The sequence below is a fragment of the Pseudomonas sp. TSRC2-2 genome, from assembly GCF_049897785.1.
GTDB lineage: Bacteria > Pseudomonadota > Gammaproteobacteria > Pseudomonadales > Pseudomonadaceae > Aquipseudomonas.
On the sequence record NZ_JAFCWZ010000001.1, the window covers coordinates 336,889 to 391,528 of the forward strand.

The window sequence follows — 54,640 nt, forward strand, 5'->3', positions numbered from 1 at the left end:
CAGGTTCGCCGAGGTTTGCTCCGGACCGGAGCGGGCGAATGCGCCCAACTGACTCGGCGCCATCGACAGCGGCCCGCTGCGGTCGTACAGATAGCGCAGGCCCATGCCCATCTTGCCCCACACGCTGCCAGCGATCTGGTTCAAGGTACGCGCGTTTTCCAGCTTGTAGATCAGGCGCAGTTGCAGGTGATCCTGCAGGTTGCCGCCCACGCCCGGCAGCTCATGAATCACGCCGATGCCCAAGCGCTCAAGCAGCGGCCGCGGACCGATGCCGGAGCGCTGCAGAATGCACGGCGAACCGACCGAGCCGGCGCACAAAACAATCTCCTTGCGCGCCTTGAACTGTCTGATCTGGCCTTCATGGCGCGCGCTGACTTTCGTCGCGCGGCCGTTCTCCAGCAAGACACGATCAACCTCTACGCCGGTCAGCACAGTCAGGTTCGCCCGGCTGCGCAGCGGTTTCAAAAATGCCTTGGCCGCGTTCCAGCGTACCCCGGCTTTCTGGTTGACCTGAAAGTAGCCGCAGCCTTCGTTGTCGCCCTGGTTGAAGTCATTGATGCTGGCGATGCCGCTTTGCTCGGCAGCGCTGCGAAAGGCATCGAGAATCGGCCACGACAGACGCTGTTGCTCGACTCGCCATTCGCCCTGATCGCCATGAAATTGAGCGCCGCCAGCAAAGTGGTTTTCGCTCTGTTTGAACAGCGGCAGCACGTCTTTCCACGCCCAGCCCGGATTGCCAGCCGCCGCCCAACCGTCGTAGTCGCCGGCCTGGCCGCGCATATAGATCATGCCGTTGATCGACGAACAGCCGCCCAGCACCTTGCCGCGCGGGTAACTCAGCGCGCGGCCATTGAGGCCCGGTTGTTCTTCGGTCTTGAAGCACCAGTCGGTGCGTGGGTTACCGATGCAGAAGAGGTAACCCACAGGAATGTGAATCCACGTGTAGTTGTCGCGGCCGCCGGCTTCGAGCAGCAACACCCGCTGCTGGGGATCCGCTGAAAGCCGATTGGCCAGCAGGCACCCGGCGGGGCCGGCGCCGACCACGATGTAGTCGAATTCATCCAGGGACGTGTGCATGCCCTGACCTCGCTTTTTGTTTTTATTGTCGGACACTCTAGTTGTTAGCTTTCGTTAAAAGAATGTTAGTTTTTGCGCAGCCGCTGTGCGTTTTCAAACAGCCTGAAACGACGATAGCCGACAAGGAACCGCCATGTTCGACTGGAACGACCTGCGCTTTTTTCTCGAACTGCAACGCAGCGGTCGCCTGCTCACTGCCGCGCGTCGGCTCAACACCACCCACGCGACGGTCGCGCGGCACATCGAGTCGATCGAGAAAAGCCTCGGCACGGCGCTGTTCGTCCAGCACGCCCAAGGCTATGAAATGACTCCGGCGGGGGAGGCGCTGCTCAAGCACGCCGAAGCGATGGAAAACGTCGCGCTGCTGGCGCAGGAAGAAATCACCCAGTCCACCGCGCCGCTGGGCAAGATCCGCGTCGGTGTCACCGAAGGCCTCGGCATCAAATTCCTCGCCAGTCGCATGATCGGTCTGTTCGAGCGCTATCCCGGGCTGGAAGTGGAACTGGTCGCCGTGCCGCGCTTTGTCAGCATCCTCAACCGCGAAGCGGAAATCAGCATCCACCTCGAGCGGCCATCCGCCGATATGCTGGTCACGCGCAAGCTGACTGACTATCGGCTCGCGCTGTACGCCAGCCAAACCTACCTCGACAACGCGCCGCCACTGCAAAGCCGCGAAGACCTGAGCCGACATGCATGGATCGGTTACGTTGACGACCTGCTGTTCAGTCAGGAACTGATGTTCCTCAACAGCTTCTGTCGCAGCCCGCGCGTGGTGTTCCACAGCACCAGCGTGATCGCGCAGCAGGAGGCGGCGCGGTCGGGATTGGGCATCGCAGTGTTGCCCTGCTACATGGCCGAATCCGATGCCGATCTGGTCGCGCTGCTGCCGGATGAAAGCATCGAGCGCAGCTACTGGATCAGCACACGGCGGGAGCTGCATAAATCGGTGCGGCTGCGGGTGGTCTGGGATTATATGGTGGGGTTGTGTGAGGCGGAGCAGGGGTTGTTGCTAAACCTTTGAGATCAAAAGATCGCAGCCTTCGTCAGCTCCTGCACCGATTTCTGTAGGAGCTGCCGAAGGCTGCGATCTTTGGATATTGATTGCCCATATATATGGATATCCGTATATTCGTTTTCCCGCATATCGCGAACCGAGCACCATGATCACCCCCACCGAAGTCTTCAAAAGCCTCGCCGACGAAACCCGTGTCCGCGCCATCCTGCTTATCGCCGAGCAAGGTGAGCTCTGCGTCTGCGAGCTGATGTGTGCGCTCGACGACAGCCAGCCGAAAATCAGCCGCCATCTTGCGCAACTGCGCAGCAATGGTTTGCTGCTCGACCGGCGACAGGGCCAATGGGTGTATTACCGCCTCAATCCGCAATTGCCGGCATGGATTGGCGAAATCCTCCAGGTGACGTCCAAAGCCAATACCGATTGGCTCAAAGACAACGCCGCACGCCTGCAACACATGGATGGCCGTCCCGTGCGCGAACGCGCCTGCTGCTGAATCTTCCATTTTCTACGGAGCGCATCGATGCGAGTCCTGTTCATGTGCACAGCCAACAGCTGCCGCAGCATTCTTTGCGAAGCCATGTTCAATCACCTGGCCCCCGATGGTTTCCAAGCGGTGAGTGCAGGCAGTTTTCCCAAAGGCCAAGTCCTGCCGCGCAGCCTGTCTACCTTGCAAAAGTACGGAATCGCCATCGACGGGTTGCACAGCAAAGGCAACGAAGCCTTTGAAGACAGCCCGCCGGATATCGTTATCACTGTCTGCGACAAAGCCGCCGGCGAAACTTGCCCGGTGTATTTCGGCCCGGCACTGAAAGCGCATTGGGGACTGGAAGATCCGTCCGAAGTGCAGGGCGACGAAGCGGCAATCGACGGAGCATTCCAAGCCACTCTGATGCGCATCGGTGAACGCTGCCAAGCCTTCCTCGATCTGCCGTTTCACTCGCTCAGTCGCGAGCAACTGAAAGCCGAACTCGATCGCATCGGCACGCTGTAAGGAGGCTTCATGACAAATCATTTGCCCAACCTCGACGCCAGCCTGATCGACGCTGTTAAGCCATCGAATGTCGGCGAACACAAACCGCGCATTCTTCTTCTCTACGGCTCGACCCGCGAGCGCTCGTTCAGCCGTTTGCTGGTCGAGGAGGCCGCGCGCCTGCTCGAACACTTTGGCGCCGAAACGCGGATCTTCAACCCATCCGGTTTGCCATTGCCCGACGACGTCCCGGTCGACCATCCCAAGGTGCAGGAATTGCGCGATCTGGTGTTGTGGTCGGAAGGCCAGGTCTGGTGCTCGCCGGAACGCCACGGCGCGATGTCCGCCGTGTTCAAAGCGCAGATCGACTGGATCCCGCTGGAACTCGGCGCTGTGCGCCCGACCCAGGGCAAAACCCTGGCGGTGATGCAAGTCTGCGGCGGCTCGCAGTCGTTCAACGTGGTCAACCAACTACGCATCCTCGGCCGCTGGATGCGCATGTTCACCATCCCCAACCAATCCTCGGTGCCGAAGGCCTATATGGAATTCGACGAAGAAGGGCGGATGAAACCCTCGCCGTTCTACGACCGTGTGGTGGATGTGATGGAAGAACTGGTCAAGTTCACCGTGCTGCTGCGTGGGCAGCAGGCGCACCTGGTGGACCGCTATTCCGAGCGCAAGGAAAGTGCTGAACAGTTGATGGCGCGGGTGAATCAGCGGTCGATTTGACCCGCCATCCCCAGCCAGGCTCATTCCTTTTTGGGAGTGAGCCTGCTCGCACTGACGCTCCATGGCTGGCACACCGCCACGGCTTGCACCGCTCCCTCCCGGCTGTCACCCTTCTGGCCGTTCTTCAAGGATCAGAAGGAATCAAGGATTGAGTGGCTACGTTCCAAACCCGCCGAAAAACTATCGCTACGAAGAAGCCAAACCCGTCGACATACACGCCCGGCATTGGGCCGAGTATGAGAAGCATGGGAAAGAGCCTGCGCGCGAACCTGAGAAAATCGGGATTGCGTTGAGGATCGGGGTGTTCTTTGATGGCACGGGCAACAATGCGAACAACTCTGCTGCGGGGTTGTTGTGTGGCGCTCAGCATCCGATTGCGCCTGAAGATATTCCCGCCAGTTGCCAGCCTTATATGGGTGATCCGGATAGTAGTTATGGCAACGATGTCAGCAATGTGAAGAAGCTGAGCGAACTGTATGGAGCAACACGACTCGCTGAGGGAGAAGGGCCACGAAAGAGAGCTTTCGGTATGGTCTACGTCGAAGGTATAGGTACCCGTTCAGGTGAAGAAGACAGTAAATTCGGCGCCGGTACAGGACGTGGTGAAACCGGCGTTGCAGGGCGAGTCCAATCCTGTTTCGCGGTGATCGAGCAGCGTATCACTGAAGTATTGGACAAAAATCCCGGTAGTGAAATTGCTTCGTTGACTTTCGACACGTTTGGCTTTAGTCGCGGTGCCGCAGCCGCCAGACATTTCGCCAACGAGATAGTGCGTGGCAAACAAGGGCCTTTAGGCGACATTCTCCGCAGTATGTCCGATGCCCTCAGTTCGACCTTTGTTGATCAGTATCACAGCGACATCAACGTGGGCTTCATTGGGCTGTTCGACACGGTACCGTCGATTGCTGGATGGTCCAATCTGGGCAACATAAAAAGCGCAGTCGCAACGGGGGTCAAACTCTATCTCGACCGACGTTATTTCACCGACGTTGTGCAGTTGGCTGCGCGGGATGAATGCAGGGCTAACTTTGCTCTCAATCGAGTAGCGATGGATCATCCGGAAATCGTCTTGCCGGGTGTGCATTCCGATGTGGGAGGGGGTTACCTTGAGGACGCTGAAGAGTGTGTTCTCGTTAGCCCAATGCAGACGCTAGAGGTCGGTACGTATACTGACGTCGCTACCACATCGATCTACCAGGATGCGATCAATGTGAGAAATCAGTGGCTAGCCAAGGGTTGGCCGCTCGAAAATCTCGAGATCGTTACGCCACCGCCATTACTGCTACCGGTCAGCCCTCAGGATCGACTTAGTCCTCAAGTCAAGCGAGTCTATGCGGCCGTCCAACTCAAGCGTCCGGTGAGTGGATTACTGTCGAGAGTGAGCCTGCGCGTGATGCATCAACTCGCCAGAGCTAAAGGCGTTCTCTTCGAAGACATTCCCGAGACGCCAGACTTCGCCGTTCCTGAAGAACTCAAGCCCATGTGTGATCGTTTTGTCTCCGGCGACTACAGCACCACGCCAGAGGAGGAGCAAATACTCAAACTCAAGTACATTCACACGTCCGCCAACTGGAACCATCCGCTTGGCAGGAGAGATGGGAGTGGCATCAGAGCTGTTTACATCAACGCCCCCACGGAAGATGCAATCCGAGTAAAGCACCCACACGTACCTGACTGGACGCTTTGGTAATGAAGTTATTTACAGCACTGCTGTGTACGCTTTTTGTGGCTGGTTGTAATGCCGACCCGCTGTCAGCAAAAAACGACCCTAAATCCCCTTGGTGGGAACTCGGTTTCACCGAACCCAACTACATGAAGGTCTGGGTTGAAGACACTGCTGTGGAAGATATAAAGGGAAAAACATTTCTGCGTACCGGTGGTGGATCGGCATCGGGCGGGCAACCTGAAGACGGCACCGAATCGGCCCGTGGTTGGGGCGGAGTGGGCGCGTCCGCAAAAGCCGTGGTCGGCGCTGATCTCCCAAAAAGAATTTTTGTTCGCTGGCAGTCCATCGTAGAGCCTCAAACTTATCGGGCTTGGGTAGATATACCCGAAGAAGCCAGGCAAATGATGCGGACTTCGGTCGCGCAGCGCTGCGCGAAAACACCAGAGCGGCGGAGTACCTATATTTCATCGGTCTATCTGGGCCTGGCGCCTGGCGGCGTTGTGCAGGTTTGGGTCAGAGACGAGTGCCACCATCCGATCAAAGTCGCCAGAGCACAGGCAGAGATCGAGCCTTTAGGACCGAGTCAGGGTAAGAACCAAGGACGCTACGCCTATCCCGTCAGCGAAAAGTCCAAGCGCTATATCGAGAAATTCGGCATCCCGTACGGAAGTTGGTAAGCGCTGAAGCCGTGAGTCGTCCACTGTGCCGCCGCGCGCAATGTCGAAGCACGGCTGCCAGTGCACTGAACCGCTACCGGCTGTTTTGGTAAATAAACAACTCACGCCTCAAATCAAAACCTCAAACGCCGCACTACCCAACACCTCCCCATTAACCATCACCTGCACCCCATGTCGCCCGGCAAAATGCTTGCGCGTAGTAAAATCCTTGATGACTTGATTCCGTCGCACTACCTCAGTCCCGAAACCCGCTAATCCCAAAGTCTTCAACTTGAAAACCTTCCTCGAAACCCCGCCATTCGCCTTCACATACTCAATCGCATAATCAATCACCAGCCTTTGCTCGTGCGCCACCATGGACTTCACCGTAAACGACAAAGTAATCGCTTCCCCCAACCTCACCACCGCAGGCTCAACCCGCGCATCCAACAACTCAACCTCAGCCTTCGCCCCTGCGCCAATCACCGTCAGCGCGCGCACGTCGCCCTGTTTGATCAAACTGCGCAGCGCATGCTTGGCAATCCAGGCCGTGTGCTTGTTCTCCAGCGACCAACCTTCAATCGTGTCCAACACCCACTGCGGATGCACCTTCGTCACGTCATTCAAATGATTTGCCACCGACTTGCGCACGTACAAGCTCTCGTCCGCCTTCAACCGATCCAGTATCCCGGCGGCCAGCTGCGGATCAGCCTGCACCGCTTCCAGGCGGAACGACCACGGCAGGCGAGGGCGGCTGCCTTCGCTGGCGAGGCGGCGGACGTGGTGGTTTTCGTCTCGGGTCCAGTCATGCATTCGTTCCAGCGAGCGCTCGAGGTCGCTGCGCAAAAAGTAGCGGATGGCGAATTCGGAGGAGCCGAAGCTGGTGAAGTACTTCAGCGCGTCTATTGAGGTGTCGAACGCATGGGCGCCGTAGCTCGCGACGTAGTGTGGCAGGCACATGCTGACGAAGCCGCTGTTCAGCCGTGGCGCGAGTTCGAACAGCACTTCAAGGGAATCTTCGTAGTCCAGCGGCAGCACGGCATGCAGGCTTTCGCTGACACGCGCCATGCGTTGCATTACTGATAGTTCAGCGAGTCCGTCCTGGGCGTGTTTGAGAAACGTCTTGGCCTTGAACGCCGGGTACACCGCGCTCATTTCGTCAGCGATGTGCTGCAAGCGCTCGGCGTTGAAGATTTCCTTTAACGCCGGGGCGGCGGTGTCGGTGGAGCTCATGATCAGTTCATCGGTGTGCTGATGAACGCATCGGTGCCTTCTGCGTAGGCGGTGTATTGGGCGATACGTGGATAGCGCGCGGCGTCGATCTGATCCGGCACGACAAGGTCGGTGAAGCTCCAGGCAACCGCCAGACTGATGCCGTCCTGGGCGAGGGAGCCGTCGACAGGCAAGTCACTGTGTTCAAGTTCTTTTTCCAGCGCGGTAAATGCGGCGGCGAGCTGGCCTTCGACGCGTTCGACCCACGGCTGATATTGAATGTCGGCCGGGCGCAGGTTGCGTTCGTAGTAGAGCTGCACGGCTTTTTCGCAGGCGGCGAGGCTCAGGCCGATCAGGCGCAGGGCCTGGGCGCGTTGTTTGAGATCGCTTGGCAGCAGGCTTTTGCCGGAGCTGGCTTCGAGGTAATCGAGGATGAGGGTCGAGTCCATGAGGACCACGCCGTCGTCGAGGATCAATGTGGGCGCCTTGACCACAGGGTTGATCTGCTGGAATCGTTCGAAGTGGCGGAACACCGAGACCGACTCGTGTTCGAGGTCGATCCCTAGGCATTTGGCGGAGATTGCTACGCGGCGCACGTAAGGGGAGTCGAGCATGCCAATCAGTTTCATGACGCGTTCCTTCAAGTCGAACCGGTGGGAAGGCATAACCTAGCCGAGCCTGAGGCAATTGTCAGTCCCTGGTGTTCGTTGGCGTGCGAAGCGCAGGCAGTGCTGGCTATCCTGCGTTACGGTTAGCCGTTTGTCTTCTATATACAGCCGCTCGACTGAATTTCTTGCTATAAACGCACTCCGATGGCCGTGTGGCACCTGTGTCAGAGCAGTTTCCGGGTCCTGTCGGACAAATTCCCTGTATTTACAGTTGCTGAGGCTGTGATCGGGCCTTAGACTGCCGCCCCTCGTAAATTGAGTGCCGGGTGGCGTTTGCAATAAAACGATGCCTTTTCGACGGCCCGACACGGTTCGCCGAAACGCTCCCTTATTCGCCTTAATGCACGTTTTTTTATAGAGATATCAATGACAAAGGACAAGTTGCTGGCCATGCCGGCAGATGACTACATGAATGCTGAGCAACACGCTTTCTTCACTGAGCTGTTGCAGAACATGAAAGTCGAAACCCACGAGCGCATTGAGCAAAATCGTATCGCCATTGAAAGCCTGGACACCCCGGCTGACCCGGCGGATGCGGCTTCGGTTGAAGAAGAGCGCACCTGGCTGGTCAACGCGATCGATCGCGACCAGCGCATGCTGCCGCAGTTGGAACAAGCCCTTGAGCGCATCAAGGACGACAGCTTTGGCTGGTGCGACGACAGCGGTGAGGCCATTGGCCTGAAGCGCCTGCTGATCAGCCCGACCACCAAATACTGCATCGAAGCTCAAGAACGTCACGAGCAGATCGATAAGCACCAGCGTCAGGCCTGATTCTGTGGGGTGACCCTCTCAAAAGAGGGCACCTTGAAAAGATCGCAGCCTTCGGCAGCTCCTACACGGGCGTTGCTGAAGGCTGCGATCTTTGTTTTTGCTCGTCTGCATTTTGCCCAAGCGGTTTTCATTGACCTGCCACAAACCCCCCACGACTAACGGACCATGGATAATGGCGTTGTAGTGGCGTTTAATGCAGTCACAACAATGACAACGAGCGTGGGGTGATGAACATGACGAGAGACGGATCTCTGGTTGGGGTGCTGCCTGCACCAGTGCTTTTGCCGAAAAACCGCTGGATTGCGCCAACCCTGCAAAGCATCGCCCTGATGCTATTGCTCGCCGGCATGGCCATGGCCGAATGGTCGCTGTACATCGGCATGCCGCTGGCGGTGCTGATCGTCTGGCTGCCGCGCCTGCGTTCGCGCAGGGTTGCTGATGCAGCGCCGGTCGATACTGCCGGCGAATTATCTGCGCTGACTCGTGATCTTTCCTACACCACCAGTCACAACGCACTGTCTGCGGCCGGCGTCGCGTTCTCGGTCAAGGCCCTGGCGAGCAAGCTTGAATCGCAACTCGACGCGGCGGCGCAGATCGTCAGCAACGCCGAGGTGATGATCGCTACCGAACAGGCGACTTCACAGCTCAGCCGCGAGGCGCTCGATGCCGCCAGCGAAGCGCATCACAGCAGCGCGGCGGGGCGTAGCGAGCTGCTCGATTCGATTTCGCGCATGCAGCAACTCAGTCAACGCGCCAATGCCAGTCGCGAGCTGATCGAAGCCTTGAGTGTGCGCAGCGACGACATTCAGCGCGTGACGCTGGTAATTCAGTCGATTGCCAGCCAGACCAATTTGTTGGCATTAAACGCTGCGATCGAAGCAGCCCGGGCCGGTGAGCACGGTCGCGGTTTCGCTGTGGTCGCCGATGAAGTGCGCGGATTGGCCGCGCGCACGGCGGCGGCAACGGGCGAAGTCGGGGAGATGGTTGCCGACATTCAGCAACGCACCGCGCAAGTGGTGGCGCAGATTCGCGAGCTGTCGAGTGATCTGCACACTGGCGTAGAACAGGTCGAGCACACCGGTCAGCATCTTGAGAACATTGCGCGACTGGCGGCCGGCGTTGAAACCCAAGTCAGCGAAATCGCCCGGGGCGCGCAAACCAATCGCGAGCAGCTCGACGCGCTGTTCAACGCGATTGAGCAAATGCGCAGCGATCTGGCGATCAGCGATCAACAGACCCGCCGCCTCGCCGAGGCAGCGGTGCAGATGGAAGGGCAGGCGGAGACCATCAGTGAGCGTCTGGCCGAGGTGGGGCTGGACGATTATCACCAGCGCATCTATGACTTGGCCCGCGAAGGTGCGAGCCAGATCGCAGCGCGCTTCGAGGCAGATGTCGAGCAGGGCCGAGTCAGTCTTGATGATTTGTTCGATCGCAGCTACCAGCCGATCCCGGGCACCGAGCCAACCAGGTTTCAGACCCGGTTTGATCGATACACCGATCAGGTCTTGCCGGCAATTCAAGAGCCTCTGTTAGCGCGTCATGAAGGTTTGGTGTTCGCGATCGCCTGCACGCAGCAGGGATATGTCCCGACGCATAACCGGGCATTCAGCCAGCCGCTGACCGGTGATATTCAGATCGACACCGTGAACAATCGCACCAAACGCAAATTTGCCGACCGCACCGGTATCCGCTGCGGCAGCCATCAGCAACCGGTGCTGTTGCAGACTTACACGCGTGACACGGGTGAACTGATGCATGATTTGTCAGTGCCGATCACGATCAAGGGCCGGCATTGGGGCGGGTTGCGGCTGGGCTACAAACCTGAAGCCCCGCGCTGAGATTATTACCGTTGACGCAATGAATCTGTGCGCGGCGATTGCTGTTTCCATCCGCAGGAAAGCATTAATCTTCCGACTTAGTTAGGTAGCTAATTACTTCGGAGAAGACATGCAGTGCAGGGTAGACGTGGCAGTGATGATCGGCAGCGGTGTTCCGGCCGGATTACGAGCGATGGGGCGCAGTGTGTGCTGGGTGGTTTTGCTCAATGGTGAGCGACGCGGCACAGCGTTCGCCAGTCGCGATGAGGCGGAGGAGTGCAAGGCTGCCTGGCTCGAACAAATGAACATCGAGCCCGGCGACAGCCTGCACTGATCGCCTTATTTGCCGCGATGCAAACGTACGTTCAGCTCATCTACGATCGGCGCTTCTTCGCCATCCGCACGCAGCCATTCCTTGAGCAATTGCGCCTGCTGGGGCGTCCAGAAATCGGCATCAATGAGTTTCGTGTCCTGGTCCAATGGATGGGCCTCGACAAAATCGTTGATCGACGCTTCGTCAGACGGTAGGCCCAGCTGTTCGAAAAGGGTGGTCAGGTTGAGCTCGGTTGGCAGTTCCATCATCTACTCCTGGGTCGGTGCCGGTGCGGCTTGTTCATTTCACTCCCCTTATCAGAGGCAGGTGCTGGCGTGGAGTTCGATTTTTGATTCAAGCGAGCGGGCGAGGGCGCACGCTTCGTTGTGATTGCCGCGGAAACCTCTGACACGGCCGGTGGATATTTCCTTGATATGAAAGAAGGCGATGCCCGCCGGCACCACCTGAAAGTGCGGAGTCTGCTGATTGTTAGAAGATGTCGGTGGGTTATGGAGGTCGGTTACTTGCATTGCCAGAGATGGGTTGATTCGCGCGTCAGCCGACGTGGCAAAATGAGTCAAAGTGCACATATGAAGTCCTTTTCATCAGTCGGGCCGGGAATTAGCGGCCGTTGCGGGTAGTCGTAATGAGCATCGCTGCTCTAAAATCGCCAGAACCTGCTGACGACGTGGCTTATCTAAAGCAATTTTTCGCCAGCGATATGTCGGAAAAGTGCTTTTTTTCGTGAGAAATTTCCCTAAAGTTCGTAGTCAGATTTGCTCTAGTCGTACTTGAGGCTTTTTCCTTCAGGCTTTGGCGATTTCAGAGCAGATTTCACTCATGACAATCCAGTAGTCTACGAACCTCGCGATTGGAGAGCGCTTTGCTCGCGCCAGGTTTTTGAGTGTTTTGCAATTTTCATCGGCCTTGCCGTTTCTTTGCCGTGGGCGTTTTTCGCAGCGGTTTTTCAAATGTGGGGATGTTTCTTTGGCAGTCAGTAACCTCGATATGCATGCTTTGTTCGTGCTGGGTGATTTGCGTGCAAAGCTGGTCAAGCAATTCCAATCACGTTTTGTTTACATCACCGAGCAAAACGCCGAAGGCATTTACATCGCCGAAATCGATACCGAAAGTGCGTTGGTGGTCGATGACAAACCGGGACTCAAACTAAAGGTAGGCGACCATTTCATTGCATCGGTCCTCCCTAGTCGTGAAGGCGGCAAGTTGGACATTCGCTTTCGCGACATCAAGCTGTCGGTTTATGGATTGGGCGACTACGCGTTTGTCAGTACGGCCGACGGTCACGCGATCCTGTTCAAGGAAGGCCATAGTGTCGTTACCGTGTTCGCCGCCAATGAGCAGCTGCAGGAAGGCCTGACCAAGACCTTGAAAGCGGTTACCGCCAAAGCCGCCAAATGGCGCAAGGGCGAACTGGTGACCTTCAAGGCCAGCGAGTGAATCGAGCAGACTTCCATTTGCAAAACCTCGACAGCGCACGCGAAGAAGCGCAGCGGTTGTTCGCCCGAAAGGCCGATTTGCAAGGTGCCTGGCTGAATTGGGTGGCGACGCAGATTTATGCATTGCAACCGGCGGCTTACGCCAGCATGGTCAGACGTGAGCTGCACAGCCTGCAGGAAAAGTCTGAAACGTAACCTTGCGCGCATCCCATCCCGAAAAAAGCAGGAACCTCGGCTAAAGTCAGTTGACTGAGTCATTCAGAGGCTTGCGTTTCTGTCAGGCCAACTGCCATTGCTGTGAACAGCACGAGGTGCGATGCATGAACGGATTTCGACGGTTACTGGCCGCCAGCGTGGCCACCTTCGGTTTGCTGACGTCGGCGCAATCGCTGCAGGCGGCACAGACGCCGATCCACTTTGCCGACCTTAACTGGGAAAGCGGCAGCCTTATTACCGAGGTGCTGCGGGTGATTGTCGAGAAAGGCTACGGCTTGCCGACCGATACACTGCCGGGCACTACCATTACCCTTGAGACCGCACTGGCGAATAATGACATTCAGGTAATTGGCGAAGAGTGGGCCGGGCGCAGTCCGGTCTGGGTAAAGGCCGAAGCCGAGGGCAAAGTCGTTGGCCTGGGCGATACGGTAAAAGGCGCCACTGAAGGTTGGTGGGTGCCGGAATATGTGATCAAGGGCGACCCGGCCAAAGGCATCAAGCCGCTGGCGCCAGATCTGCGCAGTGTCACTGATCTGAAGAAATACAAAGACGTGTTCAAGGACCCTGAAAGCCCGGGCAAAGGGCGTTTCCTCAATAGCCCTATCGGCTGGACGTCGGAAGTGGTCAACAAGCAGAAGCTCACCGCGTATGGCTTGCAGGACGATTACACTAACTTCCGCAGCGGTTCGGGTGCCGCGCTGGATGCCGAAATCAGCTCTTCGATTCGTCGCGGCAAACCCGTGTTGTTCTATTACTGGTCGCCGACGCCTCTGCTTGGCAAATTCAAACTCGTGCAACTGGAAGAACCGCCGTTCGACGCCGAAGCGTGGAAGACGCTGACCGACGCCGATAATCCCAATCCTGAACCGACCCGCTCGCTGGCATCGAAGCTGTCGATTGGTGTGTCTACGCCGTTCCAAAAGCAGAATCCGCAGATCGCCGAATTCTTCAGCAAGGTTGATTTTCCAATCGAGCCACTGAACAAAGCACTGGCAGACATGAGTGACAAGCACACCGCGCCTCGTGAGGCGGCGGTAGCGTTCATGAAGGCGCATCCGGATGTGTGGCAGGCGTGGCTGCCCAAGGATGTGGCTGACAAAGTAACGGCTGATCTGAAATAACGCGGTCAGGCCACCGTACCGCCGACCGGTCGTGCATGGTTGGAAAACCCGACTACGATGGTTTGTTCAAATCCCTTTGAAGGATTTCAACCATGACCTTTGTGTTGGCTCAATGGCTGGTGGCTGTCTTCGCGGTAATCGGCCTGATGCACGTGTATTGGGCTTTGGGTGGGCAATGGGCGGCTGCTGTGGTGGTACCGCAAGTGCCGGTGTCGGGCTTCGTCGCCACAGTGCGCCCGGCGTTCAAGCCGTCAGGCGGGCTGACCTTGTTAGTGGCGGCTGCGCTGCTGGTGATCGCGGCGCTGGTTTGCATGCGGGTCGGTTGGGGAATGCCGGCGGTGCAGCACAAGGCACTGCAATGGGTCATCAGCGCGATTGCGTTGCTGATGTTTGCCCGAGCCATCGGTGACTCGAATCTGGTCGGCTTTTTCAAGGAAGTGAAGGATTCGCGATTTGCGCGACTGGACACGTGGGTGTACTCGCCGTTGTGTGCGCTTTTAGGAGCGGGGCTTTTGGCGGTGGCTTGGGTCTGAAAGGCAGGAGCAAGCGATCGTCCGATCACGGCCCAAGCCTTGGCACCTTTGGATTGACTAGCTACCGCTCTCAGTCCGACGGCTACTAACCTCAGCCGGCACATCATCTCCAGCCATGCGCTTGCGGAACAACGCTGCCCGCGCCAGCAACAGGGTGGTCACCGGCACGGTGATCGCCAACAGGACCGGAATCAGCCAGGCGTGCACCACCGGCGCGGACTTCAGCGCTGAAAAACAGATGATCGACGCCAACGCCACACACCAGGCGCCGATTGTCGAGGCCAGTGCTGGCGGATGCATGCGCTGGAAGTAGTCCTTCATGCGCAGCAATCCGGTCGCGCCCAGCAGCGTGAACAAGCCGCTGAGCACCAGCAGAGTCGCCACCGGAATCTCGATCCATAAAGACAATTGGGCATTCATTCGATGACCTCTCCACGCAGCAGGAATTTTGCCAGTGCAAACGAGCCGACGAAGCCGAACAGAGCGATCAGCAGCGCCGCTTCGAAGTAGGTATCACTGGCGTAACGAATGCCCAGCGTCAGCATCATCAGCATGGCGACGATGTACAGGTAATCCAGAGCCAGTACACGATCCTGAGCTGACGGTCCCTTGAACAGACGCACCAGGGTCAGCGCCATCGCTACGCAGTACAGGAACAGCGTCAGCAGGATCGCATTCGACAGCAATGGGCTCATTCGAAAATCTCCATCAGCGGGCGCTCGTAAGTGCTCTTGAAGTGCTCGATGAACTGCGCTTCGTCGTTCAGGTCCCAGACGTGCAGCAATAGAACGCTGCGGTCCAGCGCCAGTTCCGACCACACGGTGCCGGGTACCACGGTGCAGATCATCGCCAGCGCCGCCAGGCCATGAGCATCGCGCAGGTCCAACGGCACCTTGATAAAGCGTGAGTTGGGCGGGCGACGTCCGGCGTTAAGTACGCCCCAGGCGACGATCAGGTTGGACATGATCACGTCACGGCCGACCAGGAGGAACAGGCGCAGGATGGCCATGGGGTTACGGATGCGCGCACGTTTTGGTCGCAACTTGCGCATCATCAGCGGCGCGGCGAAACCCAGTGCGGCGCCGAGTAACAGGTTGCCCGGGCTGACCGACAGGTTCAGGGTCAGCCACAGAATCCACAGGGCCAGCGATAACCACGGCGCCGGAAACAGTCGATTCATGGCTGCACCTCGAGCATGTCGGCTCTGGCTTGCGGGCTCGGTACGGCTCGAGTGCCAAGGACCGCCAGCACATATTGCTGCGGATTGTTCAGCGCTTCGGCCGTGGCCTGGGTGTAGCGCAGCAGCGGTTCAGCCTTGAAAGTCAAGGCGATGCTCAGCCCGAGCAACAGGAAAATCGGCGCGCATTCGAGTTTGCGCAGCAACGGTGACGGACGCTCTTCCGGCGTCCAGAAACGCTGGATGCCCAGGCGAGAGAAAGCCATCAGGGAGGCCAGACCAGTCAGGATCAACAGCGCCAACAGTCCCCATGCGCCGGGAGACAGTGGCGCCTCGGTACCCAGTCCCAGGGGGTTGAGCAATGCGCCGATCAGACTGAGCTTGCCAATGAAGCCGGACAGCGGTGGCATGCCGATGATCAACAGGGCGCAAGCGATAAAGCTCAAACCGAGAAAGGCCATGGTCCACGGGATGACCTGGCCCACCACGGCTTTCTGTTCGTCGTCGAGGTTGATGCCCTTGGGCGGCTGCAGCGATTCCTGCGGCCGCGGCAGCAGTTCGCTTTCGTCCTCAAGGGGAATTTCATTGGCCGAGCGCGAGCGCTCGATCAGTTCGGCGAGCAGGAACAGCGCGCTCAGCGCCAGGGTCGAGCTGACCAGATAGAACAATGCAGCGCCAATCAGGTTTGGTTGGGCGAAACCGGTCGCCGAGAGCAGGATGCCCGCCGACACCAGTATGCTCAGGCTGGCCATGCGCTCCAGGCGTTGCGCGGCAAGAACTGCCAGCCCTGCGCAGGCCATGGTCGCCATGCCGCCATAAATCAGCCAGTCGCCGCCAAAGAACGCCGAAGCGCCGGCCTGACCTGAAAAGAGCAGGGTCCACAGGCGCAGCAGCGTATAAACACCGACCTTGGTCATGATCGCGAACATTGCCGCCACCGGCGCGCTGGCCGAGGAATAAGCCGGCACCAGCCAGAAATTCAGCGGCCACATGCCAGCCTTCGCCAGAAACGCCACCGCAAGAATCCCTGCCCCCGCATGCAGCAAACCACGGTCGGCTTCCGGCACCAGCGGGATTTTCATCGCCAGATCGGCCATGTTCAGCGTGCCGGTCACGCCGTAAATCAACGCCGCGCCGATAAGGAACAGTGACGATGCCAACAGGTTGATCGAAATGTAATGCAGCCCCGACGACACCCGCGCCCGGCCCGAGCCGTGCAGCAACAAGCCGTAGGATGCGGCAAGCAACACTTCGAAGAACACGAACAGGTTGAACAGATCCGCCGTCAGAAACGCCCCATACAGGCCCATCAATTGAATCTGGAACAACGCGTGGAAACTTGAGCCGGCGCCGTCCCAGCGAGCCATGGCAAACATCAGCGCGCTGACGCCGATCACGCCGGTCAGCACCAGCATCATTGCCGACAGACGATCAACCACCAGAACGATGCCGAAGGGGGCCTGCCAGTTGCCCGGCAGATAAACGCCTATGGAACCGGGCACACCGGTGGTCTGCGTCCATTGCAGGAGCATCACCGAAATGAACAGGCCGAGGAAGCTGGAGAAGAGGTTGATTTTGGCCTTCAGCGGCCGATGCTTCTCGCCCAGCATCAGCATGATCGCGGCGGTCAGCAGCGGCAGCAGGATCGGAGCGGCGATCAAGTGAGTCATCACCATCATTCTTTAGGCTCCCGGCCGTCGACGTGGTCGGTGCCGGTCAAGCCGCGCGAGGCGAGCAGTACGACGAGAAACAGCGCGGTCATGGCGAAGCTGATGACGATGGCCGTCAGTACCAGCGCCTGGGGCAAAGGGTCGGTGTAGTGCAGCAGATCCTGGGTTACGCCGTCCTTGATCACCGGCTCCTTGCCGATAAACAGGCTGCCCATGCTGAAAATGAACAGGTTGACGGCATAGGACAACAGGCACAGGCCCATGACCACCTGAAAGGTTCGCGGGCGCAGGATCAGCCAGACTCCGGACGCGGCCAGAATGCCGATGGCGATTGCGATGACTTCTTCCATCAGACGGCTCCTTTGCTGGCGACGGATTTGGGCAGCGATGCAGTCTTGTGTCCGCGCACCGATTGGTGGGCGAGGGCGGTGAGGATCAGCAGTGTCGACCCGACCACCACGGCGTACACGCCGATGTCGAAAAACAGCGCACTGGCGATATGAATATCGCCGAGCAACGGCACGCTGATGTGCCACGTGTGAGTGGTCAGAAACGGATAGCCCACCAGCATCGCACCGAGACCGGTGGCAGTGGCGAACAACAGCCCGGTGCCCATCCAGCGCAATGGGCGCAGGCTCATTTGCGCCTCCACCCACTGCGTGCCTGCGACCATGTACTGCAGGATAAAAGCCACCGACATCACCAGCCCGGCGACAAAGCCGCCGCCCGGTTGATTGTGCCCGCGCATGAACAGGTAGAACGACACCACCAGTGCGACGGGCAGCAGCAGACGCACCAGCACCGCCGGCACCATCATGAAGCCAAGCGCGGTGTCACTGGCCGAACGCGGGTTGACCAGATCGGTCACCACGTCGGGTGCGAGCAAGCGTTGCTGGGCCGGCAATTGCAGGCTTTCTTTCGGCGGGCGGAAGCGGCGCAGCAGCGCGAACACGGTGAGCGCCACGGCGACCAGTACGGTGATTTCACCAAGGGTGTCGAAACCACGGAAGTCCACCAGCATCACATTCACCACGTTGCTGCCGCCGCCCTCGGGCAGGGCGCGGCTGAGGTAGAACGACGAAATGTGGTTAGGCGTCTGCCGGGTAAGCATGGCGTAGGACAGCAGCGCCATACCCGCACCGACCGCAATCGACAGCAGCAAGTCGCGCAGACGCCGAATGCGCGCCTTGCGCAGGCTGCCTGGCAGCGGAGAAACCTCTTCAATGCGTCGCGGCAACCAACGCAGGCCGAGCAGGATCAACACCGTGGTCACCACTTCGACCGCCAGTTGCGTCAGCGCCAGATCAGGGGCCGAGAACCAGACAAAAGTCACGCAGGTCATCAGGCCACAAACGCTGACCATGGTCAGGGCGGCGAGACGGTGATACTTGGCTTGCCATGCGGCGCCGAGCGCACAAGCGATTGCCAGCAGCCACAGGGTCACGAAGACGATGGAACCAGGGATTTTCGGTCGCTCGCCCCAAGTGAGAGTGCTGTGCAGCATCGGGATCAGACCGGCGAGCACGGCGGCCAATACCATCAGAAAGAGCTGCATCTGCAGTCGCTTGGTACCCAGTCTCCTTTCGACGCGCCGGGCGAGGCGCATCATCACCACCAGACTGCGCTCGAACAGCCGCTTGCCGTTGAAGCGCCCCACCAATGGTGGGTACTTGAAGCGACCGAGCTTGAACTGCTTGCGCAGCAACAAATACAGAAGGATGCCGCCGGTCATGGCGATCAGGCTCATGATCATCGGTGCGTTCAGGCCGTGCCAGATGGCGAGACTGTATTCCGGCAACACGCCCCCAACCACCGGCAGTGCCGCAGCCGCAAGCAATGGCCCGATGATTTGCGCCGGAAAAATCCCCACCAGCAGACAGGTGAAGACCAGCAATTCTACTGGGGCGCGCATCCAGCGTGGCGGCTCGTGCGGGGTGTGCGGCAGGTCGGTGGCGGTGGGGCCGAAGAATACGTCGACAGTGAACCGCAGCGAGTACGCGACGCTGAACATGCCGGCGATGGTTGCGACGATCGGCAGACTGGTTTCCACCCATGCGGTGGCGTTGATGAATACTGTTTCGGCGAAGAACATTTCCTTAGACAGGAAACCGTTAAGCAACGGCACCCCGGCCATTGAGGCGCTGGCGACCATGGCCAGCGTCGCCGTATAGGGAATCAGTTTGATCAGGCCACTGAGTTTGCGGATGTCGCGGGTGCCGCTTTCGTGGTCAATGATGCCGGCGGCCATGAACAGCGAAGCTTTGAACGTGGCGTGATTGAGAATGTGAAAAACCGCTGCGACCGCAGCCAGTGGACTGTTGAGGCCCAAGAGCAAAGTGATCAGGCCGAGATGGCTGATGGTCGAGTAGGCCAGCAGACCTTTGAGATCGTTCTGGAACATCGCGCAGTACGCGCCGAGCAACAGCGTACACGCGCCGGCACCGCTGACGATATAGAACCATTCTTCACTGCCGGACAGCGATGGCCACAATCGTGCAAGGAGAAAGACCCCGGCCTTGACCATGGTCGCTGAGTGCAAATATGCCGAGACAGGCGTCGGCGCTGCCATGGCGTGGGGCAGCCAGAAGTGAAAGGGGAATTGTGCGCTTTTGCTCAGCGCGCCGATCAGGATGAGCGGCAGAAGAACGGGGTAGAGGGCATGTGCGCGAATCAGATCGCCGGCGGCCAGGACCTTGTCGAGGTCGTAGCTGCCTACGACATGGCCGAGGATCATGACCCCCGCCAGCAGGCTTAACCCGCCTGCACCGGTGACCATCAACGCCATATAAGCACCGCGCCGCGCATCGGCGCGGTGATGCCAGTAGCCGATCAGCAGGAACGAGAAGAGACTGGTCAGCTCCCAGAAAAACACGATCTGAATCAGGTTGCCGGAAATCACCAGGCCAAGCATGGCGCCCATGAACGCTAGGAAGAACGCGAAAAAGCGCGGCACCGGATCGTCCGGCGACATGTAATAACGGGCATATAAAGAGACGAGTGTGCCGATGCCCAGCACCAACATCGAGAACAGCCAGGCAAAGCCATCCATGCGCAAAATGAAGTTCAGCCCAAGGCTGGGCAACCACATGAATTCTTCGCGGATCACCCCGCCGTGGGCGATTTGCGGGTACAGCAACGCGACCTGAACGGTGCCGATCAAAGCGACCAGGCCCGCCAGCAGCGATTCGGCATTACGCGCATTGTGCGGCAGGACAGCTGCCAGACAGCTGCCAACGAATGGCAGAAGCAGTAGAACTATCAGGGACATAGGCTTCTAATCTGCGGAAGTTTGTGAAGCATCATACGTGCCAGTTCCCCGATCACCAAATGCGAGGATGTCTCAGAATCCTACAAAGTAGTCTCAAATTTTATGTTTAGTGTTGTTTCAACGAGGCGAATTTACCGTTGATCGCCTTATCGCGAGCAGGATCACTCCTGCTATATGCAACGCGTCGAATGAGCCTGCTCGCGATAGTAAAGGGGCGCGCAACCTAGCCAAGCGTTTTCCGCTCCCGCTCATCCTGAGCCTGAACAACCTTTCCCTTGGTCTTCAGCTCACTGACAATCACCGCCACAACAATCAGCCCGGCACCCACCAGCGCAATGGCCGGCAACCGTTCCCCGGCCATCCGTCCGACGATTCCCGCCCATACTGGTTCACCGGCATAGATCAACGTCGCGCGAGTCGGCGAAACACTTTTCTGTGCCCAATTCATCGCCACTTGAATCGCCGCACTGGCTGCGCCCAGGCCTAAAGCCGTCGCGAGCAACAACCAGGAAAAATCCGGAATCACTTCACCGGTCGGCACCACCAGCAAGAACGACAACACCGCGGTCACGGCCAGTTGCACCACGGTCACGCGTCGCACGTCCACCTGCCCGGCGAACGTGCTGATCAGAATGATTTCGGCAGCAATCGCTACGGCGCTGATCAGTGTCGCAATTTCCCCTGGGCTGAAATTCAAGGACGCACCCGAAGGGCCCGACAACAACATCAACCCGGTGAACGCCAGCATGATCCCGATGCTTGGCATCAATCCCGGGCGCCTTCCCATTACCAGCCATTGCAGCAGCGGCACAAAAGGCACATACAGCGCAGTAATGAACGCCGACTGGCTGCTCGGGATACTTTGCAGCCCGACCGTCTGCAAGCCGTAACCGAGCATGATCGCTACACCGATGAACGACCCGGCTTTCACTTCGAACAAGGTCAACTCGCGCAGGTGGCGCCAGGAAAAAAGCGCGACGATCGCCGCCGCCGCGGCAAAGCGCAGGCCGACGAAAAACATAGGGCCGCTGACAGTCATGGCGTGCTGCACCAGCAGAAAGGTGCCGCCCCAGATCATGGTGATCAGTACCAGCACACACTCGGCTTTGCTGAAACGGGAAAAGCGGATTCGGGAGGGAGAAATGTTCGGCGACATCATGACCTTGCGCACTGTAAAAGGGAGGCCGCACAATGCCGCCAACGTTGCGCAGTATACTGCCCAACCCCATCGAGTGAGCAATATAGTGCACAAAGATTCAACTCAGCGAGCCTCCGTCCTGCAACACGTCAGCCAGAACGTCCGGCGCCTGCGCCATGCTGCGGACATGAGCCAGACCGCGCTGGCAGAAAAATCCGGGGTCAGCCGACGGATGCTGGTGGCGATCGAGGCGGGCGAAAAGAACGTCAGTCTGACCACGCTTGATCGAGTTGCCGAAGCGCTCGAGGTGGCCTTCAGCGATCTGATTCAGGCGCCCGAGGCGCGCGATCCGAGCCGGATCAACGAGGTGGCCTGGGCGGGCACTATAGCGGGCAGCAGAGCCGTGCTACTGTCCAAAGCCATCGCGACCCGTGAAGTCGAACAGTGGGAATGGTGCCTGCAACCGGGTGAGGTCTACCCCTCGCAACCGGATGCCGATGGCTGGAGCGAGCAGATTTACGTGTTTGAAGGTTGCCTGACGCTGATGCTGGGCGATCAGCCGCAGCACATCCATAAAGGAGAGTTTTTCATGTTCGCCAGCAATCAACCGCACTCCTACCGCAACGATGGCGAAGTCGCAGCGTGGTTCGTGCGCAATGTGGTGATCTGAATGGAGCAGCCTGACGACATCCTGATCATCGGCGGCGGCCTCAGCGGCACGATGCTGGCGGTGCAATTGTTACGCCTGCCTGGCCAACGGCGGATTCTGCTCATCGAGCCGCGTGATGAACTGGGACGTGGTGAGGCTTACAGCGCGGTCGAGCTGGGGCATACCCTGAACGGCAACGCGGCGCGGATGAGCGTCGACCCGGATAATCCCGACGACCTGACACAGTGGTTGAGGGAACATATTGCGGCCGGCGGCTGGCCGGAGTCGGCTGAGCAGGATGTGCCAGTCAGTGAACTGTTTCCTCCGCGTGGTTTGTTCGGGGTCTATGTGCAACAGCGTCTGGCTGAGGCACGAGCGGTCGGCGCGCAGCAAGGTTCGTTCGTTGAACACGTCCGTGCGGAGGCCGTCGACCTGCAAGTCGATGCTGGTTCAGTGCAGCTCACCTTGAGCGATGAACGGATTTTGCGCGGATCCCGGGCCGTGTTGGCCACCGGCATGTTTCCCGCCGCTCGCACGCCACAGACACAGTCCAGTGGCCTTAACGCAGCTGCGCTCGATCCTTGGGATGTTGCGACCATGCGCCAACTCGCCCCGCAATCCACCGTGTTGATCATCGGTTCCGGTCTGACCATGGTCGATGCCGTGGTGTCGCTGGAGCAGGCCGGGCATTGCGGGCCGATCGAGGTCTTCTCCCGGCATGGCCTGCTGCCGCATGTGCGCCGGCAACCGCCGGCCTGGGCAGATTTTCTGGCGCAGGATGAGCGCATCCGCACACCCCGCCAACTGTTGCGCGAACTGCGTCGGCACTGTCGCGACGCCATCGCTCAGGGTATCGATTGGCAGGCGCCACTGGACACGGTTCGGGCGCATATTGCACGTCTGTGGAGTCAGGCGACCGACGTGCAGCGTCGACAATTCGTACGGCATGTGCGGCCGTGGTGGGAGAGTCACCATCACCGCTCGCCACCGCTGAGTGCCGAATTGATCGAGCGGCTGCACAACGAAGGGCGCTTGCGCATTCATGCCGCGTCGTTCACAGGGCTTGAGCCCGGCACTGACGATGCTGTGAGGATTCGTATTCGTCCGCGCGGTGAAGCCGAAACTTGCGTCGTAAGCGGTGCGGCGCTGATCAACTCCAGCGGCATCGAATATGACTGGCGACGGGTCGCTCGGCCATTGCCGCAGCAATTGCTGGCGCGCGGACTGGTGCAGCCGGGGCCTCTGGCGTTAGGCATCGCAGCGGTGGACGGTGCGGTAGTCGATGCCGATGGGCGCGTGAGTTCTCACCTGTTTGCGATGGGCCCGCCATTGCGTGGGATGTGGTGGGAGAGTACGGCGGTGACGGATGTGGCGTTGCAGGCCAAGGCATTGGCTGGGCGCTTGGTGAATAGCCTGAAAGAATGATGGATCCTGTTGGGCCTTTTCGCGAGCAGCCTGCTCCCGGAGGGGGGATTGAGGTTGTGGATACAATTTACGCCACACCATAAACCCTGTGGGAGCGAGCTTGCTCGCGAAAGCGTCATCTGATTCAACGTCTCTGTTGAATGAAAGACCGCTATCGCTGGCAAGCCAGCTCCCACATTGGTTTTGTGTGACAGCCTGGTGTTATGCGACGACCTGGTAACACGGCACATACGCCGCGCCACCCGGCAGTTTCATCCGGTGCTGAGCGACGAAGGCTTTGAGTAGTGCATCGAGCGGCTGCATGATCGCCGCATCCCCACGGATCTGATACGGCCCGTGCTCTTCGATCAGACGAATGCCCTTGTCCTTGACGTTGCCGGCCACAATCCCGGAGAACGCCCGGCGCAGGTTGGCCGCGAGTTCATGCGGTGGCTGGTCGCGGTGCAGTTTCAGGTTGGCCATGTTTTCGTGGGTCGGATCGAACGGACGCTGGAAGCCCTCATCGATTTTCAACAGCCAGTTGAAATGGAACGCATCGTTACGTTCGCGGCGGAACTGCTTCACCGCTTTCAGGCCTTGATTCATCTGGCGCGCTACTTCGGCCGGGTCATCGATGATGATCTCGTAATGCTGCTTGGCCGCTTCGCCGAGGGTCGCAATGACAAACGCATCCAGCTGTTCCAGATACGGCGCGGCATGCTTCGGTCCCGTGAGGATGACCGGGAAGGGCAGGCCTGCGTTGTCCGGGTGCATCAGGATGCCGAGCAGGTACAGGAACTCTTCGGCAGTACCGGCGCCGCCCGGGAAAATGATGATGCCGTGGCCAACACGGACGAAGGCCTCCAGGCGCTTTTCAATGTCCGGCAGGATCACCAGCTCATTGACGATCGGGTTAGGCGCTTCGGCGGCAATGATGCCTGGCTCGGTCAGACCGAGGTAGCGACCGCCATGGATGCGCTGCTTGGCATGGGCGATGGTTGCGCCTTTCATCGGGCCTTTCATCACGCCCGGTCCGCAACCGGTGCAAATGTCGAGGCTGCGCAGGCCCAGTTCGTGGCCGACTTTCTTGGTGTATTTGTATTCTTCGGTGTTGATCGAGTGGCCGCCCCAGCACACCACGATCTTTGGTTCGACGCCCGGGCGCAGGGTGCGCGCGTTGCGCAGCAGGTGAAACACGTAGTCACTGATGCCCTGGGAGTTGCTCAGATCGATGCGCTGGCTGTCGAGTTCGTTCTCGGTGTAGACGATGTCGCGCAGGGCGCTGAAGAGCATTTCACGGGTGCTGGCGATCATCTCGCCATCGACGAACGCGTCGGCCGGAGCGTTCAGCAGCTCCAGGCGTACACCGCGATCCTGCTGGTGAATACGGATTTCGAAGTCCTTGTAGGCTTCGAGGATGGTCTTGGCGTTGTCGACATGCGCGCCGGTATTGAGGATAGCCAGGGCGCACTGGCGGAAGAGGGTGTAGGTGCTGCCGGATCCGGCTTCGCTCAGTTGCTGAACTTCACGTTGAGAAAGGGTTTCCAGACTGCCTTTCGGGCTGACCGAGGCATTGATTACGTGTCGTTGGGTCATGCAGTGATCCTTAAAACGATGCCATCCGCAACGCAGCGGAGAGCACCCGAATAGTGTGTATCCATGAATGAAGATGGCACGATCTGCGCTGTACCGCCATGTCCCCGTTGGACGCTGAAAAGATGAAAAGGAGCCCCAGCATAGCTAAAACCCTGTGCGATGCGATAATGCGTCGGCGAGTTTTTTGCGTTGCGCCTTTTGTCACTCAGGGAAGTCATTTTTGATGTTCGAGATTCAGCCGATGGACCCCGCTACCTTTCGTCAGCAGACCCGCCGCAGCACAGTCATCATCGCTGTGCTGTTTCTGCTGTTGGCCATGTTGTTTTCGTCTGTCGCGGTGGCTCTGTTTGGTGAACCGGACGGGGATAATCTGCGCTTCAATGTTGGCGGCGTATTTGTGGCATTCCTGCTGACGGCGGCGCTGTTGCGCGGGCGTTTCTGGCACCAGACCTGGATGGCCCCGGCGGTGTACAGCTGGCGCCTCAAACGCAACCTGATGAGCATCACTAACGTGATGCATCAAGTAACCGCCGCGGTGCAACGCAACGATCCGACGGCGATGAAGGTGTTGCGTTTCTACCACCTCGGATTGCTGCAGATGCACGAGCTGGACGGCAATTCCAGCGATCACGGCCAATTGCGAGAGGAAGTCGAACAGCACAAGGCGCGAATGCAGGCGCTGGGTCTTGATCCAGACCAGCCACGCTTCGATCCGCAGTGGCTGGAGACGTTGAAAACGGCCTCGCGTTAAAACGGAATGCGCCGGGCGCGGCGCAGTTTCCACGAACGAAGCAGTCGTGCGTATACCAGCAGGTTGACCGCCAGCACCACACTGCCGAGGGCCAATTGAATCTGCGGCGTCAGACCTGCCGGATAGATGATCGGCCAGATGTAATGCTCGATAAAACCGCCGGCGTATTCGGTCTGCCCGGCCGCGTGGCGCATCAGGTTTTCCCAATAGGTCAGCGGGCAGTTCAAGTGCAGCACCTCAACCGCCACGCCCCAGGCGGCCGCTGGCAGGTGCAGCCACAGTAGCCGTGGCCAGGGCAGCACCAGCAGCCCGCCGAACAGCACGAACAAGATGAAACACAAGTGAAACAGCACCAGCCCGTCGGCGGCGATTCGGTACAGCATGGCGTCTTCCTGACGTAAGTTCGGAGAGCGCTATGGTACGCCGTGCGGAGCTGAAATCGTGGGTGAATTCGGGCGTGGAAAAATGTTCTACCCTTTCAGGGGATGATCAACTGTTCTGAGTGAGGTGGACATGGCAAACGAGCAAACGCGTCCGAATCAGGATGAGCCAACAGAGGAAGAGATCGAGCGGCAAAAGAGGCAGGAAAAAACCTGGAAGCACGACGACAGTCGCGAGCTGTCTGACCGCGATCAGGAGCGTCCGCTCAAGCCTTGAATTGCACCTGCGAAGAGCCCCGCATCAGCGGGGCTCTTTGCGTTTCAGAGGTCTTCCAGCTGCGTGAAGTCCGGGTGAGTTGCTCGGTACCCCAACGTCCTGTCGATCCACGCATTGAGTTCATTGACCATCACCGGCGGATGGCCGGGATAACCCTCGAGGGTGTTGCGCAGGGTGCGCTCGATGTCGGGCACGCTGTGCAGGTTTCGGGTCTTGATGTAATGGCCGATAAAACAGTCGAGTTCCAGGCGTTCTGTCTTGGACAGATGGACACACTTCAGGCCGCTGACCTGTTTGATTGCGAAATCGTCGCTCACTTATTTCTCTGCAAGGCTTGAAAGTTGTTGATGGATTCCTGATTTCTTTGACTCTTTGGTCAATTGGTATACCAATCGGAAAGGCGGCGCGCATCCTATCCGCAGCGCGCGAAAATGTATGTATGACTGTCCAAATGTCAGACAAGCGGTTAGCCAGATCGAAGGTTGTTCAAGCGTCGTTGTTTCGCGGTTGAAACACTTTTTGTAACGCGAGGGATTCTGCAGTGGGCTCGTTTGAACAACGCTGGGAGGGAGGAATGATCTAGTCGACGCGTTCTATCAAATGCGCACCATGATTACGCGTATTACCGACCGCTTTGCCGACTTTGTGCCATTCGAAGGCATCACTGGGCTCGCCTTCAAACAGCAGCATCTGCTCGGCGCGCTCCTGTGACGTAGCCGGATCAAGCCATTCACGAGCATGTTGCGCATCGAAGACCACGGGACGGCGATCATGAATATCGAGCAGGCCGCCCAGGCTGTCGGCGGTGATGATGACGAATCCGTCGTCCTCCCTTGGTGGAACTCCCGGTGCAGGAAATTGGCCGATGCCAGCACAGAAAACCGGGGCGTGATCCGCCCGACGAATCAACCAGGGCTGTCGGGATTTTTCCCCGCTGTCAACCCACTCAAACCAGTTGTCGACGGGCACGATCAGCCGCTGTCGCCAGATCACCCTGAAAAACGCGCCGTGGGCGACTTTTTCCACCCGAGCGTTGATGGGCGCGGCACGATTCTTCGCCCAGTGCGGGCGCCAGCCCCAGCGCAGATCGTTGGCATGAACGGACTGTTCGTGCTGATGCAGAACCGCCAGCGCAGTGGTGGGCGCTGAGTTGTAGCGATTCAGCGGCGCGTCACCAAGGTGATTGATCAACGCGTCGGGGATGCTCAGCACCGCCACGAAATCATGAATCCCGTGGTACTGGGCGAGTCTTGCGCACATGGCTGAAATCTCCTCAAGGAGCTTTCAGTCTAGCCGCGCCCGAACATCGCCTTTACCAATGTGAAAATAACGAGCTTACGTTATGCGAAATTAGAATTTAAAAATAAAAATCAAGAGCGTTAAGGTCTATGCAAACCACTTCTGCAGGACTCGCCATGAAGCTTTCTTGTGTGCTCCGCCGCGCGCTGAGCGTTGCCTTGTTGACCTCCCCACTTGCCTACGCCGCAGAGCCAGTGGTTCTGCATGTCGGCGATCAAAACTACTACAACATCCGTGCTTCGATTGAGGCATCAGGCGTGTTGGAGGATGCGCCTTACACGGTTGACTGGAAACATTTCCAAGCTGCCGCACCGCTCGCCGAGGCGTTGCAGGCCGGCTCGCTGGATCTGGGGTTTCTCGGCGATTCGGGCTTCCTGTTCCTTGCTGCCAGGCAGGCACCCGTGAAACTGATCGGCGTATCGCGACAGAACCCCGACACCATTGCCTTGCTGGTGCCCAAGGATTCGCCAGTGAAAACCATCGCCGACCTCAAGGGCAAAAAAGTCGCTTACTGGCCCGGAGCCTGGAGTCAGCAATTGACCCTGCGTGCGCTGGAGCAGGGCGGTCTGCCGGAAAACTACGTCGATTTCGTCAAGCTGATGCCGATCGACGCGGCCGCCGCTCTGCCGCAGGGTAGCATCGACGCCTTTCCAGTGTGGGAGCCGTATATCTCGCAACAGATCGTGTTCTCCGGCGCTCGACCGATTCTGACCGCGAAAAACCTGATGCCGGGGTTGAGCGCCATCGCTGCGTCGACGCCTTCCATCGACAGCAAGCGTGCGGCGATTGCCGATTTTCTCGCACGATTGAAACAGGCGCGCGCCTGGGTGGATAACCACACCGACGAGTACGCCGACCTCTGGGCGAAGAAGGCCAATCTCGATCAACAAGTCTCGCGGCACTGGTTGCGCCAGGCGCACATGACCGTCGGGCCGGTGGATCAGCAGGCGGCAGCGGATTTGCAGAGCACGGCGGACTTCCTGTTCAACGTCAAGGCACTGCCGGCCCCGCTGGCCACGGCGGGCATTATCGACACTTCATTTCAAAACGTCTTGACGCGCTGAAAACCAGCACTGGAACCAAACCCTGTGTACCTTATCCAACCTGCGCTCGCCGATAGCGGCGCGGGGAGGGACAAGGGCGAAGGAGTTTTGCCATTCGACAACACGACGGCCGCGGCCGGACTCAGGGCAAAACATGACATCCGGATGCAAATTTTTTTGTGCTGCGCTCATCGCGTTGGGTCTGGCTGGCTGCATCGCCGCGCCGATCGAGATGACAGCGCAAACCGAAACACGCCTGCAATCCCGACCGCCCGTACGTTTTCTCCTGACGTTTGATGATGGCCCCAGCGCTTCGGGATTGTGGAACCCGACGGCCACGGTGCTCGACAGCCTTAAAAGCAATCCAGCGCAGGCAAACATCAAAGCAGTGTTTTTCGTGCAGACCCGAGCGCCGAGGGCAGGTAACAGCGAGATCGGCCGCAGCCTGATGCGTCGTGAACACGCCGAGGGGCATATTCTCGCTTTTCACACCGCAACGCATTGGCACACCAACCATCGCTTGCTTGACCCACAAGAACTGGAGCAGTCGCTGACCGATGGCAGCGCTGATATCGCCGCTATCGCCGGGGCTCCGCCCAAGCTGTTGCGCCCGCCATTCTGGAACTACGACAAACGGACATTTGCGGCTTATCAGAAACATGGCTTGCACGTCCTGCTCACCGACCTGAGTGCCAACGACGGCAAGATCTGGGGTTTTAACGCCAGCCCGCGGCGCCGCGCAAACATGTTGCGGCAGTTATCCGAAGTACGGGAACGCATCGCTGTTGGCCAACTGCCGACCGTGGATGGTGTGATTCCGGTGGTGGTGACGTTCCATGATCTCAATCGCTACACGGCACGACACACGCGAGAGTATCTGCAGATTCTGCTCGATAGCGCCGCGGCGACCGGGGTCAAGCTGGCGGACAAGCCGTTCTACGACGATCAGGCTGCGCTGGAACAAGCAGCGCTGGCGCGTACGGTCCAGCAAAGCGCTGAACCCGTGACTCTGCCCGGCATGTGGAACTGGATTTGGGATCAGGACGCGCACTGAGTGGAGCGCGCAATTTGTGATCGGCTTGGCATTTGCGGGCCGGGCAAATAACACGTCGTGCAACTATGCTCGATGGGTCAATTCTCCGCCTGCGAGGCGTCCGTCCATGCTTGCCATTGCCGATATTTGCCGCATCGTCGAGTCAGGCTTTCCCACGTACAAGTGTGATTGCACACCGAACGGACAGGGTCTGTTGCGAATCAAGGTGTATGAGCCGGGCAGCGGGCGTGTCGAACTCTTGCTTGATGGCGTTTCTCCCGAGCACTTGGTCACGATTCGGGATGTTTCCAATTTCATCGCCGAGTTGCGCACTGAAATGAGCGCTGGACGCCGGGCCTTCGCCGGCTGACCTCTATAAACGCCGTTGAAAAGCCTGCACGATGCGCCGTGTCGCGTCATTGGTTTCGAGATTGTGCACGGCATCGAGCGGGTACCAGATGCAGTCGACAATTTCGTTCTGCGGGCGTACATCATCGAGGTTGGCCACCGAAGCCTCATAAACATGATGCTGCGTACTGCCCGCCTGCAGATCCATCAGGTACAGCACTTCCTCGGCATTCAGCCCGGTTTCCTCTTGCAACTCGCGCACGGCTGCGGCCGCGCGAGTTTCCCCGGGCTCGACCTTGCCGCCTGGCAGTGACCAGTGATGGCGGGGTTTGCGCACCAGGAGGATATGGCGGTCCTGTTCGCAAATGACGGTAGCGCGTACTTTCATGAATACCTTGTAGATGCGTGTCATAAAACTGTAATTGAACTGCAATATTCGAGCCGCAGGCGGATTTAAAGGTTCCTCTTGAAGTGGGAGCTATTTGCAGCGCAAAAAGTGCCAGTCAATTGACAGGGTCAGGTGGCAATCGGGTTTACACCGGAGCGGGGACCGGGTGTAAGGTGAGTACGTACCCCAGACACCGTTGGCAAAAAGGAGGTGCTCATGAGCATTCCAATGCTGAACAAGCTGCACATGAACGGCTATGACGTGCTCAGCGTGAACAACGGCCCATGGCGGGTTTGCACGCAGGGCGACCGATTGGCGTCATTCACCAGCAGGGAGGAGGCGATGGCCTACGCCGCGGCGCTTCCCGGTTACAAAAAGCGTTCCCGGCAGGTGCAAACCCACGATGGTAGTTGACGCGTTGTAACGAAAAAGCCCCGGTTTCGACCGGGGCTTCTTGTTTAAGGCGTGTCAGTGAACCTTGATTCGGCTGATCGTTCGGGCTTTTACCTCCCTGGCATAAATCTGCAATCTTTCCTCGTCGCTTTGCAGAATTTCGCAAGACCGCAATACAGTCTGGGCGTCTGCCTCGTTGCCGGATTTGCGCAGTTGTTCAGCGATGCGCTTGAGATCGACTGCCGACCATCTCAGATCGGATGCCACGCTTTGCAAATCCCGTTGAAGTTCGTGTTCGTATTCATTGAGCCGCATGATCACCTCCAGAACATTCTCGGTAGAAAAGAGTAGCCGCATTTTTCCAGATGCAGCCAGGTCATCTGACGCTCGGCTGAATGGATGTAAATAATTGTCCAGTCGCCCGTAACGGCGGGGTGCCACGATGGATGTGCGGGCAGTTAAACGGTACATTCACGTTTTTTCTGAACAGGTAAACAGCATGCGCGTATGGATCGGCACCTTGACCCTGGCCTTGTTGGCGGGTTGCTCATTACCCGCATCGTTGGTGCCGGGCGAGCCAAACCTGAGCAAGACCAGTGAAAAGCCTCCCCGGGAATATGCCGCTTGTTTGTTACCGTTGTGGCAGAAGGACGTCGCCAGGACATCACAGATGTCGATTTCCAATGGCTACCGGATTACCGCCCCAAGCATCATCACCGCCGATGAGATTCTCGATATCGTCAAGTACAAGGACGGCAGCAAAGTGTCCCTTTACCAGGGGCCGCCATGGGCCAAGTCCGGGTCGCTGCGCCAATCGGTGCGTGACTGCCTGTAGGCAGCTGCTTGATTCGCAAAAAGGCAGGCACCGAAGCCCGGTGTCTGCCTTTTTTCATGGGATGGAGGCTCCGGCTGACCGCCGCAATGGTCTGTGACAGTTGCCTGCGAGGCGCTGCAAAATCCTCGACTAGGCTTTGAATGTCGGCCGGTGATGGGCCGGCATGACGAAAAGGAGCCTCGGATCATGGATGATCTGGTCAAGGAAATCATTCCGCTGTTGCAGTACCTCATTCCCGGGTTTCTATCGGCCTGGGTCTTCTATTCACTTACGGCGTTCAAGCGACCGGATACGTTTGGTCAGATCGTGCAGGCGCTCATGACACCCGCCAGAGCGCCGCAGCTAATGCCAAAACAATACGAACGTCTTTTCAAGGGGCCGGACGGCAAACCGCTGGAGGAGCCGCTGATCAAAGCACCGAGCGCTCCGCCGCCGCTCAAATATGGACTGCCACGATAACTCTCAGCCCCAACCCAGCGCCACCGCCCGGCGAATCGCCTCCAGCAACATCGCGAATGCCGGGTTGTCATTGTTCTCCCGCCAGATCAGATGCAGTTCGCTCTGCACTCCTTCGCCCAGGTCGATTTCGCGAAACACTACATTCCTGAACACCACGCTGGTTGCGCAGCGCGGCACCAGCGCCAGGCCCATGCCAGCGTTGACCAACGCCAGAATCGTCAGCGATGAGCCCAGCCACTGCACGTAATCCGGTGCCACCCGCGCTGAACGCAGGGTGCCGGTCAACAGTTCGTTGAACGGTGGATAGGCTTCGTGGGAGTACATCAGGAACGGCTGTTTATCCAGATCACCCACTGACACGTCAGCCGTGTTTGCCAATCGATGCCCGCTCGGCACCGCCAGCACGAACGGTTCACGCACCAAACATTCGGTGGCATAACCCGGTTCCTGCAATGGCGCCCGGGCAATGCCCAAGTCGATACGGCGGGCGCGCAAGGCCTCGTGCTGCTGATAGGTGTTCATTTCTGCCAGATCGATTTTCACTTGCGGCTGTTTCAGTCGCGCTTCGGCGATCACCTTGGGCAGAAACTCATACACCGCGCTGCCGACGAACGCGATATTCACCGAGCCGATGTCACCCTCGGCAAACCGGCGGGCGGTGATTGCCGCTTGCTGGGCACGCTCCAGCAGGTTCTGCGCTTCGACAAAAAAAGCCCGGCCCGCCGCCGTCAGCGCAACGCTGCGGGTGCTGCGGGTGAACAGCTCTACACCGAGGTGATGCTCCAGCAGCTGAATCTGCCGACTCAGCGGCGGCTGGGTCATGTTCAGCCGTTCGGCGGCGCGGCGAAAGTTGAGTTCGGTGGCGACCGTGGTGAAGCAGCGCAGCTGGGTAAGTTCGAACATTGATCTAATCCAGGTATCAATCGAATGCCAGTTTAGATTAGACGGGATCAATGCGCGGCATCCATGATCGGCCCATCGCTTCAAGTCATCCCTAAAAAAACAAGATCGGGAGTCGCCCCTTGAAAACCGTTCAAAGTCCGCCTGACATCACGGTACTTGCCCGCGCCGCCGCCAAGGTCAAACGCCACGTGCTGCCGCTGTTCGTGGTGATGTTCATCGTCAATTACATCGATCGGGTCAACATCGGCTTCGTGCGCAGCCATCTGGAGACCGATCTGGGTATCGGCGCAGCGGCTTACGGACTTGGCGCCGGGCTGTTCTTCATCGGTTACGCCTTGTTCGAGGTGCCGTCGAACATGCTGTTGCAGCGCTACGGCGCGCGGGTCTGGCTGACCCGGATCATGTTCACCTGGGGCGCTGCGGCCATGGCGATGGCGTTTGTTCAAGGTGAAACCAGCTTCTACGTGCTGCGCTTTATTCTCGGCGCGGCCGAGGCCGGGTTCTTCCCGGGAATTATTTATTACTTCACCCAGTGGCTGCCAGCGTCCGAGCGCGGCAAAACCATGGCGGTGTTTCTCAGCGGTTCGGCGATTGCCTCGGTCATTTCCGGCCCGGTGTCCGGTGCGCTGTTGCATGTCAGCGGGTTGGGCATGCACGGTTGGCAGTGGATGTTTCTGATCGAAGGCGCAGCGTCGGTGGTGTTGTGCGCATTCGTCTGGTTCTGGCTGCAATCGCACCCGCGTCAAGCCAAATGGCTGAGCGAGGAGGAGCGTGAAGCGCTTGTTGCGGCGATCGCCGAAGAACAGCGCGCCCGAGAAGCAGTGCAGGTCGCCAGGCCGTCGATGTTCAAGCTGCTGGCCGACCGGCAAATCGCGCTGTTCTGCTTCATCTATTTCTCCATCGCGCTGACCATTTACGGCGCGACGTTCTGGCTGCCGAGCATGATCAAAAAGATGGGCAATCTCGGCGACTTCCAGGTCGGGCTGCTCAACTCCATTCCGTGGATCATCTCGATTATCGCCATGTACGGTTTCGCAGCGATGGCCGGTAAATGGAAATTCCAGCAGGCCTGGGTCGCGCTGACGCTGGTGATCGCAGCCTTCGGCATGTTCATGTCGACCACTGGCGGGCCGGTGTTTGCCTTCGTTGCCATCTGCTTCGCGGCCATCGGCTTCAAAGCGGCGTCGGCGCTTTTCTGGCCGATTCCACAGAGCTATCTGGATGCGCGCATCGCTGCGGCGGTGATCGCGCTGATCAATTCCATCGGCAACCTTGGCGGCTTCGTCGCGCCGACCGCGTTCGGCATTCTCGAACAAACCACAGGCTCCATCGAGGGTGGCCTGTATGGCCTGGCGGCGACATCCCTGATCGCTGCGGTAGTGATCTTCTTCGCCCGTACAGGGCCTGGCGCTAAAGGTAAAACCCCGGCAAAGCCTGGGGACGAGACTGCCGTTGTTGCGGCGGCTCGTCCGGCCACGAGCCACTGAATCGATTGTTGATCTGTCAGGAGCGTCATCTTGAAAATCACCCGTGTCAGCGTCACCCCGATCGCCTTCCGCGATCCGCCACTGCTCAATGCCAGTGGCATCCATGAGCCCTTTGCCCTGCGCTCGATCATCGAGATCGAGAGTGACAACGGCTACATCGGCCTCGGCGAGAGCTACGGCGATGCCCCGGCGCTGGCGATCCAGCAGCAATTGCAGAGCCAGTTGATCGGCCTTGATCCGTTCAACCTCAATCAACTGCGCGCGATCGTGCAGGCCACCGTGGGAGCGAATAAACCCGCCAGCGTCGCTGGCGCCGAACTGGCTCCCGGTTCCCACGCCAGCAAAGCGGTGAGCAACGCCTACTCGGCGTTCGAAGTGGCGTTTCTCGATTTGCAGGCGCATTACCTCAATGTGCCGCTGGTGGATCTGCTCGGCGGTGCAATCCGCGATGAAGTGCCGTTCAGCGCTTACCTGTTTTTCAAATACGCCGAACATATCGACTCGCCCTACAAACCCGACAACTGGGGCGAGGCGCTGAGCGAGCAGCAGATCGTGGCGCAGGCCGCGCGGATGATTGAGGCGTACGGATTCAAGAGCATCAAGCTCAAGGCCGGCACCTTGCCGCCGGAGCATGAAGTGGCATGTATCAAAGCGCTGAAAAAAGCCTTTCCGGGTTTTCCGCTGCGCATCGACCCTAACGGCAACTGGTCGCTGGAGACGGCAATTCGCATGGCCGAATTGCTCGGTGATGATCTGCAGTACTACGAAGACCCGACGCCCGACCTTGATGGCATGGCCGAACTGCACAAGCGCACGGGTTTGCCACTGGCGACCAACATGGTGGTGACCGATTTTGACGAGTTCCGCCGCAGCGTTGCGCAGAACAGCGTGCAGATCGTCCTCGCCGACCACCATTATTGGGGTGGCCTGCGTGATACGCAGGCACTGGCGAAAATGTGCGACGTGTTCGGCCTCGGTGTGTCGATGCATTCCAACTCGCACCTGGGCATCAGCCTGATGGCCATGGCCCACGTCGCGGCGGCGGTGCCGAATCTGGATTACGCCTGCGACACCCATTACCCGTGGCAGGAGCCGGACGAGGAGGTGATCAAGGGCGGCAAGCTGCCGATTGTCGATGGCTGCGTGAAGATCACTCGCGCGCCCGGGCTGGGGTTGGAACTGGACCCCGAACAACTGGCCAAGCTGCATGATCAGTACCTGACGTGCGGGATTCGCCAGAGGGATGATGTGCGGCAGATGCAGCGTTACAAGGCGGATTGGCGGGCGGTCAAGCCGAGGTTTTGATCGCGTCGGGACGGGCCCCATCGCGGGCTTGCCCGCGAAAAGGCCCACGAATCAAAGCGTCTCCAGCAGCCAATCCCTGAACGCCTTCAGCGAAGGCAAATTCTCATTGCGCGGCGGATACACCAGGTAATAGCTGCGCCGGCTGGTAATCGGTTCGCCCAATTGCAGCAATTCGCCCTTGAACAATTCTTCCTCGACCAGAATGCGCGGTACCAGGCCCACGCCTATATTGGCGCGTACCGCTTGAATCAAGTGCGAGGTCATTTCGAAGCTCGGCCCGATCCTCATGCGGCGATGCGGCAGCTGATAGTGGCTGAACCATTCCGCCCACGCCTGGGCGTTACTGCTGACATTGAGCAGCAACTGCTCGCTGATGTGCCGCTCGGCCTCGTCGCGTTCAGTCGCCGACAGCTGCGCGCTGGCAATCGCCACCAGTTCTTCGGTGTGCAGGGGCAGGGCGGTCAGGCCCGGCCAATCACCGCCGCCGACACAGATGGCCGCGTCGATTTCGCTGATATCGAAATCGATGGTTTCGATCCGCGAATGCAGGTGCACGGTCATGCCCGGGTGCGCCGTATAGAAATCCTTCAGCCGTGGCAGCAGCCATTTCGAACCGAAGGTCGGCAGCGTTGCCAGGCGCAGGCTGTGAATGCCCGAACCAAACGCCATCGCCTGCAAAGTGGCGCTGCGAATCTGCCCGAGGGCTTCGGTGAGCTCGCGTTGATACATGCGTCCAACATCGGTCAGCGCCACCTGCCGGCCTTCGCGGCTGAACAGGCGCATGCCGAGCATCTTCTCGAGAATCTGTACCTGACGGCTGACCGCACTCTGCGTCAACGACAGTTCATGGGCGGCGCGGGTGTAACTTTCGTGCCGAGCGGCGGCTTCGAAAGCGAGCAACAGCGACATGGACGGCGTGAGCGAGCGCGGATTCATTCGTAAAACTCATCGATAGCGGGTCGAATTTACGCTTGTTCCATGGTTCTTCAGCAAAGAACATGGGCGCATTCAGATGGCGGAGCCTGACGCAATCATTCGTTGCGCACAACTGTTCACCGCCACGCCGCCCGATTTGACCGAGATAACCTGACCAATGATTGCCCAGCTATCGCCCGCCAAAGCCCTGACCGGCGATTACCAACAATTCCTTGCCGCCCTGAAAAACATCGGCTTTCGCGGTGAAATCAGCGCCGATTACGCCAGCCGCGTGGTGCTCGCTACCGACAATTCGATCTATCAGCGGTTGCCGCAAGCGGCGGTGTTTCCGCTGGACGCCGAAGACGTCGCGCGGGTGGCGCGGCTGATTGCCGAACCGGCGTACGAGAAAGTGGTGATCACCCCGCGCGGCGGTGGCACCGGCACCAATGGCCAATCGCTGACGGACGGTATCGTCGTCGACCTCTCGCGGCACATGAACCGCATTCTGGAAATCAACGTTGAACAACGCTGGGTGCGCGTGCAGGCCGGGGTGGTCAAGGACCAGCTCAACGCCGCATTGAAATCCGCCGGGCTGTTCTTCGCCCCTGAGCTGTCGACCTCGAACCGCGCCACGGTCGGCGGCATGATCAATACCGACGCCAGCGGCCAGGGCAGTTGCACCTACGGCAAGACCCGCGACCACGTGCTGGAGCTGCAGATGATTCTGCGCGGCGGCGAGCGTTTGCACGGTCTGCCGCTGGAAGAAGACGAGCTTGAAGCACAGTGCGCTCGCGCCGATCGGGTCGGCGAGGTCTACCGTTGCGCTCGGCAGATCATTGATGAGCAGGGCGAGTTGATCAAGGCACGCTTCCCCGACCTCAACCGCTGCCTGACCGGTTATGACCTGGCGCACCTGCGTGAGGACGATCAGCGCTTCAATCTCAACAGCGTGCTCTGTGGCGCGGAAGGCTCGCTGGGTTTTGTCGTCGAAGCGCGATTGAACGTGCTGCCGATTCCCAAGCACACGATGCTGGTCAATATCCGCTACGCCGGGTTCATGGATGCGCTGCGCGATGCGCGGGCGTTGATGGCGCTCAAGCCGTTGTCGATTGAAACCGTCGATTCCAAGGTCTTGCTGCTGGCGATGCAGGACATCGTCTGGCACGGCGTTGCCGAATATTTTCCAGAAAGTGCCGAGCGCCCGACGCTGGGCATCAACTTGGTCGAGTTCTGTGGCGATGACCTGGAAGATTTGCAGCACCGCGTTGAAGCGTTCATCCAACACTTGCAAAACGACCGCACGGTCGAGCGTCTGGGACATACGCTGGCGGTCGGTCAGGCAGCGGTAAACAAGGTCTACGGCATGCGCAAACGTGCGGTGGGCCTGCTTGGCAACGTCGCCGGCGAGGCCCGTCCGCAGCCTTTCGTCGAAGACACCGCCGTGCCGCCGCAGCACCTGGCTGAATACATCGCTGAGCTGCGCGACCTGCTCGACAGCCATGATTTGCAGTACGGCATGTTCGGCCATGTCGACGCCGGCGTACTGCACGTGCGGCCGATTCTCGACATGAAAGACCCGCTGCAAGCGGCGTTGGTGCGCCCGGTGTCCGATGGCGTCGCCGCACTGACCCAGCGCTACGGCGGCCTGCTTTGGGGTGAACACGGCAAGGGCCTGCGTTCGGAGTATGCGCCGGCATTCTTCGGCGAGTTGTACCCGGCGCTGCAAGCCTTGAAAGCGGCGTTCGACCCGTTCAACCAGTTCAACCCGGGTAAAATCGCCACGCCGGCCAACAGCGGCGCAGCGCTGCTGAAGATCGATGAAGTGACTCTGCGCGGTGAGCTTGATCGGCAAATCGACGAGAAAGTCTGGCAGAGCTATGGCGCGGCCATGCACTGCAATGGCAACGGCGCCTGCTACAACTTCGATCCTGATGACGCCATGTGCCCGTCTTGGAAAGCCACCCGCGAACGTGCGCAGTCGCCCAAGGGGCGTGCCTCGCTGATTCGCGAATGGCTGCGGTTGCAGGGCGAGGCGGGTGTCGACGTGCTGTCGGATGCGATCCGCAAACCGGCGTTTTTCCGCACGCTGTGGCAGCGCTGGCGCAACAGTCGCGATCCGTCGGCAGACTTTTCCCATGAAGTGTACGACGCCATGGCCGGTTGCCTGGCCTGCAAATCCTGCGCGGGGCAGTGCCCGGTGAAGGTTAACGTGCCGGAATTTCGCTCGCGCTTTCTCGAGCTGTATCACAGCCGCTACCTGCGTCCGGCACGGGATTATCTGATCGCCTCGCTGGAGTACACCATCCCGTACATGGCGCGGATTCCGGCGCTGTACAACGGTTTGATGGGCGCGGACTGGGTGCGCAGTGCCTTGGCGCGGGTCGGGGGCATGGTCGATGTGCCGTTGCTCAGCCGCTTCGATTTCCACGCTGCGCTGCGCCGTTGGCGGGTGCAGCCCGCGACCGTTGCGGCGCTGTCGGCGCTCACCCCGCAGCAACGCGAACGCAGCGTGGTGATCGTGCAGGACGCCTTCACCCGCTACTTCGAAGCGCCGCTGTTGGCGGATCTGGTCGAGCTGATTTCGCGTCTGGGTTATCAGGTCTATCTCGCACCGTTCAGCGCCAATGGCAAACCGCTGCATGTGCAGGGCTTTCTCTCGGCGTTCAATCGCGCGGCGTTGCGCAACGCTGGGCAATTGCAGGCGCTGGCGCAGTCCAGAGTGCCCTTGCTGGGGCTGGATCCGGCGATGACTCTGGTCTATCGCCAGGAATACCTGAAAGTGCCGGGCCTGAATGAATGTCCAGAAGTCGCGCTGGTGCAGGAATGGTTACTCAAGGTCATGCCGGAGCAGGCGCCTGAGGTTCAGCCCAAAGCGTTCCGTCTGCTCGCCCATTGCACGGAGAAAACCAACGCGCCGGCCGCGACCCGCCAGTGGGAACAGGTCTTCGAACGTGCTGGTCTGAAGCTCGCCACACAAGCCACCGGTTGCTGCGGCATGTCCGGCACTTACGGCCATGAAGCGCGCAACCGGCAGACTTCAGCGCTCATCTATGAGCAGTCGTGGGCGCGTCAGGTCCAAGCAGTGGCGGAGCAGGGCGAGGCGTTGGCGACCGGCTATTCCTGCCGCAGCCAGGTCAAGCGCCAGTCGGCTCAGGCGCTGCGTCATCCGTTGCAGGTGTTGTTGGAGACGCTGCGTCGCTGATCGTGTCGCTGGTGTCCTTGTCCCAGATCAGACGCGGGTCGAAACTCATCGCAGCGAGCATGGTGAACACCACGACCAGGCCAAAGAACAGGATTCCCGGTCGTGGCTCGATATCGCCCAGCGCCTGGAATTTCACCAGCGCTGCGACCAGTGCGACCACCAGCACGTCGAGCATCGACCAATAGCCGATCAGCTCGACGAAGCGGTACAGCTTCGAACGCTCCTTGCGCGCCCAATCGCTGTTTCGCTGCACCGTGACCAGCAGCAAGGTCAGGGCGACGAATTTGACTCCCGGTACCGCGATGCTGGCGATGAAAATGATCAAGGCAATGTCCCACGCCCCGGCCTCCCAGAACTCCAGCACGCCGCTCATGATCGTGCTGTCGGCGCCGTTGCCGAGCATCACCGTGTTCATCACCGGGAGCAGATTGGCTGGAACATAAAAGGCCAGCGCGGCGAGCATGTACGCCCAGGTGCGCGTCAGCGAATTGGTCTTGCGCCGATGCAGCGGCGCGTCGCAGCGCGGGCATTCGTGTGGCTCGTCGGTCATGTCACAGGCCAGGCCACAGCTGTGACACAGGCACAGGTTGAGTTCGCTGGCAGTCGGTGGACGCTTCATAAAATGTCCCAGAGTTCGCGGATGTCGCGGCCGGCAATGCGGATCATCATCAGGCTCAGCACCGCCAGGGCGAACAGGCCGATCCCGGGCAGCACATCGAGCAGGCCGGCCAGTTTGAACACCGCAACCATCGCCCCCAGCAGACACACTTCAAGCATGCTCCACGGGCGCAGGGTTTCCAGCCAGCGCATGCACAGATTGAACCCCGGTGCCCGGCGCAGGCCGAGGGCAAAACTCAGCACCCAGATCAGCAACACCAGCTGAAAGGCCGGGGCAATGATGATTGCAATCGCCGCGACCATGGCGATGAAAGTAATCGGTCCCTGGCTCAGCGCGAGCACCGAATCCCACAGCGTCGCACTGTTTTTCATGCCTTTGAGGCTGATGCTCATCACCGGGTAGAAATTGGCGAACAGCCACAGCATCGCCGCCGTGAACGTCAGCGCCAGACGCTGCTCGATGGTCAGCCCGTTGAAGCGCTGCAGTACACCACCGCAACGCACACACAGGGTTTTCTGATGCTTGGCGAGCACGACCTTTTCGTACACGCAGTCACAGTGCTCGCAGATGATCAGGTGTTCGGTGGTGACCATGGACAGCGCTCAAGGGCAAGGCGGACCTGTTCACTATAGAAGGCTGGAGCCGATGGGCAACCTCGATGCTGACGAGTTGCTCGCACAATGGAAATATGTTGCGCCCCAATAAGCACTGCGGTTCCCGGGTGGGAGCGGGCTTGCTCGCGAAGCAGGTATGTCAGGCGATGCAGCGGTGACTGACCGAATGCTTTCGCGAGCAAGCCCGCTCCCACAATGGAAATATGTTGCGCCCCAATAAGCGCTGCGGTTCCCAGGTGGGAGCGGGCTTGCTCGCGAAGCGGGTATGTCAGGCGATGCAGCGGTGACTGACCGAATGCTTTCGCGAGCAAGCCCGCTCCCACAATTGAAATGTGTTGCGCCCCAATAAGCGCTGCGGTTCCCGGGTGGGAGCGGGCTTGCTCGCGAAGCGGGTATGTCAGGCGATGCAGCGGTGACTGACGGGACGCTCTCGCGAGCAGGCCTTCAGGGTGTCTGGATTATTTACGATCCAGCCACACGGTCTGCGCGTTGCAGAATTCCCGTACGCCGAAGTGCGACAGCTCACGACCGAAGCCGCTCTTCTTCACGCCACCAAAGGTCACGCGCGGGTCGCTGGCGGAGTAGCCGTTGATGAATACACCGCCAGTTTCCAGTTCGCTGGTCAGTTGCTCGGCCAGCGCCACGTTGGCGGTGTAGATCGTGGCAGTCAGGCCGAAATCGCTGTCATTGGCCAAGGCTACGGCGTGCGCACAATCGCGGGCGGTGATGATCGAGGCGACCGGGCCGAACAGTTCTTGTTTGAACGAAGTCATGCGGTCGGTGACATCGGCCAGTACCGTCGGCTCATAGTAGTTGCCCGAACCCTCAACCTTGGTGCCGCCGAGCAGCAGCGTCGCGCCTTCTTCAAGGGTGTCACGCACTTGCTGATCCAATTCATCACGCAGATCGAACCGCGCCATCGGCCCGATGTAAGTATCAGCGTTGAGCGGATCGCCCATCTTCAACTGGCGTGTCGCTTCAACGAACTTGCGGGTAAATTCCTCGACCACGCCTTGTTCGATGATCAGACGTTTGGCAGCCGCGCAAACCTGGCCGGAATTCTGATAGCGACCGACCACCGCCGCGTGCACCGCCTCATCCAGATCAGCATCGTTGAGCACGATGAACGGATCGGAGCCGCCCAGTTCCAGCACGCACTTCTTCAATGCCGCACCGGCCTGAGCGCCGATGGCCATACCGGCGCGGACGCTGCCGGTCAGCGTCACAGCGGCGATGCGCGAATCGGCAATGGCGCTGGAAACGCCTTCCGGGGTGACGTTGATCACTTCAAACACGCCCTCGGGAAAACCGGCGCGCACGAACGTATCGCGCAACAGATAAGCGCTGCCCATCACGTTCGGCGCGTGCTTGAGCACGTAGGTGTTGCCGGCGATCAGCGTCGGCACCGCGCCGCGCAGCACCTGCCAGATCGGGAAGTTCCACGGCATCACTGCCAGAATCGGCCCCAGCGGGCGGTACTCAATGCGCGCCTTGCCGCCTTCGACCTGAGCGGCCTCGGCGTCGAGCATGGCCGGGCCGTGTTCGGCGTACCACTCGCAGAGCTTGGCGCACTTCTCGATTTCGCCACGAGCCTGAGCGATCGGCTTGCCCATTTCCCGAGTGATCATCGTCGCCATGGCTTCGGCGGTTTCACGCAGCGCGCCGGCGAGGGCGGTCAGTAGGCGCGAACGGTCCTGCAGCGGCTTGCGCTTCCACTTGCCGAAGCCATAGGCGGCGCGGGTCAGTGCTGCATCAAGGGCAGCGGCGGATTCGAACGCGTAGTGACCGATCTGCTCGCCGGTGGCGGGGTTGATCGAGATGGCGTGGGTCTGGCTGGAAATCTGGCTCATGACTTTGTCCTGCAGGTTCGTCGGATGGGCCTAGAGTAGGGTGGCGTTTGTTTTCTGGAAACTGAATAATAAAGATCGTTTCCTTCACGATTGGAGAATGACTGTGGATCTGGTGCAACTGGAAATCTTCAAGGCTGTGGCCGAACACGGCAGCATCAGCGCCGCCGCCACGCAGATCCATCGCGTGCCGTCGAACCTGACAACGCGGATCAAACAGCTGGAGCAGGACCTCGGCGTCGATCTGTTCATTCGCGAGAAAAGTCGTCTGCGCCTGTCACCGGCCGGGTGGAGTTTTCTTGAGTACACGCGGCGCATTCTCGATCTGGTGCAGGAAGCGCGAGCCACAGTGGCGGGAGAAGAACCCCAGGGCGCGTTCCCTCTGGGCTCGCTGGAAAGTACCGCAGCGGTGCGCATTCCCGAACTGTTGGCGGCGTACAACCAGCAGCACCCGAAGGTCGACCTCGACCTGTCCACCGGGCCATCGGGGACGATGATCGACGGCGTGCTGTCCGGGCGTCTGGCTGCGGCATTTGTCGACGGCCCGGTGCTGCATCCGGCGCTGGAAGGCGTGCCGGCCTTCGAAGAGGAAATGGTCATCATCGCGCCGCTCAATCATTCACCGGTCGAGCGCGCGGCGGATGTGAACGGTGAAAATATCTACGCTTTCCGATCCAACTGTTCCTACCGTCATCATTTCGAAAAATGGTTCGGCAGCGACGCCGCCGTACCGGGCAAGATTTTCGAAATGGAGTCCTACCACGGCATGCTCGCCTGCGTCAGCGCCGGTGCCGGCCTGGCGCTGATGCCGCGCAAAATGCTGCAGAGCATGCCCGGCAGCGCGACGGTCAGCGTCTGGCCGCTGACGGCGGACTTCCGCTATCTGACTACGTGGCTGGTGTGGCGGCGGGGCACGGTGTCGCGCAGTCTGAGCATGTTTGTGCGTTTGCTTGAGGAGCGTGGCGTGGTGCGTGCCGAAGGCGAAACAGCCTGAGCTGAGGGTGAATACGCATCGTCTTAGTCTTCATGCTGGCAAATAGCTATGCAACAGGCCATCATGCAGCTCTGTTAAACAGGGATGTCAAAACACGATGCTGCATGCCTTCAATCAAGGTAAAAGTCACCTCTACAGGCGTTACCTCGGCCACCGCGAAATGGGTGAAAAGCGGGTTTGTGAAGAAGACGAAATCACCGCTCTGCTCATGGGGCCGCTCGATTACATGCCTGCAAGTGCTGCCGAGCTGTTTTGGCGTGCTCTGGTGGAGCGTCAGGGACACCGTATTTCTCCGGCCCTTCCGTGTGCGCCCGTTAGCCACGTCAGGATGCGATTCTGGCCCCGACGTGGCATCGAGCCGGATCTGGTTGTCGAACTGGGCTGGGCTTCGGGCGAGCGACGCATTCTGCTCGTCGAATTCAAGTGGAACGCGCCACTGAGCGGGGAGTGGCAGTTACAACGGCAGTGGCTGGAATACCTCACCGAAGAAGAGCGTGCAGACGCTTATCATCTTGTCATAGCGCCCGATATCAGTTCTGGTCTCAACGCTGTCAGTAGCCACGATGTTTGGAACGGACAATTGATTCTGCACTCCTGGATCAGTGTCCTGAATGTCCTGCGCCATATCAAAACCGAATTTGTCGGGCTCCAGTCGTGGATCAGGCAGATAGAGGTCTTCCTCGACAAGCTGGGGATCGTGCGGTTTCAGGGTTTCCATGGTCTCGGCAAGCCGCTGACGGTCGTCCGAAGCCCTGTGTTTTGGCGGCCAGTGGGCGGTTTCCATGAAATCGTCGCGCCTTCTTTCCCTACGAACTCAACTTCGACAATTCATTGTTTCTGGAATCCGACACCATGAATCCTGTTTCAGATATCGGTCTTTCGATCACGCAGAGCATTCGTTTCATTTCAAAGGTTGGCGCCGAGTGCGATCACTTGGCCAAATTGATCCGCGAGGAAGTGAGCCGCATGCTCCTCGTGCCGGACATCGCTCATCGCTATCGCGCGGCTGGCCAATGGATGGAAACATTCGCCAATGACGAGCAAGGCTGGCTATGCGCACAAATGGGATTTTCGCTTCCCGTGATCATCAAGCCTAAACGCTCTGTTTGCGGGTACATCGTCGTGCAGATCAGTCTGTCGGAAGATGGAATCGGTGCTGACGATAACCACCAGCCTCTAGTACATGTCGGCTGGTGGGGAGCGGCAATTGATTTTGAGCAGTTCGTCATGACCTTTCCGATAGAACTGGATGACGAATTCGAGCTGAGTCTGGAGGCCGATCGATTATTCAGATGGAATCACTCTCAGTATGACGATGAGTGGTGTTACAGCCTGTATCTGACCGATATCAACAGTCCTGCCGATGTGCAGGAGCTGATTGTCAATCCGCTGAAGGTTCTGCTTTCAGGTGGCGATGCGGATCGCGCACTTTCGGGGTCGCGCGCGGTGAGGTATGCAGCGGTGGAAGGCACTCCCGGGAAATACCGCGTTTTGCCCCGTTGATTTCTCGCCATCATTCAGCCGATTTGAATTGAACCGCAGGACAGCACATGCACCGCACAGAGTATCTGGCAAAAGCCAGCGTGAATGACTTCATCGATTGGCTAGCGAACAATCTGCATCACACATCACTGTTCGCCCATTCATATTTCGATCGCAGTCGCAAAGAAACGGTAGCGTTCGTTGGCCTGGAGGATGCGTGCGGCAAGTATTACTGGAAGCATCGAGGCACCTACGGGGTTCCCGCTGGTGTCGATCTGGACAGCAGTCATGCTGCGCTGAGCGCGCTACGGGATGCATTGCGAAGAGCGATTCACTCGGCTGACGACGGCGCCATACTTGAGGCGAGCACTGAGATCATGGCGTGGGGCGGGGTGCGTGTGGGGAATGTCCGATGGTTGACTGCGCAGTCGCCGCGGTTGGCGCAGATCCTGACGTCGACGACAGCGGCGCTGGCCAGCGACAATCTGGCCCATCCGCTCCTGAACACTCTCGAACAGCTGCGTTTCAACGCCGGTATGACCAAGGTTTATTCACTGTTGGTCGATGATTTCATCATCTACGACAGCCGGGTCGCCGCTGCGCTGGGCTGGATTGTGGTGAAGTATTGTCAGGATCGAAAACTGCAGCAGGTGCCTGCAGAACTTGCTTTTCCGTGGGCTCCCTCGAAGGAGGCCGCTAATGCAGCAGCGCCGAAAAATCGTAATCCGGGCACAACCCAATACCATTTTCCTCGTTTGATTGCCGGTACACACCATGCTGCCTGGAACCTGAAGGCGAGCTGGATTCTGGCGCAAGTCCTGACTCGAGTACCCGCCAGTACCTTCAATCACGGTTCGGCCATACCCGGTTTACGGCGCTTCGAAGCCGCTTTGTTCATGATTGGCTATGACTTGCCCGCGACGGCTGCTGACGAAACCTCACAGTGGGCATCCGATGTCCATACCGAGGGTGAATGGATTGAGTGCTACACGGCAGCACGAGGCAGGCGATTCCATTATCGAATCAATACCCACGGCATCTATCTGGACGACGGTCGCCATTACCCGATCGGGCTCATCAATTCGATGCTTGCCCATCTACGGCGTCAGTTTGCCCTTGGTCAATTTCCCTTGGCTAACAGCGCAACGAAAGTCAGGAGCGGCGAAAGTCGGCTCGGCGTAGGCAGCGCTTACTTCGAGGCGACTGAGCGAAAAGGAAATCCGCCGGATACCAGTGCGCTTGTGGCAGTCCTGCATGAGTTGGGCGCTCTTGCCTATACACCGGGTTCTCGTGAACCGTGGTCAATCAACTTCCCAGTGCTTGCAGTGGAAGCGCCGTTGGACATATCTGCACTTTTCGCTCGTGAGTTCGAATTGAACGAAGAGCTCTAAGGGGCCAAATTTTTACTTGACCTGAACGTCTGGCTCTTGCGGGACAAGCTGCCAGTCAACGGCTCCGTGCCGACAGTTGCATGCGCAAAGGTTGGCTCATTGAACTCATGCGTGGCGGCATCATTTGCGCGTTTTCAAGCGCAAATGTCGAAAAAGGTCATGGCGTGCCATTGCGCCCATACAAACGATAACCATCGCGCTGGTTCAAACGATCGTAGTAGGCCCGCACCGCAGCAAAATCCGCATGATCGAGCGGCGTTTCGAACCAGCGATTGACCGACAGCCCGATCGGGATATCCGCCAGGGAAAACTGCTCGCCACCGACGTAAGCGACGGTCTTCTCCAGTTGGCGATCGAGGATTTCCATGTTCCGCGTCCAGTTCCGGCAACCGGCGGCCAATGCGTCGCGATTCTGATAATCCGGCGACTTGCGCACCAGCGCCATCAGCGGATATGACCACGAGCGATTCAGCTCCGAGGCCTGCCAGTCGATCCACTGATCAACCCGCGCCCGGGCGATCGGCTCAGCGGGATACAAATGCGCGCCGCCGTACCGCGTCGCCAGATAACGAATGATTGTGTTGGATTCCCACAAAGTGAAATCGCCATCCTGAATGACCGGCACCATGGCGCAGGGGTTGAGCGCGAGAAACTCAGGCGTGTTTGGCGACTTGAAACCCGAACCCCAGTCTTCACGCTCGAACGGGATGTTCAGTTCGGCACAAGTCCACAGCACTTTGCGCACATTGATCGATGAGGCTTTGCCGAGTATTCGCAGCATGGGATCTCCTTGTCTCCAGATGTCGGACGCAGAAAAAAATACCATAGCGCAAAACACAAGGCCCGCATTGCGCGGGCCTCGGTTAATCAGCGTTTACTGATCGATTTCACCGGGTGGAAATCAGCGCTTGAGGAACGCCAGCAGATCCTCATTCAACGCCTGCGCATGGGTCACGGCAAACCCGTGCGGCGCGCCGGCGTAAACCTTCAACTCGGCGCCTTTGATTTGCGCGGCCGCCTGCTTGCCGGTGGTTTCGAAGGGCACGATCTGGTCGCCGTCGCCATGGATCACCAGGGTCGGCACGTCGATCTTGGCCATGTCCGGGCGGAAGTCGGTTTCCGAGAACGCGGTGACGCAGTCGACGGTGCCCTTGAGCGATGCCATCAGCGCAATGTTCAGGGTTTGCGTGAGCACGCCGTCAGAGACTTTCTGGCCCTGATTGGTGCCATAGAACGGCGCGTTGAAGTCGGCGATGAACTGCGCGCGATCCTTCAGCAGGCCAGCCTTGATGCCGTCGAACACCGATTTGTCGACGCCCTCGGCGAAGTCGGCTTTCTTGCCGAACAGCGGCGTGACCGCACCGAGCAATACCAGGCCGGCAACGCGCTCGCTGCCGTGGCGGGCGATGTAGCGGCTGACGTCGCCGCCACCCATCGAGAAGCCGACCAGGGTCACGTCGCGCAGGTCCAAATGGTTGATCAGGCCAGCGATGTCATCGGCGAAGGTGTCGTAGTCATAACCGGTCCACGGCTGCTCCGAGCGACCGAAACCACGGCGGTCGAAGGCGATGGTGCGATAGCCGCGACTGCTCAGGTATTCCATCTGGTATTCCCACATGTCGGCATCCAGCGGCCAGCCGTGGCTGAACAGCACGGGCTTGCCGCTGCCCCAGTCCTTGTAATAGATCTCGGTGCCGTCTTGGGTTTTGAAGGTGCTCATGCAAACTCCTTGTGATGTCTATGGGCTTGAATGGATGCCGAATGGCAACGGCTACTATCCGCGCAAAACGCGAAGGACACTTGTACGCAAGTGCTGGTTTGGCGCAAGAGAAGTGTCTTAGGTTGCTCGGTCAGTATTTCAGCTCGACATTACAGAATTGAACAAGGGCGAACTCCCAGCGGAGTCGCCCTTTTTCAATGTCCAAGGATTGGCAGGTTTCTAGTGAAACGCCGGCACCACATGCTTGATAAACAACTCCAGCGATTTCTTCTTCTCTTCATGCGTCAAGCTGTTGTCACACCAGAAACTGAACTCATCCACGCCCAGTTCCTGGTAGTACTTGAGCCGCGGAATGATCTCTTCCGGCGTGCCGATCATCGCCGTCTTGTGCAGGCTCTCCAGCTCAAATTCCGGGCGTCCGGCAAACTTCTCTTCCGGACTCGGCGCGAGGAAGCCATTGACCGGAGTTTCCTTGTTGCCAAACCACGCATCGAAGGTGCGATAAAAACGTGAGATGGCTTTGGCGCCAACTTGCCAGCCGTCCGGGTTATCAGCGGTGTGCACGTGGGTGTGGCGCAGCACCATCAATTGTGGGCGCGGTACGTCTGGGTTGTTGTCCAGTGCAGTCTGGAATTTGTTCTTCAGGTCGAGGACTTCTTCGTCGCCTTTCATCAATGGCGTGACCATGACGTTGCAGCCGTTGGCCACGGCGAAGTTGTGCGAATCCGGGTCGCGGGCGGCGATCCACATTGGCGGGTTGGGCTTCTGGATCGGTTTCGGCACGCTGGTGGAGGTGGGGAATTTCCAGATGTCACCGTCGTGGGCGTAGTCGCCTTGCCACAGGGCGCGGACCACCGGAACCATTTCCCGCAATGCCTGGCCGCCGCTGGAGGCGGGCATGCCGCCGGCCATGCGGTCGAATTCAACCTGATAGGCGCCGCGCGCGAGACCGACTTCCATGCGGCCGTTGCTGATCACGTCGAGCAGGGCGCATTCGCCGGCGACACGCAGCGGGTGCCAGAACGGCGCGATGATGGTGCCGGCGCCGAGGTGGATGGTCGTGGTTTTCGCTGCGAGGTAGGCCAGCAGCGGCATCGGGCTGGGGGAAATGGTGTATTCCATGGCGTGGTGTTCGCCGATCCACACGGTGCTGAAACCGCCAGCCTCGGCCATCAGGGTCAGTTCGGTCAGGTCTTCGAACAGTTGGCGGTGGCTGACGCTTTCGTCCCAGCGTTCCATGTGTACGAACAGGGAAAATTTCATGACGCTACCTCGAGTCTTTTGTAATTGGCCGGTCGTGTGCGGGCCTGTCGAACTGACGTGAGCGCTGTGCGCTCGCGAGTCTTCTCACCATTCAAGCGCGCCTTCGAGGACGGCTGTTCGGTTGATTGAATATTGGTATACCATAATACGGAATATCCGCAAAATATTTCTGACCGACACTTCGAACAAGGAAGGCGCAAGCAATGAACATAAAACAAAAACTGACTTTGGCGTTTGCGGTAATCGCCAGCCTGCCGGTGTTACTGGTGGCAGCGCTGATCATCCTCAATGTCCGCGAGGGCGCGCGCGACACCTTTACCGACAGCACCGGGCGCGAAGTGCGTCAGGTGGAAAACGCGATGCAGCTGTTTTTCGAAGGCATCAGCCAGAACGTTGCCTATCTGGCCGAGCATCCGCAATTGCAAAGCATCGACGCCAGCCTCAAACGCTACCTGAGCAGCGACGCCGCGCAAGTGTCGATGGGGCCGCAGGATCAACAACTGTTCAGGCTTTTCGACGGCCTGGCCAAGGCGCACCCGGCCTATACCTATCTGTCTGTCGGCACCGAGCAGGGCGGTTATCTGTTCTGGCCGGGCGATGCGAAGTTGGCCAACTACGATCCGCGCACCCGCCCCTGGTACAAAACCGCGATGGCCAATCCTGGCCAAACCCTGCGCACCGAGGCCTATTACTGGGCGGCGGATGACGTGGTGCTGGTGAGCACCGTGCGCAGCTTCAACAACCAGTTGGGCAGCAATGCCGGTGTGGTCAACATCGATGTGTCGCTCAAGCAATTGACCGATCTGGTCAAGCAGATCCGCCTCGGCGAGAGCGGTTATCTGATGCTGATGGAAGCCAATAACACCGTGCTGGTGGACCCTAGCGATCCGGCGCACAACTTCAAGAAACTCAGCGATCTCGGCGATGGTTATCAGCAACTGGCCGAGGCGGGCAAAGGGCTGGTTGAGGTGCAGTTGGCCGGCGAGGATTACATGGCGCTGGTCTGGCCGTCGCAGGCATTGGGCTGGCGCTTTGTGGGCTTGGTAAAAGCCAGTGAAGTGATGGCTGGGGCGACGCGTTTGACCTGGCTGATCGGCGTGATCGCTGTGGTTTGCGCACTGTTGTTTGCGATGGCTGGTGCTTGGTTCGCCGGGCTGATGGTCAAGCCGATTCGCGGCGTGGCGAGTGGTCTCGAAGGCATCGCACAAGGCGAGGGCGATCTCACTGCGCGACTGGAGGTGCGCGGGCAGGACGAAACCGCGCAACTGGCCGGCTGGTTCAACCAGTTTCTCGAAGCAATTCGCACGTTGATTCAGCGCATCGGCCAGGCAGCGGGGCAGATTCACAGCAGCTCCGGCAGCGCCACCGAAGTCTCGGCGGAAATGGCCGACGTCGCTTCGCGTCAGCGTGAGGCGGTGGACATGGTGTCGACCGCGTTCCACGAAATGGTCGCCACCTCCAATGAGGTCGCGCGCTCGTGCAGTCAGGCCGCCGACTCGGCAGACAACGGTCAGCGCCAGGCACACACCGGGCAGCAACAGATCGACGCGGCGGTGAGCAACGTCGGGCGCTTGAGTCAGGAGATCGGCCACAGCGCCGAGTCGATGCAGCAATTGGAGCAGGACAGTAACGACATTCAGTCGATTCTCGGCACGATCCGCTCGATTGCCGAGCAAACCAATCTGCTCGCGCTCAACGCCGCCATCGAAGCCGCGCGCGCCGGTGAACAGGGCAGGGGCTTTGCCGTGGTCGCGGATGAAGTTCGCGCGCTGGCCAAACGCACGTCGGATTCAACCGGTGAGATTGACGCACTGCTGGGTAATCTGGCGCGGCGCACCCACCAGATGGGCAAGCAGATGCACGCCAGCCTTGAGGTGTCACAGGAAACCGTGGTGTCGATCAACGAGGCGCGGGCGAGTTTTGAATTGATCCGTGAATCGGTCGACGTGATCCGCGACATGAACACGCAGATCGCCACAGCGGCGGAGGAACAGCATCAAGTGGCAGAGGACATCAATCGGCACATCAGCCAGATTCATGGTGATGCGCAGTTGGTGGCGAGCCTCGCGGATTCAACTCGGCAGGATGCGCAGAATTTGACGGCCTTGTCGCAGACCTTGAATCAGCTGGTGAGCCGGTTTCGTACGTAGTCCGTAACCACCAACAATCCAAAAAAACGTGGGAGCGAGCAAGCTCGTTCCCACATTGGATCTCTGAGCGCCGATGGACTTACGCCACAACCGGCAACGCGCCCATCTTGCCGTGGCAATACACCAGCGGCCCGGCGACTTGCTCGGGGACGATCAGGTTCTTCACCGCGCCGACCATGATCGCGTGGTCGCCACCTTCGTATTCACGCCACAACTCGCATTCGATCACCGCCGTCGCATTGGCGAGGATCGGGTTGCCCAGTGCGCTCAACGTCCACTCGATGCCCTGCGCCTTGTCCTTGCCTTTGCGGGCGAAGGCATAGGCTTCGCTTTGCTGCACGCTTGATAACAGGTGAATTGCAAAACGCTTGTTCTTGATCAGCACGGGGTAGGAGTCGGAGCTGTAGTTGGGGCAGAAGAGCACCAGCGCCGGGTCCATCGACAGCGAGCTGAACGCGCTGGCGGTCAGGCCGACGATCTGACCGTCGTCGTCCAGCGTGGTGATAACGGTGACGCCTGACGGGAACGAGCCCATGACTTGTTTGTAAATGGCAGCATCGATCATTGGGTGGTCCTCGGGTGGTGTGACGCGGTTTTTATGGTTTGTAGGTCTGATGGTATACCGTAATACATATCTTGCAAGGGCTTTTCCGATGAACCGATAAACGTGCGACTTTCGTCGGAAACTCAATGTTTACGGGGCTTTCAGCTAGCCGTGCAGGGGCGGGATCAGCGAGGATAGCGGATCAGACAGCGACAGAATCAGCGGATCAGGCTTTTGCAAAGTTTGGAATACCATAATATGGTCTGCATCTGAGGGGCGACCCAAGAGTCCTCCCGGTTTGGCTTCATACAAAGATAAAAACAGACAAACTCGAGTTCATGCATATGTCCCAGATGTCCCGGCAAGATCCGTTGATCGAGAATCATACGGTCGATTACGTCCCACTCGCGGAACGCCACGGGAAGGCCCGCGATCTGTTCACTCTTTGGTTCAGCACCAACATCGCGCCACTGCCCATCGTCACCGGCGCCATGGTGGTTCAGGTGTTCCATCTCAATCTGTTCTGGGGGCTGCTGGCGATTGCGCTGGGGCACATGATCGGCGGCGTTGTGATTGCGCTGGCGTCGGCCCAGGGCCCGCGCATGGGCATTCCGCAGATGGTCCAGAGTCGCGGCCAGTTCGGCCGTTATGGCGCGCTGCTGATCGTGTTCTTCGCGGCGATCATCTACATCGGTTTTTTCATTTCCAACATCGTGCTGGCCGGCAAATCCATTGTCGGCATTGCGCCCTCTGTGCCAGCGCCGCTGAGCATTCTGATCGGCGCGCTGGCCGCTACAGCGATCGGCGTGATCGGCTACAACTTCATTCACACGCTCAACCGCATCGGCACCTGGGTGATGGGCGGCGCGTTGCTCGCCGGGTTCATCTACATTTTCGCCCATGACTTGCCGGCAGACTTTCTGACGCGCGGCAGCTTCAATCTCTCCGGCTGGCTGGCGACAGTGTCGCTGGGGATCATCTGGCAGATCAGTTTCTCGCCCTACGTCTCCGACTATTCGCGTTATCTGCCAGCAGACATCGGCATCGCCAAACCCTTCTGGGCGACGTATCTGGGCGCGACGCTGGGCACGATTCTGTCGTTCAGCTTTGGCGCAGTGGCCGTGCTGGCGACGCCGGAAGGCACCGAAGCGATGGCGGCAGTCAAACAGTCCACCGGCTGGCTGGGGCCGATTCTGATGGTGCTGTTTCTGCTCAACATCATCAGCCACAACGCGCTGAATCTGTATGGCGCGGTGCTGTCGATCATCACCTCGATCCAGACTTTCGCCAGCCAGTGGACGCCCAGCATCAAGGTGCGCGTGGTGCTGTCGAGCGTGATCCTGGCTGGATGCTGCGTGGTCGCCCTCGGCGCTTCGGCGGATTTCATTTCCGAATTCATCGGGTTGATTCTGGCGCTGTTGCTGGTGCTGGTGCCGTGGGCGTCGATCAACCTGATCGACTTCTACCTGATCAAGCGCGGCAACTACGACATCACCTCTATCTTCCGCGCCGACGGCGGCATCTACGGGCGTTTCAACCTGCACGCAATCATTGCCTATTTCATCGGCATCATCGTGCAGCTGCCCTTTGCCAACACCTCGCTGTACGTCGGGCCGTACGCCAATCTGGTCGAGGGCGCCGACCTGTCGTGGCTGGTTGGCCTGGTGGTCACCGTGCCGCTGTATTACTGCCTGGCAACTCGCGGTCAGGCGCAGCAGAGCAGGGCGGCCAGACTCGGCTATACCGACTGATCCAAACGGCAACACAGCAATGCCCGGCCCAGCGCCGGGCATTTTTGTGTGCGTATTTCAGCGGTCACGGAAATTGGCCATATCGATCCCCTTTTGGCCTGCCGCCTACTGTCAACGCGCT

At 59.2% G+C, this 54,640-nt stretch carries 58 protein-coding genes and 2 pseudogenes (1 of these 60 cut by a window edge); 33 read left to right on the forward strand and 27 right to left on the reverse strand.

Going from position 1 to position 54,640, the window contains the following annotated elements; translation table 11 throughout:
* A protein-coding gene (locus ACP7D9_RS01570) for a GMC family oxidoreductase (protein WP_426155252.1) crosses the window boundary here: on the reverse strand, positions 1–1,077 show its 5' portion. 591 nt of this gene lie to the left of the window's left edge; only the first 1,077 of its 1,668 coding nucleotides appear in the window; the start codon lies at positions 1,075–1,077; the stop codon falls past the left edge of the window.
* Between the two features lie 133 nt (positions 1,078–1,210).
* Here ACP7D9_RS01570 and ACP7D9_RS01575 point away from each other — a divergent pair, with 133 nt between their 5' ends.
* From ACP7D9_RS01575 to ACP7D9_RS01600, 6 genes are all read left to right on the forward strand, one after another.
* Positions 1,211–2,098, forward strand: coding sequence for a LysR family transcriptional regulator (locus ACP7D9_RS01575; protein ID WP_426155254.1), 888 nt, complete (start codon positions 1,211–1,213; stop codon positions 2,096–2,098).
* Positions 2,099–2,237: 139 nt separating this feature from the next.
* The gene (locus ACP7D9_RS01580; RefSeq protein ID WP_426155256.1) at positions 2,238–2,585 is read left to right on the forward strand and encodes a metalloregulator ArsR/SmtB family transcription factor; all 348 of its coding nucleotides are present in this window, start codon (positions 2,238–2,240) and stop codon (positions 2,583–2,585) included.
* 27 nt (positions 2,586–2,612) lie between these two features.
* Positions 2,613–3,083, forward strand: a complete 471-nt coding sequence (locus ACP7D9_RS01585; protein WP_426155258.1) for an arsenate reductase ArsC — start codon at positions 2,613–2,615, stop codon at positions 3,081–3,083.
* 9 nt (positions 3,084–3,092) lie between these two features.
* A complete protein-coding gene (gene arsH, locus ACP7D9_RS01590; RefSeq protein ID WP_426155260.1) occupies positions 3,093–3,791 on the forward strand; it encodes an arsenical resistance protein ArsH in 699 nt (232 codons plus the stop codon).
* A gap of 148 nt (positions 3,792–3,939) precedes the next feature.
* Positions 3,940–5,481: a phospholipase effector Tle1 domain-containing protein gene (locus ACP7D9_RS01595; RefSeq protein ID WP_426155262.1), complete on the forward strand. Its 1,542-nt coding sequence runs from the start codon at positions 3,940–3,942 to the stop codon at positions 5,479–5,481.
* Entirely contained in the window at positions 5,481–6,134 is a 654-nt protein-coding gene (locus ACP7D9_RS01600) for a DUF2931 family protein (RefSeq protein ID WP_101155193.1), read from the forward strand. Before ACP7D9_RS01595 ends, ACP7D9_RS01600 begins: the two co-directional genes overlap by 1 nt.
* 108 nt (positions 6,135–6,242) lie before the next feature.
* On the opposite strand, the gene ACP7D9_RS01605 is transcribed toward ACP7D9_RS01600, so the two are convergent.
* Positions 6,243–7,346, reverse strand: coding sequence for a DNA alkylation repair protein (locus ACP7D9_RS01605; protein ID WP_426155264.1), 1,104 nt, complete (start codon positions 7,344–7,346; stop codon positions 6,243–6,245).
* 2 nt (positions 7,347–7,348) lie between these two features.
* On the reverse strand, positions 7,349–7,954 hold the full coding sequence (locus tag ACP7D9_RS01610) for a glutathione S-transferase (protein WP_426155266.1): 606 nt from the start codon (positions 7,952–7,954) through the stop codon (positions 7,349–7,351).
* 405 nt (positions 7,955–8,359) lie between these two features.
* On the opposite strand from ACP7D9_RS01610, the gene ACP7D9_RS01615 reads away from it, so the two are divergent.
* The 3 genes from ACP7D9_RS01615 to ACP7D9_RS01625 all read left to right on the forward strand — a co-directional run bounded on the left by ACP7D9_RS01615 (position 8,360) and on the right by ACP7D9_RS01625 (position 10,915).
* A complete protein-coding gene (locus tag ACP7D9_RS01615) occupies positions 8,360–8,764 on the forward strand; it encodes a TraR/DksA family transcriptional regulator (RefSeq protein WP_016775095.1) in 405 nt (134 codons plus the stop codon).
* A gap of 614 nt (positions 8,765–9,378) precedes the next feature.
* Entirely contained in the window at positions 9,379–10,602 is a 1,224-nt protein-coding gene (locus tag ACP7D9_RS01620; RefSeq protein ID WP_426155584.1) for a methyl-accepting chemotaxis protein, read from the forward strand.
* A 109-nt stretch (positions 10,603–10,711) separates the two neighbouring features.
* Entirely contained in the window at positions 10,712–10,915 is a 204-nt protein-coding gene (locus ACP7D9_RS01625; RefSeq protein WP_313004815.1) for a hypothetical protein, read from the forward strand.
* 5 nt (positions 10,916–10,920) lie between these two features.
* On the opposite strand, the gene ACP7D9_RS01630 is transcribed toward ACP7D9_RS01625, so the two are convergent.
* Together ACP7D9_RS01630 and ACP7D9_RS01635 are read right to left on the reverse strand one after the other, a co-directional pair.
* Positions 10,921–11,160, reverse strand: a complete 240-nt coding sequence (locus ACP7D9_RS01630; RefSeq protein ID WP_101155185.1) for a DUF2789 family protein — start codon at positions 11,158–11,160, stop codon at positions 10,921–10,923.
* 51 nt (positions 11,161–11,211) lie between these two features.
* A complete protein-coding gene (locus ACP7D9_RS01635; protein ID WP_256589658.1) occupies positions 11,212–11,424 on the reverse strand; it encodes a hypothetical protein in 213 nt (70 codons plus the stop codon).
* A gap of 478 nt (positions 11,425–11,902) precedes the next feature.
* Between ACP7D9_RS01635 and ACP7D9_RS01640 the strand changes: the two genes are divergently transcribed.
* The 4 genes from ACP7D9_RS01640 to ACP7D9_RS01655 all read left to right on the forward strand — a co-directional run bounded on the left by ACP7D9_RS01640 (position 11,903) and on the right by ACP7D9_RS01655 (position 14,221).
* Positions 11,903–12,352 carry a hypothetical protein gene (locus ACP7D9_RS01640; protein ID WP_313004960.1) on the forward strand — a complete coding sequence of 150 codons (450 nt, stop codon included), beginning with the start codon at positions 11,903–11,905 and terminating at the stop codon, positions 12,350–12,352.
* Positions 12,349–12,546, forward strand: a complete 198-nt coding sequence (locus tag ACP7D9_RS01645) for a hypothetical protein (protein WP_101155179.1) — start codon at positions 12,349–12,351, stop codon at positions 12,544–12,546. The genes ACP7D9_RS01640 and ACP7D9_RS01645 overlap by 4 nt, the downstream gene beginning before the upstream one ends.
* 125 nt (positions 12,547–12,671) lie before the next feature.
* Positions 12,672–13,688: an ABC transporter substrate-binding protein gene (locus tag ACP7D9_RS01650; RefSeq protein WP_101155178.1), complete on the forward strand. Its 1,017-nt coding sequence runs from the start codon at positions 12,672–12,674 to the stop codon at positions 13,686–13,688.
* 92 nt (positions 13,689–13,780) lie between these two features.
* Entirely contained in the window at positions 13,781–14,221 is a 441-nt protein-coding gene (locus ACP7D9_RS01655) for a DUF3995 domain-containing protein (RefSeq protein ID WP_426155269.1), read from the forward strand.
* A gap of 57 nt (positions 14,222–14,278) precedes the next feature.
* Here ACP7D9_RS01655 and ACP7D9_RS01660 read toward each other — a convergent pair whose 3' ends face one another.
* From ACP7D9_RS01660 to ACP7D9_RS01690, 7 genes are all read right to left on the reverse strand, one after another.
* Positions 14,279–14,641 (reverse strand): Na+/H+ antiporter subunit G, encoded by a 363-nt coding sequence (locus ACP7D9_RS01660; RefSeq protein WP_426155271.1) that lies wholly within the window; start codon positions 14,639–14,641, stop codon positions 14,279–14,281.
* Positions 14,638–14,916: a K+/H+ antiporter subunit F gene (locus ACP7D9_RS01665; RefSeq protein WP_016775085.1), complete on the reverse strand. Its 279-nt coding sequence runs from the start codon at positions 14,914–14,916 to the stop codon at positions 14,638–14,640. Before ACP7D9_RS01665 ends, ACP7D9_RS01660 begins: the two co-directional genes overlap by 4 nt.
* A complete protein-coding gene (locus ACP7D9_RS01670; RefSeq protein WP_101155172.1) occupies positions 14,913–15,401 on the reverse strand; it encodes a Na+/H+ antiporter subunit E in 489 nt (162 codons plus the stop codon). The genes ACP7D9_RS01665 and ACP7D9_RS01670 overlap by 4 nt, the downstream gene beginning before the upstream one ends.
* Positions 15,398–17,077 carry a monovalent cation/H+ antiporter subunit D gene (locus tag ACP7D9_RS01675; RefSeq protein ID WP_313004825.1) on the reverse strand — a complete coding sequence of 560 codons (1,680 nt, stop codon included), beginning with the start codon at positions 17,075–17,077 and terminating at the stop codon, positions 15,398–15,400. Before ACP7D9_RS01675 ends, ACP7D9_RS01670 begins: the two co-directional genes overlap by 4 nt.
* On the reverse strand, positions 17,074–17,418 hold the full coding sequence (locus ACP7D9_RS01680; RefSeq protein ID WP_016775082.1) for a Na+/H+ antiporter subunit C: 345 nt from the start codon (positions 17,416–17,418) through the stop codon (positions 17,074–17,076). The genes ACP7D9_RS01675 and ACP7D9_RS01680 overlap by 4 nt, the downstream gene beginning before the upstream one ends.
* Positions 17,418–20,336 carry a monovalent cation/H+ antiporter subunit A gene (locus ACP7D9_RS01685; RefSeq protein ID WP_426155273.1) on the reverse strand — a complete coding sequence of 973 codons (2,919 nt, stop codon included), beginning with the start codon at positions 20,334–20,336 and terminating at the stop codon, positions 17,418–17,420. The genes ACP7D9_RS01680 and ACP7D9_RS01685 overlap by 1 nt, the downstream gene beginning before the upstream one ends.
* A 223-nt stretch (positions 20,337–20,559) precedes the next feature.
* Positions 20,560–21,495: a DMT family transporter gene (locus ACP7D9_RS01690; RefSeq protein ID WP_426155275.1), complete on the reverse strand. Its 936-nt coding sequence runs from the start codon at positions 21,493–21,495 to the stop codon at positions 20,560–20,562.
* An 85-nt stretch (positions 21,496–21,580) separates the two neighbouring features.
* Here ACP7D9_RS01690 and ACP7D9_RS01695 point away from each other — a divergent pair, with 85 nt between their 5' ends.
* A complete protein-coding gene (locus ACP7D9_RS01695; RefSeq protein WP_426155277.1) occupies positions 21,581–22,144 on the forward strand; it encodes a helix-turn-helix domain-containing protein in 564 nt (187 codons plus the stop codon).
* Positions 22,145–23,548, forward strand: coding sequence for an FAD/NAD(P)-binding protein (locus ACP7D9_RS01700; RefSeq protein WP_426155279.1), 1,404 nt, complete (start codon positions 22,145–22,147; stop codon positions 23,546–23,548).
* 201 nt (positions 23,549–23,749) lie between these two features.
* Here the strand turns inward: ACP7D9_RS01700 and ppnN are convergent, their stop codons facing one another.
* The gene (gene ppnN / locus ACP7D9_RS01705; protein WP_313004833.1) at positions 23,750–25,123 is read right to left on the reverse strand and encodes a nucleotide 5'-monophosphate nucleosidase PpnN; all 1,374 of its coding nucleotides are present in this window, start codon (positions 25,121–25,123) and stop codon (positions 23,750–23,752) included.
* Positions 25,124–25,346: 223 nt separating this feature from the next.
* Here ppnN and ACP7D9_RS01710 point away from each other — a divergent pair, with 223 nt between their 5' ends.
* Positions 25,347–25,874: a DUF3087 domain-containing protein gene (locus ACP7D9_RS01710; protein ID WP_101155160.1), complete on the forward strand. Its 528-nt coding sequence runs from the start codon at positions 25,347–25,349 to the stop codon at positions 25,872–25,874.
* On the opposite strand, the gene ACP7D9_RS01715 is transcribed toward ACP7D9_RS01710, so the two are convergent.
* On the reverse strand, positions 25,871–26,257 hold the full coding sequence (locus ACP7D9_RS01715) for a DUF2784 domain-containing protein (RefSeq protein WP_426155282.1): 387 nt from the start codon (positions 26,255–26,257) through the stop codon (positions 25,871–25,873). The genes ACP7D9_RS01710 and ACP7D9_RS01715 overlap by 4 nt on opposite strands.
* A gap of 130 nt (positions 26,258–26,387) precedes the next feature.
* Between ACP7D9_RS01715 and ACP7D9_RS01720 the strand changes: the two genes are divergently transcribed.
* Positions 26,388–26,531: a hypothetical protein gene (locus ACP7D9_RS01720; RefSeq protein ID WP_178081126.1), complete on the forward strand. Its 144-nt coding sequence runs from the start codon at positions 26,388–26,390 to the stop codon at positions 26,529–26,531.
* A gap of 44 nt (positions 26,532–26,575) precedes the next feature.
* Here ACP7D9_RS01720 and ACP7D9_RS01725 read toward each other — a convergent pair whose 3' ends face one another.
* Together ACP7D9_RS01725 and ACP7D9_RS01730 are read right to left on the reverse strand one after the other, a co-directional pair.
* Positions 26,576–26,848: a hypothetical protein gene (locus ACP7D9_RS01725; protein ID WP_426155284.1), complete on the reverse strand. Its 273-nt coding sequence runs from the start codon at positions 26,846–26,848 to the stop codon at positions 26,576–26,578.
* A 262-nt stretch (positions 26,849–27,110) separates the two neighbouring features.
* Positions 27,111–27,791: an SOS response-associated peptidase gene (locus ACP7D9_RS01730; protein WP_426155286.1), complete on the reverse strand. Its 681-nt coding sequence runs from the start codon at positions 27,789–27,791 to the stop codon at positions 27,111–27,113.
* 155 nt (positions 27,792–27,946) lie between these two features.
* Here ACP7D9_RS01730 and ACP7D9_RS01735 point away from each other — a divergent pair, with 155 nt between their 5' ends.
* From ACP7D9_RS01735 to ACP7D9_RS01745, 3 genes are all read left to right on the forward strand, one after another.
* A complete protein-coding gene (locus tag ACP7D9_RS01735; protein WP_426155288.1) occupies positions 27,947–28,894 on the forward strand; it encodes an ABC transporter substrate-binding protein in 948 nt (315 codons plus the stop codon).
* Between the two features lie 133 nt (positions 28,895–29,027).
* Positions 29,028–29,927, forward strand: a complete 900-nt coding sequence (locus tag ACP7D9_RS01740) for a polysaccharide deacetylase family protein (protein ID WP_101155150.1) — start codon at positions 29,028–29,030, stop codon at positions 29,925–29,927.
* A gap of 106 nt (positions 29,928–30,033) precedes the next feature.
* Positions 30,034–30,276, forward strand: coding sequence for a DUF1652 domain-containing protein (locus ACP7D9_RS01745; RefSeq protein WP_101155149.1), 243 nt, complete (start codon positions 30,034–30,036; stop codon positions 30,274–30,276).
* A 3-nt stretch (positions 30,277–30,279) separates the two neighbouring features.
* Here the strand turns inward: ACP7D9_RS01745 and ACP7D9_RS01750 are convergent, their stop codons facing one another.
* A complete protein-coding gene (locus ACP7D9_RS01750; protein WP_101155373.1) occupies positions 30,280–30,642 on the reverse strand; it encodes an NUDIX hydrolase in 363 nt (120 codons plus the stop codon).
* A 216-nt stretch (positions 30,643–30,858) separates the two neighbouring features.
* Here ACP7D9_RS01750 and ACP7D9_RS01755 point away from each other — a divergent pair, with 216 nt between their 5' ends.
* Positions 30,859–31,056 (forward strand): DUF2188 domain-containing protein, encoded by a 198-nt coding sequence (locus tag ACP7D9_RS01755; RefSeq protein ID WP_101155147.1) that lies wholly within the window; start codon positions 30,859–30,861, stop codon positions 31,054–31,056.
* A 54-nt stretch (positions 31,057–31,110) separates the two neighbouring features.
* On the opposite strand, the gene ACP7D9_RS01760 is transcribed toward ACP7D9_RS01755, so the two are convergent.
* Positions 31,111–31,350: a hypothetical protein gene (locus ACP7D9_RS01760; RefSeq protein WP_101155145.1), complete on the reverse strand. Its 240-nt coding sequence runs from the start codon at positions 31,348–31,350 to the stop codon at positions 31,111–31,113.
* A gap of 184 nt (positions 31,351–31,534) precedes the next feature.
* Here ACP7D9_RS01760 and ACP7D9_RS01765 point away from each other — a divergent pair, with 184 nt between their 5' ends.
* Complete coding sequence (locus ACP7D9_RS01765; RefSeq protein ID WP_313004848.1) at positions 31,535–31,870, forward strand: hypothetical protein; 336 nt, start codon at positions 31,535–31,537, stop codon at positions 31,868–31,870.
* Between the two features lie 186 nt (positions 31,871–32,056).
* Positions 32,057–32,329, forward strand: a complete 273-nt coding sequence (locus tag ACP7D9_RS01770) for a hypothetical protein (RefSeq protein ID WP_426155602.1) — start codon at positions 32,057–32,059, stop codon at positions 32,327–32,329.
* Between the two features lie 3 nt (positions 32,330–32,332).
* Here ACP7D9_RS01770 and ACP7D9_RS01775 read toward each other — a convergent pair whose 3' ends face one another.
* Positions 32,333–33,232, reverse strand: a complete 900-nt coding sequence (locus tag ACP7D9_RS01775) for a LysR family transcriptional regulator (RefSeq protein WP_101155141.1) — start codon at positions 33,230–33,232, stop codon at positions 32,333–32,335.
* A 119-nt stretch (positions 33,233–33,351) separates the two neighbouring features.
* Here ACP7D9_RS01775 and ACP7D9_RS01780 point away from each other — a divergent pair, with 119 nt between their 5' ends.
* On the forward strand, positions 33,352–34,719 hold the full coding sequence (locus ACP7D9_RS01780; protein WP_426155292.1) for an MFS transporter: 1,368 nt from the start codon (positions 33,352–33,354) through the stop codon (positions 34,717–34,719).
* A gap of 30 nt (positions 34,720–34,749) precedes the next feature.
* Positions 34,750–36,024: a glucarate dehydratase family protein gene (locus ACP7D9_RS01785; RefSeq protein ID WP_426155294.1), complete on the forward strand. Its 1,275-nt coding sequence runs from the start codon at positions 34,750–34,752 to the stop codon at positions 36,022–36,024.
* 51 nt (positions 36,025–36,075) lie between these two features.
* On the opposite strand, the gene ACP7D9_RS01790 is transcribed toward ACP7D9_RS01785, so the two are convergent.
* Positions 36,076–36,960, reverse strand: coding sequence for a LysR substrate-binding domain-containing protein (locus tag ACP7D9_RS01790; RefSeq protein ID WP_101155135.1), 885 nt, complete (start codon positions 36,958–36,960; stop codon positions 36,076–36,078).
* 157 nt (positions 36,961–37,117) lie between these two features.
* Between ACP7D9_RS01790 and ydiJ the strand changes: the two genes are divergently transcribed.
* The gene (gene ydiJ / locus ACP7D9_RS01795) at positions 37,118–40,144 is read left to right on the forward strand and encodes a D-2-hydroxyglutarate dehydrogenase YdiJ (protein WP_426155296.1); all 3,027 of its coding nucleotides are present in this window, start codon (positions 37,118–37,120) and stop codon (positions 40,142–40,144) included.
* Here ydiJ and ACP7D9_RS01800 read toward each other — a convergent pair.
* The 3 genes from ACP7D9_RS01800 to ACP7D9_RS01810 all read right to left on the reverse strand — a co-directional run bounded on the left by ACP7D9_RS01800 (position 40,077) and on the right by ACP7D9_RS01810 (position 43,227).
* The gene (locus ACP7D9_RS01800) at positions 40,077–40,763 is read right to left on the reverse strand and encodes a paraquat-inducible protein A (RefSeq protein WP_101155131.1); all 687 of its coding nucleotides are present in this window, start codon (positions 40,761–40,763) and stop codon (positions 40,077–40,079) included. The genes ydiJ and ACP7D9_RS01800 overlap by 68 nt on opposite strands.
* Positions 40,760–41,356, reverse strand: coding sequence for a paraquat-inducible protein A (locus ACP7D9_RS01805; protein ID WP_101155129.1), 597 nt, complete (start codon positions 41,354–41,356; stop codon positions 40,760–40,762). The genes ACP7D9_RS01800 and ACP7D9_RS01805 overlap by 4 nt, the downstream gene beginning before the upstream one ends.
* A 479-nt stretch (positions 41,357–41,835) precedes the next feature.
* Complete coding sequence (locus ACP7D9_RS01810; RefSeq protein WP_426155299.1) at positions 41,836–43,227, reverse strand: aldehyde dehydrogenase family protein; 1,392 nt, start codon at positions 43,225–43,227, stop codon at positions 41,836–41,838.
* A gap of 103 nt (positions 43,228–43,330) precedes the next feature.
* Here ACP7D9_RS01810 and ptrR point away from each other — a divergent pair, with 103 nt between their 5' ends.
* The 4 genes from ptrR to ACP7D9_RS01830 all read left to right on the forward strand — a co-directional run bounded on the left by ptrR (position 43,331) and on the right by ACP7D9_RS01830 (position 47,091).
* Positions 43,331–44,218, forward strand: a complete 888-nt coding sequence (gene ptrR, locus ACP7D9_RS01815; protein WP_426155587.1) for a putrescine utilization regulator PtrR — start codon at positions 43,331–43,333, stop codon at positions 44,216–44,218.
* A 97-nt stretch (positions 44,219–44,315) separates the two neighbouring features.
* The gene (locus ACP7D9_RS01820) at positions 44,316–45,074 is read left to right on the forward strand and encodes a hypothetical protein (protein WP_426155301.1); all 759 of its coding nucleotides are present in this window, start codon (positions 44,316–44,318) and stop codon (positions 45,072–45,074) included.
* Entirely contained in the window at positions 45,071–45,721 is a 651-nt protein-coding gene (locus ACP7D9_RS01825; RefSeq protein WP_426155303.1) for a hypothetical protein, read from the forward strand. Before ACP7D9_RS01820 ends, ACP7D9_RS01825 begins: the two co-directional genes overlap by 4 nt.
* Positions 45,722–45,768: 47 nt before the next feature.
* Complete coding sequence (locus tag ACP7D9_RS01830; protein WP_426155304.1) at positions 45,769–47,091, forward strand: hypothetical protein; 1,323 nt, start codon at positions 45,769–45,771, stop codon at positions 47,089–47,091.
* A 157-nt stretch (positions 47,092–47,248) separates the two neighbouring features.
* Here ACP7D9_RS01830 and ACP7D9_RS01835 read toward each other — a convergent pair whose 3' ends face one another.
* The 3 genes from ACP7D9_RS01835 to ACP7D9_RS01845 form a co-directional block, all read right to left on the reverse strand.
* Complete coding sequence (locus ACP7D9_RS01835) at positions 47,249–47,872, reverse strand: glutathione S-transferase family protein (protein WP_426155306.1); 624 nt, start codon at positions 47,870–47,872, stop codon at positions 47,249–47,251.
* A 120-nt stretch (positions 47,873–47,992) separates the two neighbouring features.
* Complete coding sequence (locus ACP7D9_RS01840; protein WP_426155308.1) at positions 47,993–48,811, reverse strand: alpha/beta fold hydrolase; 819 nt, start codon at positions 48,809–48,811, stop codon at positions 47,993–47,995.
* Positions 48,812–49,030: 219 nt separating this feature from the next.
* The gene (locus tag ACP7D9_RS01845; protein WP_426155310.1) at positions 49,031–50,074 is read right to left on the reverse strand and encodes an LLM class flavin-dependent oxidoreductase; all 1,044 of its coding nucleotides are present in this window, start codon (positions 50,072–50,074) and stop codon (positions 49,031–49,033) included.
* Positions 50,075–50,433: 359 nt separating this feature from the next.
* Here ACP7D9_RS01845 and ACP7D9_RS01850 point away from each other — a divergent pair.
* Together ACP7D9_RS01850 and ACP7D9_RS01855 are read left to right on the forward strand one after the other, a co-directional pair.
* Positions 50,434–51,366: pseudogene (locus ACP7D9_RS01850) on the forward strand (cache domain-containing protein); the annotation flags it as partial.
* 258 nt (positions 51,367–51,624) lie between these two features.
* A pseudogene (locus tag ACP7D9_RS01855) lies at positions 51,625–52,224 on the forward strand (methyl-accepting chemotaxis protein); the annotation flags it as partial.
* A 79-nt stretch (positions 52,225–52,303) separates the two neighbouring features.
* Here ACP7D9_RS01855 and ACP7D9_RS01860 read toward each other — a convergent pair.
* Positions 52,304–52,789 carry a flavin reductase family protein gene (locus tag ACP7D9_RS01860; RefSeq protein WP_042606747.1) on the reverse strand — a complete coding sequence of 162 codons (486 nt, stop codon included), beginning with the start codon at positions 52,787–52,789 and terminating at the stop codon, positions 52,304–52,306.
* Between the two features lie 323 nt (positions 52,790–53,112).
* Here ACP7D9_RS01860 and ACP7D9_RS01865 point away from each other — a divergent pair, with 323 nt between their 5' ends.
* Positions 53,113–54,519 (forward strand): purine-cytosine permease family protein, encoded by a 1,407-nt coding sequence (locus ACP7D9_RS01865; protein WP_426155313.1) that lies wholly within the window; start codon positions 53,113–53,115, stop codon positions 54,517–54,519.
* Positions 54,520–54,640: the final 121 nt, after the last annotated feature.

Excerpts from the sequence above, each read along its gene's own strand:
- ACP7D9_RS01825 (WP_426155303.1), top strand. The coding sequence starts at position 45,071 with ATGAATCCTGTTTCAGATATCGGTCTTTCGATCACGCAGAGCATTCGT.
- ACP7D9_RS01800 (WP_101155131.1), bottom strand. The coding sequence starts at position 40,763 with ATGAAGCGTCCACCGACTGCCAGCGAACTCAACCTGTGCCTGTGTCAC.
- ACP7D9_RS01620 (WP_426155584.1), top strand. The coding sequence starts at position 9,379 with ATGATCGCTACCGAACAGGCGACTTCACAGCTCAGCCGCGAGGCGCTC.
- ydiJ (WP_426155296.1), top strand. The coding sequence starts at position 37,118 with ATGATTGCCCAGCTATCGCCCGCCAAAGCCCTGACCGGCGATTACCAA.
- ACP7D9_RS01665 (WP_016775085.1), bottom strand. The coding sequence starts at position 14,916 with ATGAGCCCATTGCTGTCGAATGCGATCCTGCTGACGCTGTTCCTGTAC.
- ACP7D9_RS01610 (WP_426155266.1), bottom strand. The coding sequence starts at position 7,954 with ATGAAACTGATTGGCATGCTCGACTCCCCTTACGTGCGCCGCGTAGCA.
- ppnN (WP_313004833.1), bottom strand. The coding sequence starts at position 25,123 with ATGACCCAACGACACGTAATCAATGCCTCGGTCAGCCCGAAAGGCAGT.
- arsH (WP_426155260.1), top strand. The coding sequence starts at position 3,093 with ATGACAAATCATTTGCCCAACCTCGACGCCAGCCTGATCGACGCTGTT.
- ACP7D9_RS01745 (WP_101155149.1), top strand. The coding sequence starts at position 30,034 with ATGCTTGCCATTGCCGATATTTGCCGCATCGTCGAGTCAGGCTTTCCC.
- ACP7D9_RS01865 (WP_426155313.1), top strand. The coding sequence starts at position 53,113 with ATGTCCCAGATGTCCCGGCAAGATCCGTTGATCGAGAATCATACGGTC.
- ACP7D9_RS01690 (WP_426155275.1), bottom strand. The coding sequence starts at position 21,495 with ATGATGTCGCCGAACATTTCTCCCTCCCGAATCCGCTTTTCCCGTTTC.
- ACP7D9_RS01735 (WP_426155288.1), top strand. The coding sequence starts at position 27,947 with ATGAAGCTTTCTTGTGTGCTCCGCCGCGCGCTGAGCGTTGCCTTGTTG.
- ACP7D9_RS01680 (WP_016775082.1), bottom strand. The coding sequence starts at position 17,418 with ATGGAAGAAGTCATCGCAATCGCCATCGGCATTCTGGCCGCGTCCGGA.
- ACP7D9_RS01840 (WP_426155308.1), bottom strand. The coding sequence starts at position 48,811 with ATGAGCACCTTCAAAACCCAAGACGGCACCGAGATCTATTACAAGGAC.
- ACP7D9_RS01700 (WP_426155279.1), top strand. The coding sequence starts at position 22,145 with ATGGAGCAGCCTGACGACATCCTGATCATCGGCGGCGGCCTCAGCGGC.
- ACP7D9_RS01805 (WP_101155129.1), bottom strand. The coding sequence starts at position 41,356 with ATGGTCACCACCGAACACCTGATCATCTGCGAGCACTGTGACTGCGTG.
- ACP7D9_RS01715 (WP_426155282.1), bottom strand. The coding sequence starts at position 26,257 with ATGCTGTACCGAATCGCCGCCGACGGGCTGGTGCTGTTTCACTTGTGT.
- ACP7D9_RS01655 (WP_426155269.1), top strand. The coding sequence starts at position 13,781 with ATGACCTTTGTGTTGGCTCAATGGCTGGTGGCTGTCTTCGCGGTAATC.
- ACP7D9_RS01730 (WP_426155286.1), bottom strand. The coding sequence starts at position 27,791 with ATGTGCGCAAGACTCGCCCAGTACCACGGGATTCATGATTTCGTGGCG.
- ACP7D9_RS01580 (WP_426155256.1), top strand. The coding sequence starts at position 2,238 with ATGATCACCCCCACCGAAGTCTTCAAAAGCCTCGCCGACGAAACCCGT.
- ACP7D9_RS01710 (WP_101155160.1), top strand. The coding sequence starts at position 25,347 with ATGTTCGAGATTCAGCCGATGGACCCCGCTACCTTTCGTCAGCAGACC.
- ACP7D9_RS01760 (WP_101155145.1), bottom strand. The coding sequence starts at position 31,350 with ATGCGGCTCAATGAATACGAACACGAACTTCAACGGGATTTGCAAAGC.
- ACP7D9_RS01775 (WP_101155141.1), bottom strand. The coding sequence starts at position 33,232 with ATGTTCGAACTTACCCAGCTGCGCTGCTTCACCACGGTCGCCACCGAA.
- ACP7D9_RS01860 (WP_042606747.1), bottom strand. The coding sequence starts at position 52,789 with ATGATCGATGCTGCCATTTACAAACAAGTCATGGGCTCGTTCCCGTCA.
- ACP7D9_RS01605 (WP_426155264.1), bottom strand. The coding sequence starts at position 7,346 with ATGAGCTCCACCGACACCGCCGCCCCGGCGTTAAAGGAAATCTTCAAC.
- ACP7D9_RS01810 (WP_426155299.1), bottom strand. The coding sequence starts at position 43,227 with ATGAGCCAGATTTCCAGCCAGACCCACGCCATCTCGATCAACCCCGCC.
- ACP7D9_RS01630 (WP_101155185.1), bottom strand. The coding sequence starts at position 11,160 with ATGGAACTGCCAACCGAGCTCAACCTGACCACCCTTTTCGAACAGCTG.
- ACP7D9_RS01615 (WP_016775095.1), top strand. The coding sequence starts at position 8,360 with ATGACAAAGGACAAGTTGCTGGCCATGCCGGCAGATGACTACATGAAT.
- ACP7D9_RS01650 (WP_101155178.1), top strand. The coding sequence starts at position 12,672 with ATGAACGGATTTCGACGGTTACTGGCCGCCAGCGTGGCCACCTTCGGT.
- ACP7D9_RS01750 (WP_101155373.1), bottom strand. The coding sequence starts at position 30,642 with ATGAAAGTACGCGCTACCGTCATTTGCGAACAGGACCGCCATATCCTC.
- ACP7D9_RS01770 (WP_426155602.1), top strand. The coding sequence starts at position 32,057 with ATGGATGATCTGGTCAAGGAAATCATTCCGCTGTTGCAGTACCTCATT.
- ACP7D9_RS01820 (WP_426155301.1), top strand. The coding sequence starts at position 44,316 with ATGCTGCATGCCTTCAATCAAGGTAAAAGTCACCTCTACAGGCGTTAC.
- ACP7D9_RS01585 (WP_426155258.1), top strand. The coding sequence starts at position 2,613 with ATGCGAGTCCTGTTCATGTGCACAGCCAACAGCTGCCGCAGCATTCTT.
- ACP7D9_RS01755 (WP_101155147.1), top strand. The coding sequence starts at position 30,859 with ATGAGCATTCCAATGCTGAACAAGCTGCACATGAACGGCTATGACGTG.
- ACP7D9_RS01685 (WP_426155273.1), bottom strand. The coding sequence starts at position 20,336 with ATGTCCCTGATAGTTCTACTGCTTCTGCCATTCGTTGGCAGCTGTCTG.
- ACP7D9_RS01670 (WP_101155172.1), bottom strand. The coding sequence starts at position 15,401 with ATGAATCGACTGTTTCCGGCGCCGTGGTTATCGCTGGCCCTGTGGATT.
- ACP7D9_RS01720 (WP_178081126.1), top strand. The coding sequence starts at position 26,388 with ATGGCAAACGAGCAAACGCGTCCGAATCAGGATGAGCCAACAGAGGAA.
- ACP7D9_RS01845 (WP_426155310.1), bottom strand. The coding sequence starts at position 50,074 with ATGAAATTTTCCCTGTTCGTACACATGGAACGCTGGGACGAAAGCGTC.
- ACP7D9_RS01575 (WP_426155254.1), top strand. The coding sequence starts at position 1,211 with ATGTTCGACTGGAACGACCTGCGCTTTTTTCTCGAACTGCAACGCAGC.
- ACP7D9_RS01625 (WP_313004815.1), top strand. The coding sequence starts at position 10,712 with ATGCAGTGCAGGGTAGACGTGGCAGTGATGATCGGCAGCGGTGTTCCG.
- ACP7D9_RS01835 (WP_426155306.1), bottom strand. The coding sequence starts at position 47,872 with ATGCTGCGAATACTCGGCAAAGCCTCATCGATCAATGTGCGCAAAGTG.
- ACP7D9_RS01600 (WP_101155193.1), top strand. The coding sequence starts at position 5,481 with ATGAAGTTATTTACAGCACTGCTGTGTACGCTTTTTGTGGCTGGTTGT.
- ACP7D9_RS01765 (WP_313004848.1), top strand. The coding sequence starts at position 31,535 with ATGCGCGTATGGATCGGCACCTTGACCCTGGCCTTGTTGGCGGGTTGC.
- ACP7D9_RS01675 (WP_313004825.1), bottom strand. The coding sequence starts at position 17,077 with ATGATGGTGATGACTCACTTGATCGCCGCTCCGATCCTGCTGCCGCTG.
- ACP7D9_RS01740 (WP_101155150.1), top strand. The coding sequence starts at position 29,028 with ATGACATCCGGATGCAAATTTTTTTGTGCTGCGCTCATCGCGTTGGGT.
- ACP7D9_RS01790 (WP_101155135.1), bottom strand. The coding sequence starts at position 36,960 with ATGAATCCGCGCTCGCTCACGCCGTCCATGTCGCTGTTGCTCGCTTTC.
- ACP7D9_RS01635 (WP_256589658.1), bottom strand. The coding sequence starts at position 11,424 with ATGCAAGTAACCGACCTCCATAACCCACCGACATCTTCTAACAATCAG.
- ACP7D9_RS01830 (WP_426155304.1), top strand. The coding sequence starts at position 45,769 with ATGCACCGCACAGAGTATCTGGCAAAAGCCAGCGTGAATGACTTCATC.
- ACP7D9_RS01640 (WP_313004960.1), top strand. The coding sequence starts at position 11,903 with ATGCATGCTTTGTTCGTGCTGGGTGATTTGCGTGCAAAGCTGGTCAAG.
- ACP7D9_RS01660 (WP_426155271.1), bottom strand. The coding sequence starts at position 14,641 with ATGAATGCCCAATTGTCTTTATGGATCGAGATTCCGGTGGCGACTCTG.